41 protein-coding genes (1 of these 41 running past the window's edge) are annotated in these 57671 nt (G+C 46.5%); 28 read left to right on the top strand and 13 right to left on the bottom strand.

Translation table 11 applies throughout. The annotated features are described in order from the left end of the window. Both HGH47_RS03605 and HGH47_RS03600 read left to right on the top strand, forming a co-directional pair. A protein-coding gene (locus HGH47_RS03605) for a SufS family cysteine desulfurase (RefSeq protein ID WP_212565576.1) crosses the window boundary here: on the top strand, window positions 1-1143 show its 3' portion. The gene continues 54 nt to the left of window position 1, outside the view; 1143 of the gene's 1197 nt are visible here — the last part of the coding sequence; the start codon falls outside the window, past its left edge; the stop codon is at window positions 1141-1143. A gap of 8 nt (window positions 1144-1151) precedes the next feature. Continuing rightward, window positions 1152-1937: a TIGR00282 family metallophosphoesterase gene (locus HGH47_RS03600; protein ID WP_212565575.1), complete on the top strand. Its 786-nt coding sequence runs from the start codon at window positions 1152-1154 to the stop codon at window positions 1935-1937. Window positions 1938-2059: 122 nt separating this feature from the next. Here the strand turns inward: HGH47_RS03600 and trxA are convergent, their stop codons facing one another. Next, on the bottom strand, window positions 2060-2365 hold the full coding sequence (gene trxA / locus HGH47_RS03595) for a thioredoxin (protein ID WP_212565574.1): 306 nt from the start codon (window positions 2363-2365) through the stop codon (window positions 2060-2062). A 191-nt stretch (window positions 2366-2556) separates the two neighbouring features. Further along, a complete protein-coding gene (locus HGH47_RS03590; RefSeq protein ID WP_212565573.1) occupies window positions 2557-4449 on the bottom strand; it encodes a hypothetical protein in 1893 nt (630 codons plus the stop codon). 109 nt (window positions 4450-4558) lie between these two features. On the opposite strand from HGH47_RS03590, the gene HGH47_RS03585 reads away from it, so the two are divergent. The 3 genes from HGH47_RS03585 (at window position 4559) to HGH47_RS03575 (ending at window position 8830) form a co-directional block, all read left to right on the top strand. Further along, window positions 4559-6112, top strand: coding sequence for a hemolysin family protein (locus tag HGH47_RS03585; RefSeq protein WP_432910431.1), 1554 nt, complete (start codon window positions 4559-4561; stop codon window positions 6110-6112). Further along, window positions 6109-7371 (top strand): hemolysin family protein, encoded by a 1263-nt coding sequence (locus HGH47_RS03580; protein ID WP_212565571.1) that lies wholly within the window; start codon window positions 6109-6111, stop codon window positions 7369-7371. The genes HGH47_RS03585 and HGH47_RS03580 overlap by 4 nt, the downstream gene beginning before the upstream one ends. Before the next feature lie 244 nt (window positions 7372-7615). Then, window positions 7616-8830, top strand: a complete 1215-nt coding sequence (locus HGH47_RS03575; protein WP_212565570.1) for a galactokinase — start codon at window positions 7616-7618, stop codon at window positions 8828-8830. A 164-nt stretch (window positions 8831-8994) separates the two neighbouring features. On the opposite strand, the gene HGH47_RS03570 is transcribed toward HGH47_RS03575, so the two are convergent. Continuing rightward, the gene (locus tag HGH47_RS03570) at window positions 8995-9579 is read right to left on the bottom strand and encodes a DUF4194 domain-containing protein (protein WP_212565569.1); all 585 of its coding nucleotides are present in this window, start codon (window positions 9577-9579) and stop codon (window positions 8995-8997) included. Window positions 9580-9768: 189 nt separating this feature from the next. Here HGH47_RS03570 and HGH47_RS03565 point away from each other — a divergent pair, with 189 nt between their 5' ends. The 6 genes from HGH47_RS03565 (at window position 9769) to HGH47_RS03540 (ending at window position 18124) form a co-directional block, all read left to right on the top strand. Beyond that, window positions 9769-10095 carry a nucleotidyltransferase family protein gene (locus HGH47_RS03565; RefSeq protein ID WP_212565568.1) on the top strand — a complete coding sequence of 109 codons (327 nt, stop codon included), beginning with the start codon at window positions 9769-9771 and terminating at the stop codon, window positions 10093-10095. Continuing rightward, window positions 10079-10492, top strand: a complete 414-nt coding sequence (locus HGH47_RS03560; protein WP_432910426.1) for a HEPN domain-containing protein — start codon at window positions 10079-10081, stop codon at window positions 10490-10492. Before HGH47_RS03565 ends, HGH47_RS03560 begins: the two co-directional genes overlap by 17 nt. A 7-nt stretch (window positions 10493-10499) precedes the next feature. Beyond that, window positions 10500-11486, top strand: coding sequence for a Fic family protein (locus tag HGH47_RS03555; RefSeq protein ID WP_212565566.1), 987 nt, complete (start codon window positions 10500-10502; stop codon window positions 11484-11486). Window positions 11487-11702: 216 nt separating this feature from the next. Beyond that, on the top strand, window positions 11703-15107 hold the full coding sequence (locus HGH47_RS03550; protein ID WP_212565565.1) for an ATP-binding protein: 3405 nt from the start codon (window positions 11703-11705) through the stop codon (window positions 15105-15107). 217 nt (window positions 15108-15324) lie between these two features. Continuing rightward, window positions 15325-16599 carry a Wadjet anti-phage system protein JetD domain-containing protein gene (locus HGH47_RS03545; RefSeq protein WP_212565564.1) on the top strand — a complete coding sequence of 425 codons (1275 nt, stop codon included), beginning with the start codon at window positions 15325-15327 and terminating at the stop codon, window positions 16597-16599. Next, on the top strand, window positions 16586-18124 hold the full coding sequence (locus HGH47_RS03540) for a DUF3375 family protein (protein ID WP_212565563.1): 1539 nt from the start codon (window positions 16586-16588) through the stop codon (window positions 18122-18124). The genes HGH47_RS03545 and HGH47_RS03540 overlap by 14 nt, the downstream gene beginning before the upstream one ends. A gap of 30 nt (window positions 18125-18154) precedes the next feature. Here HGH47_RS03540 and HGH47_RS03535 read toward each other — a convergent pair whose 3' ends face one another. The 4 genes from HGH47_RS03535 to HGH47_RS03520 are packed head-to-tail and all read right to left on the bottom strand — an operon-like array spanning window position 18155 to window position 22702. Further along, on the bottom strand, window positions 18155-19009 hold the full coding sequence (locus tag HGH47_RS03535) for an ABC transporter permease subunit (RefSeq protein WP_212565562.1): 855 nt from the start codon (window positions 19007-19009) through the stop codon (window positions 18155-18157). Further along, complete coding sequence (locus HGH47_RS03530) at window positions 19006-20055, bottom strand: ABC transporter permease (protein WP_432910419.1); 1050 nt, start codon at window positions 20053-20055, stop codon at window positions 19006-19008. The genes HGH47_RS03535 and HGH47_RS03530 overlap by 4 nt, the downstream gene beginning before the upstream one ends. Then, window positions 20048-21670, bottom strand: a complete 1623-nt coding sequence (locus HGH47_RS03525) for an ATP-binding cassette domain-containing protein (RefSeq protein WP_432910417.1) — start codon at window positions 21668-21670, stop codon at window positions 20048-20050. Before HGH47_RS03525 ends, HGH47_RS03530 begins: the two co-directional genes overlap by 8 nt. A gap of 9 nt (window positions 21671-21679) precedes the next feature. Beyond that, window positions 21680-22702 (bottom strand): BMP family ABC transporter substrate-binding protein, encoded by a 1023-nt coding sequence (locus tag HGH47_RS03520; protein WP_432910414.1) that lies wholly within the window; start codon window positions 22700-22702, stop codon window positions 21680-21682. Between the two features lie 235 nt (window positions 22703-22937). Here HGH47_RS03520 and HGH47_RS03515 point away from each other — a divergent pair, with 235 nt between their 5' ends. From HGH47_RS03515 to HGH47_RS03485, 7 genes are all read left to right on the top strand, one after another. After that, the gene (locus HGH47_RS03515; protein WP_432910411.1) at window positions 22938-27101 is read left to right on the top strand and encodes an InlB B-repeat-containing protein; all 4164 of its coding nucleotides are present in this window, start codon (window positions 22938-22940) and stop codon (window positions 27099-27101) included. 307 nt (window positions 27102-27408) lie between these two features. Further along, entirely contained in the window at window positions 27409-28530 is a 1122-nt protein-coding gene (locus HGH47_RS03510; RefSeq protein WP_432910409.1) for an ABC transporter ATP-binding protein, read from the top strand. A gap of 14 nt (window positions 28531-28544) precedes the next feature. After that, a complete protein-coding gene (locus HGH47_RS03505; protein ID WP_432910406.1) occupies window positions 28545-29402 on the top strand; it encodes an ABC transporter permease in 858 nt (285 codons plus the stop codon). A 19-nt stretch (window positions 29403-29421) separates the two neighbouring features. Continuing rightward, entirely contained in the window at window positions 29422-30357 is a 936-nt protein-coding gene (locus tag HGH47_RS03500) for an ABC transporter permease (protein ID WP_016522970.1), read from the top strand. Window positions 30358-30374: 17 nt separating this feature from the next. Beyond that, on the top strand, window positions 30375-31283 hold the full coding sequence (locus HGH47_RS03495; protein ID WP_212565555.1) for a hypothetical protein: 909 nt from the start codon (window positions 30375-30377) through the stop codon (window positions 31281-31283). Then, complete coding sequence (locus HGH47_RS03490) at window positions 31280-32011, top strand: YfcE family phosphodiesterase (RefSeq protein WP_212565554.1); 732 nt, start codon at window positions 31280-31282, stop codon at window positions 32009-32011. The genes HGH47_RS03495 and HGH47_RS03490 overlap by 4 nt, the downstream gene beginning before the upstream one ends. A gap of 33 nt (window positions 32012-32044) precedes the next feature. Beyond that, entirely contained in the window at window positions 32045-33076 is a 1032-nt protein-coding gene (locus HGH47_RS03485) for a PTS transporter subunit IIC (RefSeq protein ID WP_212565553.1), read from the top strand. Between the two features lie 65 nt (window positions 33077-33141). Here the strand turns inward: HGH47_RS03485 and HGH47_RS03480 are convergent, their stop codons facing one another. Together HGH47_RS03480 and dnaA are read right to left on the bottom strand one after the other, a co-directional pair. Continuing rightward, window positions 33142-34176 (bottom strand): hypothetical protein, encoded by a 1035-nt coding sequence (locus HGH47_RS03480; protein WP_212565552.1) that lies wholly within the window; start codon window positions 34174-34176, stop codon window positions 33142-33144. A 51-nt stretch (window positions 34177-34227) separates the two neighbouring features. Further along, on the bottom strand, window positions 34228-35622 hold the full coding sequence (dnaA, locus tag HGH47_RS03475; RefSeq protein ID WP_212565551.1) for a chromosomal replication initiator protein DnaA: 1395 nt from the start codon (window positions 35620-35622) through the stop codon (window positions 34228-34230). A gap of 114 nt (window positions 35623-35736) precedes the next feature. Here dnaA and HGH47_RS03470 point away from each other — a divergent pair, with 114 nt between their 5' ends. Further along, entirely contained in the window at window positions 35737-36453 is a 717-nt protein-coding gene (locus tag HGH47_RS03470) for a putative ABC transporter permease (RefSeq protein WP_253675754.1), read from the top strand. Between the two features lie 113 nt (window positions 36454-36566). Here HGH47_RS03470 and clpB read toward each other — a convergent pair whose 3' ends face one another. Next, a complete protein-coding gene (gene clpB, locus HGH47_RS03465; protein ID WP_212565550.1) occupies window positions 36567-39143 on the bottom strand; it encodes an ATP-dependent chaperone ClpB in 2577 nt (858 codons plus the stop codon). 343 nt (window positions 39144-39486) lie between these two features. Between clpB and HGH47_RS03460 the strand changes: the two genes are divergently transcribed. After that, window positions 39487-39861, top strand: a complete 375-nt coding sequence (locus HGH47_RS03460; RefSeq protein ID WP_212565549.1) for a helix-turn-helix domain-containing protein — start codon at window positions 39487-39489, stop codon at window positions 39859-39861. Between the two features lie 128 nt (window positions 39862-39989). On the opposite strand, the gene HGH47_RS03455 is transcribed toward HGH47_RS03460, so the two are convergent. Beyond that, window positions 39990-41051 carry an extracellular solute-binding protein gene (locus tag HGH47_RS03455; protein ID WP_212565548.1) on the bottom strand — a complete coding sequence of 354 codons (1062 nt, stop codon included), beginning with the start codon at window positions 41049-41051 and terminating at the stop codon, window positions 39990-39992. A 707-nt stretch (window positions 41052-41758) separates the two neighbouring features. Between HGH47_RS03455 and HGH47_RS03450 the strand changes: the two genes are divergently transcribed. The 5 genes from HGH47_RS03450 to HGH47_RS03430 all read left to right on the top strand — a co-directional run bounded on the left by HGH47_RS03450 (window position 41759) and on the right by HGH47_RS03430 (window position 50584). Continuing rightward, window positions 41759-42502, top strand: a complete 744-nt coding sequence (locus HGH47_RS03450) for a YebC/PmpR family DNA-binding transcriptional regulator (RefSeq protein ID WP_432910397.1) — start codon at window positions 41759-41761, stop codon at window positions 42500-42502. Between the two features lie 389 nt (window positions 42503-42891). Beyond that, on the top strand, window positions 42892-45366 hold the full coding sequence (locus HGH47_RS03445) for a hypothetical protein (RefSeq protein ID WP_432910394.1): 2475 nt from the start codon (window positions 42892-42894) through the stop codon (window positions 45364-45366). 8 nt (window positions 45367-45374) lie between these two features. Next, the gene (locus HGH47_RS03440) at window positions 45375-46364 is read left to right on the top strand and encodes a glycosyltransferase family 2 protein (RefSeq protein WP_432910391.1); all 990 of its coding nucleotides are present in this window, start codon (window positions 45375-45377) and stop codon (window positions 46362-46364) included. Window positions 46365-46454: 90 nt separating this feature from the next. Beyond that, complete coding sequence (gene dnaE / locus HGH47_RS03435; RefSeq protein WP_432910388.1) at window positions 46455-49886, top strand: DNA polymerase III subunit alpha; 3432 nt, start codon at window positions 46455-46457, stop codon at window positions 49884-49886. 557 nt (window positions 49887-50443) lie between these two features. After that, on the top strand, window positions 50444-50584 hold the full coding sequence (locus tag HGH47_RS03430) for a hypothetical protein (RefSeq protein ID WP_432910386.1): 141 nt from the start codon (window positions 50444-50446) through the stop codon (window positions 50582-50584). Window positions 50585-50770: 186 nt separating this feature from the next. Here the strand turns inward: HGH47_RS03430 and rpiA are convergent, their stop codons facing one another. Together rpiA and HGH47_RS03420 are read right to left on the bottom strand one after the other, a co-directional pair. Continuing rightward, complete coding sequence (rpiA, locus tag HGH47_RS03425; RefSeq protein WP_432910383.1) at window positions 50771-51502, bottom strand: ribose-5-phosphate isomerase RpiA; 732 nt, start codon at window positions 51500-51502, stop codon at window positions 50771-50773. Then, window positions 51495-52970: a type I 3-dehydroquinate dehydratase gene (locus HGH47_RS03420; protein ID WP_212565543.1), complete on the bottom strand. Its 1476-nt coding sequence runs from the start codon at window positions 52968-52970 to the stop codon at window positions 51495-51497. Before HGH47_RS03420 ends, rpiA begins: the two co-directional genes overlap by 8 nt. A gap of 368 nt (window positions 52971-53338) precedes the next feature. On the opposite strand from HGH47_RS03420, the gene xseB reads away from it, so the two are divergent. From xseB to HGH47_RS03405, 3 genes are all read left to right on the top strand, one after another. Then, window positions 53339-53572: an exodeoxyribonuclease VII small subunit gene (gene xseB / locus HGH47_RS03415; RefSeq protein ID WP_432910380.1), complete on the top strand. Its 234-nt coding sequence runs from the start codon at window positions 53339-53341 to the stop codon at window positions 53570-53572. A gap of 2 nt (window positions 53573-53574) precedes the next feature. Continuing rightward, a complete protein-coding gene (mutL, locus tag HGH47_RS03410; RefSeq protein WP_432910377.1) occupies window positions 53575-55539 on the top strand; it encodes a DNA mismatch repair endonuclease MutL in 1965 nt (654 codons plus the stop codon). A 77-nt stretch (window positions 55540-55616) separates the two neighbouring features. Continuing rightward, a complete protein-coding gene (locus HGH47_RS03405; RefSeq protein ID WP_432910374.1) occupies window positions 55617-57164 on the top strand; it encodes a helicase HerA-like domain-containing protein in 1548 nt (515 codons plus the stop codon). The last annotated feature ends 507 nt before the right edge of the window (window positions 57165-57671 follow it).

The raw sequence follows: 57671 nt of genomic DNA, 5'->3' as shown, positions 1-57671 counted from the left end.
GCTGCCGCAACCGCGCAGCGTCCGCAGACAGTGCTCGACGGAGTACAGGCATACTATACCCGCAGCAACGGGAACGCAGGGCGCGGTTCACATACCCTTGCGATGGAATCTTCCGCATTGATTGAAGCCGCCCGCACTGCGGTAAGTAGTTTTATCGGCACCGACGATTCCGGCGAGGTCATTTTTACCAAGAATGCAACCGAATCGCTCAATATTATTGCGTACTGCTACGGATTGGAGCAGCTCCATGCCGGCGATGAAATAATCATTTCGATTGCCAACCATCACGCAAACCTTATCCCGTGGCAGTTTGTTGCACGGAAAACCGGCGCCGCGCTTCGGTATGTCTACCTTGACGAGCACGGCAACTTCGACATGGCGGGTTTTAAAGCCCTACTCGGTAGCCGCAGCAAGATCGTAGCGGTAACCGCCGCCGTCAATACCACCGGCGTTGTATTTCCGGTACGGGAGATCATCACGGAAGCGCATAAGCACGGCGCCGTCGCTGTTATCGATGCGGCGCAGTCCATTGCACACTTTCCGCACGACGTTGCCGCGTGGGATTGCGACTTCCTTGCGTTCTCGGGACACAAGCTCTACGCGGAGTTCGGCGCCGGGGTGCTGTATGCAAAGCGCGCGCTTATCGAAAAAATGCCACCCTTCCTCTACGGCGGCAGCATGATTGAATTTGTCGGCGAACAAACAAGCGAATTTAAAGCGGGCGGCGCGAAGTACGAAGGCGGCACGCTGGATACCGCAGCAATTCATTCTTTACAGTTGAGTATCGACTTTTTGAAAAAACTCGGGCTTGAAGAAACACACCGCTATGTAGAAAGCCTACACCAAAAGCTCATTGCCGCCTTAAAAAACCTCGACTTTGTAGAAGCATACTATACTGATGCGCAGCGGCGGGTGCCGACGGTCGCCTTTAACGTCAAAGACGTCCATTCGCACGACACCGCATATATTCTGGATGAGCAAGGCGTCATGGTCAGGAGCGGGCACCACTGCACTCAACCTTTAATGGAGTACATGGGTATCAACTCCTGCTGCCGCGCAAGCCTCGGCATCTACAACACGCAGGAAGACATCGACGCCCTCGCCGCTGCCCTCAAAAAAGTGTACGAAATCTTTAAGCGGTAGATGGCATAATGGGTGGTGAACTGACTCTTTTTTTCGGCGGCGATATTTGCGGAACATTTGGCGTCGATATTGCCCTACAGGTGATACCGGAGCTGCTCAAAGCTGAAAAACCGGACTTTATAATTGTAAACGGAGAAAATGCGGCGAAAGGCTCCGGCATAGAATTGGAACAAGCCGAGCGTTTATTTGCTGCCGGGGTCGATGTTATTACCGGCGGAAATCACACTATGGAGCGGTTTGATTTGCGAGCCGGTTTCGGACAGGAACCACGGATACTTCGCCCTGCAAACTACCCGCTTGCGCCGGGCAGCGGTATCATCACCGTGCGTAAACCTCAAGGGACGCTAACGGTGCTGAATATACAAGGGCGAGAAAATATGCGTCCAATTGACTGCCCCTTCCAAACGGTTGACCGTTTATTAGCGGAACAGGCTGACGGAATAGTTATGGTTGATTTCCATGCGGAATCGGTACAGGAAAAAGAAGCGCTCGCGTATTATCTTGACGGGCGTGTCTCCTGTATATTCGGCTCCCATACCCATACGCAAACAGCCGATGAGCGTATCCTCGCAGGAGGTACCGGCTATATTACCGATGCAGGCATGATAGGAGCATACCATTCGATCATCGGCAGCTCTATTGAGGCTGCCGTAGCCCGAAGCCTCACGCTTACCCCGCAAACCTTCGACATACCGGAAAGCGGAGAAGCACTATTCTGCGGTATCATCGCAAAGGTATCATCGGAAACAAAAAAAACGCTTTCGTTAAAACGAATATATAAGGCAGAGATTTAATGGCCGGTACTTTTGCATGACCGAAATTGACCGGTCAGCATTTCCTAAAATATTTTCTTAAATTTATGCAGAAGGTTTACAACCCCGGTACGAGCGTCGGGGTTGTTGATTGTTTGCTTAATTTAGAGCAATGCCAGTATCTTGGCTTTATCAATAAATCCGAGCGAGCGTTTAACTTCTTTTCCGTTTTTGAAAAGGATAAGCGTCGGAATACTGGTAACTCCGAATCTTACTGCAAGGTCTTGCTGTTCGTCTACATTGACCTTTGCAAGAACGGCTTTTCCGTTGACTTCCTTTTCCGCTTCTTCAAAAACGGGTCCAAGCATCTTACAAGGCCCGCACCACGGCGCCCAGAAATCTACCAATGCGGTTTCAGCTCCATTGATTGTCTTATCAAAATTTTCCTGATTTAAGTGTAGTATCGCCATACCAATGTCCTCCATAAACACGAAATACGTTATTTAGGGCATCTCTAAAAACTCAGTTAGATTTTTAGAGGCTCCTATTAAGATACCTTTAAGATACAAAAAAAGAACGCTATCGAATAGAGAACGTGCAGTTTTTTTCTGTTTAGGTAACTTCGACTTCTGAACCCGGCATCAGCGTTATACATTTCTTATTACACAGAATGCAGCACAAGCCATAATATATAATATTCCGTATAAAGTCTTAATGCACTTTTATTTTTTACTTTTGCCAAACCGGGCGTACTGACAATTGCATCCGCCAGATTACGAATACGGTCTGATGTCAGTTTAGCAAAGGACTGCGTTCTATGCGCTATCTTAACCTGATCTCTGATAAAAGAGTTTACATCCTCGGTATTTTGCTTTCTAATTACCGGATCGATAATCGTATTCCATAGATCGAGCTGCTCAATAATACAATCCTGTATGCTTTTATTTGCAGGAATAAACTCGGCCTGTAATTCGCTCGCAATTTCCCGTGGTGAAATTTTTTTATTAGTAGTTCCCGGTTGCTGCGGCATAGTTTCGGTCTTGGAATTTTCTGTTCGAGCGGTGCGGCGATCCTTCTTTGGACGCATAAAGAAAGCAATAATAGAAGATATGATAGGAATCGTATACCAGAAAGGCAACAGAATTTTTGCATCCGTTAAAAGTTCTTGCCTATTCATCATAAATAAGTCGATATAGGACAATAACCGGTCACGGGAAAATATTCTCCGAATTTCCGCAGCTTGATGTTCCGTAATACGTTTATCGGCTGAGAGCATTGGAATAAACGGTGCTCCCAGTAAGGCATACAAGACCGGCACGTATTCAGCACAGAGGGTCTTTAATAATTGGTTAAATGCCGAATCGGTGTGCATTGCCTCGGATTGTTCAAACCGTATCAGCTGTTGATACCATTTCTTTAAACAAACATCCCGCAATTTTTTTCGGTTATCGTTTACCAGCGAGATAATTAATGGTACCGTCTTATCCAACATGATGTAATACCGCTCCCCATCAGGAGTTTTGAAACTGAGAAGATCGGGTAAATTAGCATCTCCATCCGAACCGGTTTTTTCCTGTATATATTCCTCAAGATCACTTTGACTATATTGCCCGAGCAACGGTACTCCACGGGAATCTTTAAAATTAACAATGGCAGCCTTATTAAAATAATATGGAGGTTTCTGAAGTGCCAAATCGAGATTCTTTAGGGCAGTTTCTCGTTGAAGCGACTGCTGCGTCTTATTCCGATAATAGTTATTCAGATATTCGATAATAAAGATAGCCTGCAAAATGGTGATTTCATCGCTCATTTTTTCGGTTTTCTTCGAAAATTCTTGTTTTACAACGGAACAAAGATAGCTCCAGTACAAATATACATCACCCGATTTTTTTAATGTGTACATTGCTTCGGACGAGTGGGCCTGAATCGTAAGGATAAACTTTCTAATTGAATACTCTTTTCCGGGGTTTGCCGTTATCAATTTTTTTTGAATAAAATCTCGTAATTCATCCTTCTGAAAGAAGAACCGTAATTTTGCGATTGCAAGATCCAGCATTTGATCGGTAGAAAAATTTCCCGGGAAAATAAGCGGAGGGGTGTCGTCAGGAAACATAAGCTGATACAGAAAGGTATCGTTTTCCGGTTCCGGCTGCAACTCGGTAAAATCGGTATTGATTCTAATATAACGGAGAAAACGCTTGGAAAAATTCTGCGGTATTGCGCTGGCAAGCGGAAAAGGTAATTCAGGTTTTTCACGAATCATCTCGTATTGACGTGTCACCTTATCGAGAAAATAGAATGGGACAAAGACAACTTTACCTTTCCGTTTGTCGTCGATAAGCTCTACTTTCCCTTCCGATTCAAGAGCTTCCAGCTCCGTTAACAATCTTGTTTCCGATATATCAATGAAAGAAGCAACATCAGGCTTTTCGGCTATGTTTCTTTGAGCATACTTTCGTAAATAATCGGTTAATTCGCTAATCCCAACAAATGGACTATTAAAGCGCAGAGCATAAGTGCGCAAAATATCCGGGAGTCTTACACTAACAGCCATTTGTTTCTTATTATTGCATACTTTTCCTAATTGAACAAGAGGACGGGTAAAGTATGCACATATAAAAATTGACATTTTTAATAATTCCTTTTAATATACTCTATCGAATATGGATACTGGAGAACCCCCGCATATAATCTTACTGCTCGTCAGTTTGTTGGCGCTGTTTTTGCTGTCGATGTTTTTTTCGTCGGCGGAAACGGCGTTCCTGTCTTTGAATAAGCTCAAGCTGCGGTTTTTACGTGAACGGAACAACCGTGCGGCGGCGCGGGCGGAAAAAATTCTACAAAATAAACAAAAATTTTTATCGACGATTTTAATCGGAAATAGTATTGTCAACATCGCTATTTCCGTAGTGCTGACTGCTGCTGCGCTGCGGATATTCGGGGATTCCGGACTGGGGATTGCGGTCGCCGCCGGTACGGTGCTGCTGCTGATCTTCGGCGAAATTTTGCCTAAGTCGATTGCGTTGGTGTACCCCGATGCCTTGAGCCTTGCCTTTGCCCGATTTATTCTATTATTGATGGCGATCCTTTCACCGGCAGTTACGCTTTTTTCCGCAGTTACCGGTGTACTACTGCGGCTTTGCGGTATCCGTGAAGCGCAAAATACGGCAACCGTTACCGAGGCCGATTTACGCGAGTTTTTTCAGGCACGGGAAGAAAGCGGCTTTATTGGCAGTGATGAACGCACCGTGCTGACGAATATCCTGCGTTACGGCGACTTTTCCGTTCGCAGCGTGATGACGCCGCGGCGCGACATTGCGGCAATTCACATCGGAGCATCTGCGGAAGAAATTATAGAGCTATCAAAAAAATCCCGATTTTCGCGCTTTCCGGTATACAGTACGAATATCGATGAAATACAAGGTTTCTTCTATATTAAAGACTTTCTCTTTTCCCCTGAGTACTTAGACGGAAGCGCTGCCTTTCAGGTAAGGGCCTATCTGCGTAAGCCGCTTTTTGTGTTTGAAACAACGAAGCTCGCTCAAGTGGAAAAAAAGTTCCATACCGAGCAGCAGACAATGGCGATTGTACTTGACGAGTACGGCGGCACTGCAGGATTGATAACCGTCGAGGATGTCAGCGAAGAAATATTCGGCAGTATTCTTGACGAATATGATGTACGGACAGGCGTGAACTCTCATACCACTGCGGCAGATATAAACATACACGATGATACGGCCGAAACGGCAGCGGCAGCGCAGGCTGTATCCGATAACGCATCAACAGCTTTACCGGCGGTAAGCAAATCCGAGCAGGCAGCGGCTATAGCGGTAACTGAAGCCGGCGCACCATCGGCGGCAAATGAATTCGGAGATATATCAAATTCCGTACCGGTAAGCTCATCCTCAACCGCACCGGTACAGGCAGGAGCCGATGGTATAGGCGGCGATAATACAGTGACTGCCCGTAATGAAGCGGAAGCGCCATCGACCTTCACCATCGCAGGCGTTACACGGCTCGCCGATTTAAACGAGAAACTGAACCTCACCCTTGAATCACAGTATAGCGATACCATCGGCGGCTATATTATGGAGAAAGCAGGGGAAATTCCGGCGGCCGGTTATTCAATCAGTATTGAACCATATCTTTTTACCGTAACAAAGGTTGAAGCAAACCGTATTGAGCAAGTTGAAGTGCGGATGCAGGCGGAAGAATGAAGCTCGTTATAATCAGTGTTGAAATAATTATCCTACTTGCCTGCGCAGCCTTTTTTTCCGGTACGGAAACGGCGGTAACCGCTATTACGCGATCGGAATACCGCAGCCTCAAAAAAAGTTCCCGTAAGAGCGCACAGCGGTTGGCTCGGCTGGTGGAGATGAAAGAAAAAATCGTTACGACCGCGCTTATCGGCACCAATTTTGTCAACACGTTGAACTCGGGGCTTATTACCGCCTTTACCCTCAATGTGTTCGGTGCGCAAGCGGTTCCCGCAGCGACTGCGATTATTACCGTGCTCATCATCATCCTTGCCGAAATTTTCCCCAAAGCGCTGGCAACCGAACGGGCGGAATCGATCGGCAAGAAAGCCTCGCTGCCGTTGTATGTGTGCTACACACTGCTCCGCCCCATTGTGGCGGTATTTTCGCTGCTGACAAAAGCGGTGCTCAGGCTGTGTAATGCCCGCCCGAAAACAACGCCGGATACGCTTCAAGAAAAAGACCTCCAACTGCTCGTGCATATCGGGCAAGAAGACGGCGCCCTCGCCGCCGGAGAAGAAGCACTGTTGCGCAAAGCCGTTTTGCTGCAGGATGTAAAACTCCGCAATATTATGACGCCGCGTACGGCGATTACTTACGTTGATTCCGCCGCGACTTTTCCGCAAGTCATTGAACAGTTCCGCCGCAGCCGTTTTTCCCGATTGCCTGTCTACAATGCCGAAACAAAAACCGTTACCGGTATTATCCATTATAAGACGCTGCTGTTTGCTTTGCAGGAGCGGCGGGAGCCGAACATTGAGACTTTGCAGCGTCCTGCAATTTTTGTTCCCGAGGGAGCTTCCATCTTTTCTATTATCAAAGCGATGAATGCCAAGATGCAAAATATCGCAATCGTCATCAATGAACACGGCGGCGTAGCGGGGCTCATTACGATGGATGATATCATTGCCGCAGTGTTCAGTACGGTGCAGGATGAGTACGGTAAGGCGCGGAACGATCCGATGCGTTCGGTACGCTTTATCAATACATCGCAGCTTGTTCTCCCCGGTGCGTTAAAGCTGGAAGATTGCAACGAATTACTGCACACCGATTTTCACTCCGATTATTATGACACACTCGGCGGTTTTCTACTTGAAAAATGGGGATATTTACCGCATACTAAAGAGAGAATCACTTGCGGGCGGATAACGTTTACCGTTACTCATATTATCAATAGACGAATCGATACCGTCATCGCAGATCTTTCATCGGTACTGTAAGCGGCTGCTTATAAGACATCCGCCTCAAAATGCCGAAAATAAGAGTAACGATGCAAAAAGCATCAGCTGCCGGAAGTCTATTTTAAAAGACGGGTAATCGCAGCAGACAGATAAATCAGAATCGCCAAATAAATAAGGCGTGGCAACCATTTGAACCGCAGGTTCAACTCTGGTTGAACAGCCTTATTTAGTTGGCGGGAATACTTCAAAAATGTCTGCTGCGATTACCCAAGAGAGGATCACCATGACACAGCATGACTTTATACAGTTTTTAACCGATTTGCCGGAAGAACAGATGAAGGCGGAATTGACAAAGGCTTTTACCGAGCGGTACGGAGCAGGTACGGAAGAAATCATGATGATTGCCTCCCCTGCCCGTATCAATATTATCGGGGAGCATATCGACTATAACGGGGGGAAGGTGTTTCCTGCGGCGATCAATCGGTACCTCTATGTGCTGCTGCGCAAGAGAGCCGATACAACGATTATCTATGATGATATACGGTTTCCGGGTGCACTTGAATTTTCCTCTACGGAAACTTTCCGGTACCGGAGAGAAAATCAATATGCGAACTATCTGAACGGTATGCTCGCGATGCTGCAAAAAGGCGGATACAAACTGACAAGCGGTTTTGAGGTACTGTTTTTTAGCAAATTGCCGGCAGGCGGCGGTATTTCTTCGTCGGCTGCGCTGGAAGTCGGATTCGGACGGGCAGTCGCCGAATTGTTCGGCTTTAAGGTTGATGCGGTAGAACTTGCTAAAATGGGGCAGGAGTCTGAGCATGTTTTTATGAATATGCAGTGCGGAATTATGGATCAGTTCAGTATTGCAATGGGTAAAAAAGAATGTGCGATGCTGCTTGATACGGCAACGCTTGAGTATGAATATGTACCGCTTGTTCTGGGTGATTATCGTATTGTTGTGATGAACTCCAATAAGCAACGTGCGCTTGTGGACTCAAAGTATAATGAACGCTGCGCCGAATGTATGGAAGGTCTTGCTCTTTTACAAAAGATTAAGACCGTTTACAATCTCTGTGACTTGACCTCTGCTGATTTGACTGCGGTTGAGGCGGCAATAGCCGATGAGCGTATCTTTAAACGGGTGCGCCATTGTATTACGGAAAACGAACGGGTCCTTGCTGCGGTCGCGGCTCTAAAAGCCGGTAACTTGCCGAAACTCGGTGAACTGCTCAAGGCATCCCATGACTCGTTACGGCGCGACTATGAAGTAACCGGTCTTGAACTTGATACGCTTGCCGATGCCGCTAATGCTGAACCGTGTTGCTTAGGTGCGCGGATGACCGGTGCGGGATTCGGCGGTTGTGCCATTGCCTTAGTGCAAAAAGATGCCATTGCGGAATTTACCACCCGTGTCGGCAACGCCTATACCGAAAAGACAGGCTTGACGGCTTCCTTTTTTGCCTGTGAGGCAGGAGACGGCGCACGGCGGGTTTAAAGGTCTGCGTATCCTATTTCTGAAAGATTAACTGGGTAGCTCTAAAAATCTAACCGAGCTGTTAGAGCTGCCCAACTATTAAAACTCACGAAAAAAGCAAACCGGCTGTAGGAAGAATTTTTTGGTCTATGGGCAGGGGCGGAAAATATTGGGTTAGCCGGTTTCTAAAGCTTTTGCAGCCGCTCTTTAAATTCCGCTAAAAAATCGACACTGACTTTTGCCCGTATTATTCTGCGGACTTCATACGCAGGGTCAATATCTGCATCACCTGTTTTGCTGAGGTCTTTTTCGCTCAAGTTTTTAAGAAAGCCTATATCGACAGCTTGATTTAAATACCTATTTAATTCTTTATAGAGTTTTGTTTGATCGGTTTTTTCTTTAAAATAGATGGAAAGCATTCCACGGATTTCACTCGCTTTAAGTACTAAAATTGAAGATGTATTTTGAGAAACATCGAACTGCTCCAAGGCCTCCCTCAACAGTACACACAGCAATGATAACTCAAATGACAGCGGATAATGCCGGATAAGCTTAACAGATTTAGAATCCCCTTCTTCGCTCTCTTTTTGCTCTAAAAATGCGTAGCCGTCGGCCGGTTCAATAAAGAGGCTGATACCGATTTGGTCAAAATATGCGGCAATTTCACGCTGGTATTGCTGCAAGAGCTTCCATGCCTCAGGTTCCTCATTTTCGTAAATAGCCCCTTGTAACAATTTTATACAGACTGCCGCCCACTGTGCCGTCATCATTCAGCCTCCTATGACTGCTCCTTTTTTAACGGTCAGTATATCCTATTTCTGAAAGATTGACTATTAAAAACCCACAACAAAAGAACGGGACATAATAGTATACAGTAGCAGCTTTTGAACTGAAGCAGAACAAAACATTAAAAGCGCAAGGTAGCGGAATCGTCAAAAATTTGGTATAATAACATACTAATGATAACTGAAGAGATCCGGCAAATAGCCGAAAAAATTAGAGAAGCGCTTGACCCGGAACGGATTTATTTGTTCGGCTCCTACGCACGCAATCAAGAAACCGAAACGAGCGACTATGATTTTTATGTTGTGGTAGATGAACGGGAAGAAAGCGAAACACCGTTACTTTTATGCGATAAAGCTTATTTTGCAATTTTTGATATTCAGGCAAAGCCGTGCGATGTTATCGTAAATTATAAAGAGCATTTTGAAAAACGAAAGCTCTATCCGACGCTGGAAAAAACGGTTGCAAAAGAGGGGGTAGTGTTATATGAAAAAGGAGCTTGAAGGTACAATAAAAGAATGGCTGCGCTTTGTTGAAATGGATCAAAATACGGCGCACCATCTTTTTGAAACCATGCATCCAAAGCCTCTGGAAATTATTTGTTTCCATTGTCAGCAAGCTGCTGAAAAAGCAATTAAAGCTTTATTTGTATTAAAGGAAATTGAAATCGTTAAAATCCACGATTTGGGAATGTTGATTAAAATGATACAAACGGAGATAGTGTTTCCTGATACGATAAAAATTTCCGCCATCAGTTTAACAAAATATGCGGCAACTTTTCGGTACCCGCAATCTCCCGACTTTGACGAAGCACTTACAAGAAAAGCGCTCGCTGATATGGAAACCGTTATAACATGGTGCAAAGAACAAATTGTATTAGCCGGTTATGAGATAGAATAAGACACCGATGCAATACGAACCACCATTTAAGATTACGTCAAAAGCGATAAACCTGATTTCCGAAATATCCGAAAAAATCGGAGAGATACAGCATTTTGAAAATACCGAGCACAGTGTGCAGTTAAGGAAAAAGAACCGCATTCAAACGATTCATTCTTCGCTGGCGATTGAAAATAATTCATTAACTATCGAACAGATTACCGCAATTATTGAGGGAAAACGAGTACTCGGTTCTCCGAATGAGATACAAGAAGTAAAAAACGCCGTGCAAGCGTATGAACTGCTTTTAACGCTCAATCCATATAAAGAACAAGATTTACTGCATGCACACCGCTTGATGATGCATGAGCTGGTGAACCGCAGCGGTAAGTATAGAAGAGACGGGGTTAGCATTTTTGACGGCAAAAATGTCGTTCACGTAGCGCCCCCTGCCGACCGGGTTCCGTTTTTGATGGGCGATTTATTCCAATGGCTGAAAGATACCGACGCGCATCCGCTCATTAAGAGCAGTGTATTTCATTATGAGTTTGAATTTATCCATCCTTTTGAAGACGGTAACGGCCGAATGGGACGATTATGGCAAACTGTAATCTTGAAAGACTGGAAACCTTTTTTTGCATGGCTGCCTATTGAAACCTTGATCAAAGAGCACCAAAATGACTATTATCAAGCCTTAGGATTAAGCGATGCCAATTCCGATAGTACGGCGTTCATTGAGTTTATGCTGTCGGTGATTTTAGATACTATTGAAGCTATCCTTAAAACTGAATCAAAGATTACTGTAAAGATTACTCAAAAGATTACTGTAAATCAGCAAAAAATCATACAGGCAATAAAGGATAATCCCTACATCACACAAGAAGAGCTTGCAGCAGTTGTCGGCATTGCCCGGTTGAATATTATTAAGAACATGAAAAAACTGCAAGAACAACATATTATCACCCGTGTCGGCGCTGACAAAAACGGCTACTGGCATATTGAAGAGAATAACTAAGGATAATAATAGGGTAATAGTTAATGTTTACGGAACGGCCTATTTTTTTTCAAAACAAGCAAGGTAAACACATCAGCCACCCAGACCACATATCGCAAAATAAGAGGTTGGAACACCATTTGAGCCGCAAAGCGGCGAAACTCTGGTGGTACAGCCTCTCATTTTGCGGGAATATACTCCAAAATGGCTGATGCGTTTACCTTAGGAGAACGGCTAATGCAATTCGATTTATTAAAAACCGAAGATATTGATAAGAACGGTGTGTATCTTGATTTTTTTCAAGTGTACAACTGGGGCGTTTTTGATTCCAAGGTGTATACGATGCGGTGTGGAAAGAAGGCGACGCTGTTGACCGGCTTAAACGGTTCCGGGAAGACGACGCTGGTGGATGCTTTTTTGTCGCTTATCGTGCCGCCGCGGCAGCGTTTTTATAACCAATCCGCCGGAGCGGAGAGTAAACGGGAACGCGATGAAATCAGCTATGTACTAGGTACATACGGGAGCAAACGCGAGGAAGAATTTACCTCCGGCACCGCGAAGAATTTACGCACAAAAGAAAACTGTATTTCTATTTTGCTCGGCTGCTTTGTGTTGGGAGATGATCAGGGGCCGATAACGCTTATGCAGGTGCGCTTCTTTTCCGGCGGCGGAGCCTTGCAAAAAATCTATTCGATAACGCATACGCGGCTTTCAATTGAAGAGATACAAAAAGCAGGGATTGATTTTACACCGCAGAGCAATTGGAAAAAACGCATGACCGAAGTATTCGGAACCAAATTTTACGTCGATAATTTTGCCCCGTATGCAGAAGCATTCTCTCAGCTTGCAGGCTTGCGTTCGGATCGGGCGCTCTATCTTTTTTCCCAAACGGTTGGACTGAAAGGAGTCGGCAACTTAAATGACTTTATTAGAACCTATATGTTTGAAGGCCGCGATACCGAACGCGATTTTGATGATTTGGTAAAGCATTACGAAGAGCTTTCTCAGATATACAACGAGATAGAAAAAGCGCAAGAACAGCTGAGGCTGCTGCAGGAAATTTTAGATGCCGGAAAAATATTTGAAGACTGCGAGCAAAAGAACAGAACATTAAAACAGTTCAAAATGATTTTACAGCTGTGGTATATACAAACAGTCCTAAATACGATTACAAAACGAATAGTTGTTTTGCAGCAAGAAAAGTTGCTTGCTGATAATAAAAGAAATATGCTTGAAGCTGAAATAAAACAGCTTGATGCCGATATGGATTCGCTCAAAGCAGTTATTCAAAAAAACAGCACGGCAATTCTGATCAAAGAAATTGAGCATAAGATTCAATTCAATGAATTACGGTTGCAGACATGCCGGAATAATGTGCGGGACTATGAACAGTGCGCCCGTGTTTTATCTTTGGAAATTCCGCAAACGGAAAAGAAATTTAATGCGAATGCAGCATTGCTACCGAAATTGAAAGAAAAACTCAGTAAAGAAAAAGATGACCTTTACGAATCAAGCCTTGAACGGAATACGCAAAATCAAGCATATAAAAAAGAACAGCAAATGATAATCGAAGAATTGGCATCACTCAATAAACGGACGACAAATATCCCTGCGCATAATATCGATATACGGGATCAAATATGCGCACATATCGGCTGCTCGGAAAAAGAACTGGTGTTTGCCGGAGAGCTATTGCAGGTTGCAAAAGAAGAAAGCCGATGGGAAGCTGCGATAGAAAAACTGCTGCATAACTTTGCGTTATGTCTGCTGGTGCCTCCTCACCTCTATACAAAAGTGAATACGTATGCGGCAACACATAATTTACGGGGACGGCTCGTCTATCTTAAAACCGATACCAAACCGCAGCTGAAAAAGAACATACCCGAAAAAAATTCACTTATTGCGAAATTGGAAATACAGCGGAAGCATGAACTTTCCGATTGGCTTGAAGCATATTTGCATGATACGTTCGATTATATCTGTACGGATGATACGGAAGCATTTAGTAGGGCGGCCAAGGCGCTTACCTCAACAGGTTTAATTAAGGCAAAAATACGTCACGAAAAAGACGATCGTCCGCAGCATTCGGGACGGCAAACCTTTGTACTCGGATGGGATAATATTCAAAAGCGGCAGGAACTTTCGTTCAGCTTGAAAAAACTGCAAAACGAAATTGCGAAAAACGATACCGCGCTGGAAGACAGCAAGAAAAAACAAGATGATATAACCGGTCAGCTTGCTATCTTGAGCAGTTTGGAAAAGATGCAATTCTGGGATGATCTTGATGTGCAAAAATATTCGGCTGCATTGAATGCGTCTCTTGAAGAAAAGGAAGCTATTCTCCGCGGAGACAAAGAATTGCGGCAGCTTGAAAATAAATTGCAAAGTTTGCAAATTGAAAAGCAAACAAAAGAAGAAGCGCGTACCGGTGCTATTACAGCAGCCTCAAAAGCGGAACAGCAGCTGACGGATATCCGCATCAAACAGGAACGATTTACCGCTCAGCTGCATCAGTATGCCGATAGAGAAAGTGAAGAAATGCAAAGAGCGCTCGCTATTTTTACAGAGCATTTCAGTGTACAAAAAACTTTTGAACAGCCTGAAGCCGTTGATACCGAACGGGATCGGATTGAATCGGCATTGAATAAAGAGAGCGAACAGGCGGAAACAGCTGTCAGAAATGCGGAGCGGAAAGTCCGCGAAAAAATGTCCGCAGTGAAAAACCCTAAGCCGGATATAAAGCGGAAGTTTCCGTCATGGGAGGCCGATGTACGGGACTTCCAAGCGGAAGTATCGGGGCTTGCAGACTTTCAAGCCTTTTACGATCGAGTGAATCGCGATGATTTACCTTCGTGCCGGAAAAAATTTAAGCTTATTTTTAATGAGCACGTAAAAAACGATATTACCAATTTTAAGACCATACTTGATACCGGACGTCAGCAGATTATTGTCGGAATAGAGGAATTGAATAAAAGCTTAAAAACAATTCCCTACAGCAAAAATCCTCCGACGTATATCAAGCTGGAAAACCGCAAAACAACCGATCAGTCCATAAAAGATTTTCAGGCTCTGTTGTTAGCTGCATTGCCTGACTCCGCCTCCATTTTTAACCGCACATCCGGTTCGGAATTTGAAGAGTATAAAAAAATTGAAACGCTGATTGCCTACTTAAAAGAAAATGATCCGCGCCGTAAAAAAGTGCTGGACGTGCGCCAGTGGTTTAATTTTGCCGCTATTGAATATTATCTCAACGATAATACGCAAAAACAATATTACGAAGATTCTGCAAGTTTGTCGGGCGGAGAAAAATCAAAATTAACCTATACGATTTTAGCATCGGCAATTGCATTTCAATTCGGCATTACCGGTGGAGAGGGATATTCGTTACGGCTGGTGATCATCGATGAGGTATTCAGCAAAATCGATATGGATAATTCGTGCTATGCAATGGAGCTGTTTAAAGAGATCGGACTCCAGATGATTCTTGTAACACCGATGGATAAAATCAACATCGTAGAAGATTATATCGCATCGGTTCACATTACCGAAAAGCATAACGATAATACCTCGCGCCTACTGAATATCACGATTGACCGATATCAAAAAGAAAAGGAAAGAGTAACTACAAGCGGTATATTGTAAGGGGTATTATTTTCACGGTATGAGGTAAATGCATCAGATAGTATTGCTGATACGTTTGTGATGATACTTGCATTAAATAGAATCACCGCCTTTGAAAATAGACGGTGTAGATACAAGGAGATAGCTGAAAATAAAGCGGAGGCGTATCTTTGATACGTTGAGCATTTATTTTCAGCGTATGACGCAGTAGATGCGCCGTATATTTTCAAAGGACAGTATGATAAGTGTTGAAGCGATCAGAAAAAAAGCCGAGCATAAATTTCTCAGTTATTTGCATTCCGTACTTAACGGAGACAGCGCTTTTTTTCCGCTGCATATTCCGGCCGCACGAGGTTCCGCAACGGATGATTTTGCGATGCGGAAAACGGAAGCGGAAAAGCTGTACCGCCATTCAAAGCAGGCAAAGGGATTCGGCTACACAGTGGTGAGCGCCGCCGTTAAAACTCGCAGCAAGGGCATGCAGACCGTTATCGAAAAAATACTATTCGAAACCGAAGCTGATTTTTTGCGCTTTATTCAAAAGGAAACGGAAGCCTGCAATTTCAAAGCAAATCTTGAACGTATTAAAACGCAATGCCTCAAGCTCGATGCCGCTGATATTTGGTATGACTGGACGGCCAAGCATAGCTCCGTTTTAACCGAGTCCTTTGACGCACAGTATTGGGAGCAGCTTTTTTTGTGTGCGGATTGGTTTATACATCACAGCCCGTGCGGATTATACCTGCGCGAAATTCCGCTTCCGGTGCACACCAAATTTATCGAACAAAACCGCGCGCTGATTTTCTCACTCTATTGCGCGTTAAAGAAAAGCGGTACTGCGGAACCGGTTTTGACTGAAGCGATTCTTCCGGAACCGGTTTTTGACGAACCGAAAAATACCGCGGCAGCCGTATATGCCGAATGGGGAGTCCACACTGCGCCGCCGTTTGTCCGCTTCCGTTTACTGGATGATGCAATCGGTGTAACTATTGCGGGAGAAATGCTCCAAAGCGGCGAGGTGCAGATACCGCTTGAATCGTTTGCGGCGATTCGCTTTGATTCCGTCGATACTGTTTTTGTTGTTGAAAATCTGCTGGTGTATTTGACATTTCCCGCCGTTCCTAACAGCATTTGTATTTTCGGGTCGGGATTTGCCGCCGTGCAATTACAGCGCAATAAACATTTACGGCAAAAGAAGCTCTATTACTTCGGCGATATAGACGAACACGGATTTGAAATCCTGTCGGAATTCCGCGCAGTCTTTCCAGGCGTTATTTCGTTTTGCATGGACAGCACAACATACCAAACATTTTCACAGTTTGCCGTTCCCGGAAAATCCTCTAAGCGAGATAGCGCCGATCTACACCTCACCGCCGAAGAATTAGCGCTTTTCCGTTATTTACGGGAACACCCTGAGTGCAGCAGACTTGAGCAAGAACGGATCCCGCAGGATTTTATCAAAGAAGGACTCTCATCGCTTATAACGATAAGGAATGATTATGCAAAGCTCTGACAGTGCATATATAGCAACCTTAATTGCGGAAGATTCGGGATTGCGGCTTTTACGTTCAAAGAATCCCGCACCGGTTATTTCGTTTCTTTTTAAAATATTCAGAGAGCGGAATCTGCAAACCGTCAATGCCGATCGGTTTGAAACGCTGCTGGCGGATTTTTTGCGGTCGCAGGAATTTTCCGGTTTTGACAATAGCAGTATCGACGATTGGTATGGCGGAGAAACAGCAGAAATACAAAACAGCGAAGAGTTCAAACTTGCAATGCAAAGCATCGAGGCGCGCGCTCATTTTTTAGCAAATAAATGGTGTTCGGAAAAGGCCGGTTATATCAAAAAATACTATAATGAGCGGCAGGATGTGATTATCGAACTGAGCGCGGGAGTGGAACGGCTGTTTACCTGGCTTGATACGATGGATTCAAAAACGTTTATCGGTACCGAATCCCGCTTTCAAGATATTCTGCATAAGCTCAGAGAGCTTTCGGAAAACACTACGCACGATCCTCAAACACAAATTGCAGAACTTGAAAAACAGAAAGAAGCATTGCAGCAACGTATAGATGCAATTAAAACAACCGGAGAGGCGGAAGTGTATACGCCGGTGCAAATGGTCGAACGGTTACGTGAAGTTTCAAAAGCGGCACGCGAACTCTTATCGGATTTCCGGCAGGTAGAAGAAAATTTTAAAAGCATTCTTGCTGATGTATACAAAAAACAGTCGGTGAGCGAAACAAAAGGCGCGGTGCTTGGCTACGCCCTTGATGCCAATTTGGAAATGAAGGAAACTCCGCAGGGGCAAACCTTCGATTCTTTTTGGGACTTTCTTGCAGCCGATGCCGGTAAAAACGAGATCAATCACTTAACCCGGACGATTATCGCACAGGTAACCGAGCATGGCATTGCATGGGAGGATTCTTTCCTGCTGCACCTCAAGCAATATCTGCATGAAGCGGGGCGGAAGATTATCGACACCAACCATTCGCTGACGCACCGGCTCAACCGTGTGCTGCTTTCGCGTGACTGCGGTGATCACAAGCAGCTGACCGAACTTATTGCTTTTATCAAGACGAAAGCCTTTGAACTAGCCGAGCGTGATATTGTTTTTCCGAAAGAGTTTGGTATTCAAACAAAAGCGGTACTGCATTTCCCGCAGGCACGGACGCTTATCCTTCCGCCGCTTAACCAAAGCTTTGAACCGATCGTATCATTCACCGAGCAAGAGTCGGCAGCGCTGCTGCAGCGAAGCGGTATTTTTAATCAATTTTATATTGATGAAGCCTTGCTCAAAAAACATATTGAACAGTATCGCAGTCAATTTCTCCATGGCGCCCTTCAATTTTCGCTGCACGATTTGAGCGAAAAATTCCCGATAGAAAAAGGTCTTTCCGAAGTCGCCGCCTATTTTGCCCTTGCGCCGAAACTCAAACCCGCCGCCGTTATCCTTGATGATGCAACCGAGCGGATTACATACACATACAACGGCCAGTCCGTAGCGCTGACAGTGCCTAAGATTATATTCGGGTAGCAATAATGGGTAATGAGGCAGGTACGGATGTCATTTCCCTCTATACCGCTTCCATATTCGGATAATCAGCTTTTCGGCGATAATCAGGAAGAGGCCGAGCACGAAAGGCAGCCCAATCAAGAGTGCCGGATGTTCCATACCGATCTGTGCCGCCGCGATGGTATTTTCAAGATAGACGAACAGCAGCGCGGCACAGATTGTTCCGATAACGGAGCGTCCGCCTGCATACGCAAGCACGAGTGCAATCCACCCCTTGCCGGCGCTTTGGTTTGGAACAAAGGCTCCCAGCTGGAGGGATAACAGGCAGCCTGCCAACGCCGCCGCCGCCCCGGACATACCCATTGCCGCTATCTTTAACCGTGCGGTATGCACCCCAATCGAATCCAAAAATGCAGAATCTTTTCCGAGTATCTTTATCCGCAAGCCTGTTTTGGTGTAGCGGCAAAAGAGCGCAAGTCCGAGGCCGGTCAAAACGGCGAGCGCCGCGCTCGCCGTTTTGACGAGCTGCGGCTGAAGCAGCAGCTCCGGCGGCAGCGCAACGATACTCCGGTTACCGAAAAACCGTGTGCTCAGTATGGAAACAAAGCCTGCAGCGGTTAAGTTTACCGCAAGTCCGACTATGTAGATATTTGCCTTACGATAGATAGCAAGATAGGTAATAAACATACTCAACCCTGCACCCAACGCAAGCGAGACGGCAAGCCCCGGAATAAGACCGCCGAGGCTTTCGGTTAGCAGGATGCCGCCGATTCCCGTAAAGGCGCTTAAAAGCATCAGTCCTTCTATTCCGACGTTCAACAGCCCTGCATATTCCGAAACGAGAGCGGCACAGGCGGCAATCAGCAGCGGCGCGGCTTGTGCAATCAAAGTAATCGCGGTTATCATAAAGGTTTTCTCCCTCGTTTTTGCCGGAAAAAATCAACCGTTATCAATATAAACGCAATCCCCTGTACAATTGACGAAAGGTCAAAGGAGGTGCTTGTCTGGAGCATCGCAGCTTTGCCGCCTGCTTCCATCCACGCAAAAAACAGCGCTCCGAATACCGCCCCCAACGGATGATTGCGCCCGATAAGCGCGGCGGAGATGCCGCTCCAACCCAGTCCCGACGTAATGCCCGCATAAACATAGTGCCGCGAGCCGTATACGCTGAATGCGCCCGCAAGTCCGTGGGCTGCTGCGCCGAATGTCAGCGCCAAGACTGAAATCAAGCCGACCTTAATTCCTTGGGATTGTGCGAAAGCGCGGTTATTGCCGGTTAATCCGAGTTCGTAGCCGTAGCGGGTACGCTTGAACATCCAGAAAAGCAGCGCCGTTATGATCACCGTAAAAAAGATGCTGCTATTCAATGTCGAAGGATTCCAAAAAGAAGTGAAGAACCACGCTTCGGTTGTATATGGGGTTGCCATCAGATTGCTTGCAGGATCCCTGAATATGTCATTCACGCCGTAGTCGATGAGCGGGAGCAGTGCGCACGATAATAAATAGGTGCTGATCAGTTCGGTAATGCCGAGAAATTGCTTCAAAAAAGCGGAAATAAAACCTAAAACGCCGGAGCAAAGAGCCGCGAGTATACATCCGGCGATAAGTCCGAAGGGCTGCGGGAACTGAGGTGTCAACAATGCGAATTCTACCGCGATAAACGAAGCGAGATACGCTTGCCCCTCGCCACCGAGGTTGAAAAAGCCTGCTTTTGCCGGAAGGATAAACCCCATCGCGCAGAGCAAAATGAGGGAGGCTTGGTCGAGCATATTGCCGAAATAAAACGTGTTGGTAAAAGGGGAGATAAAAAACGCGATGAGCGTTTCGAGCGGTTCTTCACTCTGCGCCGCCAAACAGATTGCCGCTGCGGCTGCGCTTGCCGTTACCGAAATAATACTGTTTAAAAGCGGGGCAGCTTTTTTGAAACGGTGTTGTTGCGTATCTTTATTCATCTTTACTCGCCTGCATCATCGCCGCAATGATTTCCGCGCGGTTATATGCGGAACGTTCCATAAAGCGGGTCAGGACGCCGCGGTATAATACATGAATACGGTCGCAGGTTTCAAGCGCGGCGTCTACGTCAGAGGTGAGCACGATAACCGACGCCCCTTTTTCAGCGAGATTGCGGAGCCGCTGCAGCAGCGCAAGCTGTACCTTCCTGTCCAGCCCCCAATAGGGTTCGGCACAGATAACCAACTGCGGCGGTGGATTGTCGAGTTCGCGGCTGAAAATCAGTTTTTGAATCATACCGCCCGATAAGCTCAACACCGAATCTTTCCACGAACGGGGAATATCGAATGAACAGCTGCGCTTCCATGCTTCAACCGCCGCAGGGGAGTAAATACCGAAGCGGTACAGCGAGGCTCGCGCGCGGACATAGAGGTTTTCCGCAATGCTGTGTCTGCCGGCAATGCCGTTCCTCATCCGCTTGCTGGGGATGTAGGCGTAAGTTTCGCGCGGTATGCGGCTCAGGGGCTTCCCGTCAAACCGGATAGTACCGCTGTCCGGCTTGAGCGTGTTGACCAGTAAATACTCCAAAAGCTCCAGTCCCTGTTTTTTTATGCCGACGACTCCGGTTATCTTCCCGTGCGGAACATCGATCGAAAAATCCGAAAAGCGGACTCCTCTGCTGCTGACGGCGGCAACGTGCGAAACAGTCAGTCCCGCCGCCGGTTTTGACGAAGAAGCCTGAAACTGCGATGTCGGAGATACCGTGTCGGGTTGCGGTGTATTTGTATACGATGAAGTATTAGTGTTTGATGACCCGGCGGCTGTACCGGTATTGGCTTGAATCGGCGGAGTATTCGATTGTACTTCTGCGGCAGTCCATTCCGTCTGTTCGGAACCGAAAATTTCTTGCAGCAGGAGGTTTGCATTTACGGTAGAATCGATAGAACCGTTCCAGACCGTTTTACCGTTCCGCAGAATATGCACCGTGTCCATAAAGCTCAACACTTCTTGAATGCGGTGTGTTACTACGATAATACATGCGCCCCTGTCCGCGCAGCTGCGGAGTATGCCGTACAGCTGGGTAATTTCCTGCGGACTAAAGGAGGCGGACGGTTCGTCTAAGAAGAACACGGAAGGATTTTTAAGCAGCGCTTCCCCGATTGCCGCCCAGTGCAGCTGAGCCGTATCGAGCGTCTCCGCTTTTTGGGTGAGCGGCAGCACGATACCGTAGCGGGCGAGCGCCGCCGCAATTGCATTTTGAGTTTTTTGGGGCGAAAGAATGTTGGCGGCGATATCTTTTTCGGTGTGTAATCCGATTGCAAGATTTTCCCATACCGTAAGCTCCGCCGAAAGCTGCGGATGCTGCGGCGTCAGCACGAGCCTCCGTGCAATACCGTCCGCAGCGGAACGTAAGTTCAGCGCTTCACCATTGTAAAGGATGCGTCCGCTGTCCGGCTGTAAATGACCGGTACAGAGGCGGGCAAGCGTTGACTTTCCCGCGCCGTTTTCGCCTAACAGCGCATGTATCTTGCCTGCCTCAAACGCAATGCTTACCCCGTCTACAGCGGTGATACCGTTTTCCGGAAACGTAAAGCGTAAGTTTTCCGTCGAAAACACAAAGGCATCCTAATTACCGGATAAGGTCAATGCTCCGGTTTTAACGCCGTCTATCAGTTGTTTTACTTTTTGAGTAATGTCTGCCGGTACGGCGGAAGGCACACCTTCAAAGGCAAAGTTTACCGCGCCGTCTTTTATGCCGAGTTCTGCCGATGTGCCGAATTCCAAACGTCCTTCCACAAAGGCAATCACGGAGTCGGTACAGGCTGCCTTTTGGCTGATTTCCGTTGAACCGACAACAATGTCTTTGCCGTAGGAATAGCCCGGCCGGTCAAACCACATCACGTATGCGCCGTGTTCCCGGGCGGCTGCCACAACGCCTGCATTTCCACCGCCGCAGATTGTTAGGATCACATCAACATTGTTTTTAATCATCGAAGCGGCAAGCTCGGAGGCTTTAGCGGCGTCATACCAATTACCGAGGACACGGAAATCGAGCTCAAAGTTTTTATTGACGGCTTTTGCTCCGTCCAAGTAGCCTTTCCGTATTTTGTCGTTCATAACAGGGAATTCCTGTCCGGCGAGAAGGCCGATCTTATACGCAGCGTTTGCATTCTTCATCGAACTGCTGCTGATGAGCGCGGCGTAGTAACCGTTGAGGTAACCCTGTTCGTACTGATTAAATCCGACTGTTTTTATTTGAGCGTTTCCGGCAAGGTAGCCGTCCAACAGCAAGAATTTTTGTTTGGGCGCGGCTTGCAGCACTTTTTCCGCGATTGCCGGCAACGAAGGATTGGAACTGATAATGAGATCATACTTTTTGCTTAAGGCAAGCGCCGTCAACCCGTTTTGCCATTCTCCCTGATTAACACCGCCTTCTACAACCTTGACGGTAACCGGCTTCCCCTTTTTGCCCAGTTGAGCTTTTGCATCCTGTACACCCTCTACGAGCAATTCGTACGTCGGATTCCCTTTAACAATTCCGGGTACAAAGACCGCAACGGAAACCGCTTTCGGTTTTGCAAAAAGAGGCGCACCTGCGATTAGGGCAATACTACAACTGAGTATGATGATTTTCTGTTTTAACGTCATGTTACACTCCTCTTTACTATATTAATTATAAATAAAGCGATTAATAAAATAGTAAAATTGTTAATCGACAGGTACATACTGTATAATATTTCTCCGTTCTTGTCTAGGATTTTTGACAAGGTGGAATAGCAATCGTACTTGTCATCTCTATAAAAATGGTACATACTCAAGCCATAATACGGTTGCTTTTCATTATCAGTTTTAATAATTCCTTATCCTAAAAGCGGAGGAATGTATGCGGAAATTTTATACCATTATAACTGGAATATTTTTAACCTTTTTATTTACATCCTGTAATCAGTTTACTGCAAATATAGAAGAGTATTTGGAGTATTGGTCGACGGAGGCTGCGATTACCCGCTATAGCTTTGACCCTGCAATCACAGTGCACGCCGATAAAGATACCATAGAGAGTATTCCTTCATTACGTGATGTAACGGTAACCCTTACCGTCCGTAATCCCAAAAATGTCAAGTTTCAGCTGCCGCAAGATGCAGGCGCCCCTGCCGATATTGTCGTTTTTCCCGCAGACGTTGAAGGCACAACAACAAGCGCCCCAAAACAACCCGATGATTATGAACTGACACAAGATTCACCTAGTCAATTAACGCTGAAATACAAAGCAGTATTTTTACAGAAGCACGAATACGGCAAAAAAAATATCGGACCGACGATTACGCTGTATCCCGAAGACGGGAGAAAGTTTTCGAAAACATTTACACTCAATGTAAAAGCGAATACCCCGCCTCCGAAACCGACTTTCGCCGTTGCAAAGACAACCGGTACGCCTTCGTATTACGTACTATGTATCACGGTGCCGGAGACCGATATGAGTAAGACGGTAGCCGGCGGGCTTTTACATAAAGACCTTGCGCATGTTGAAATAAACGAAACACCCTATGCCTTTTCGGTAAACGAGGCAGAAAAGAAATTTATAAAACCGGAATCCGATTCTTTTATTACGCTTTCCGATGTAACAAAGCTCACCGCTCCCGATGCCGATGAGATTCCTACAGGCGGATGGGTGCTGTACTACAAAACTGATGTGGAAGTAAAAGATGGAGCTGCTAAAAAAGACTATACGATTCGCCTTGCAGACGCAGAGGGCTTGGTTTCAGGAGTATTGAAGGCAAGTACAAAACCGAATAGACCGGCTCCCGTTCAAATCAGCCTTGTAAAGGGCAGCAGTACGGCGGATGTAAACAGCGACAATACCAAAACGGCTCCGCATACGATACGTGTAGACGAAGAACACAAACAGGCAACGCTGCGCCTTACCTGTGCTACAGCGAATGCAACTGTTTATTATACGCTGACGGAAACCACTACAGGAAGTTCTGCAAGTCCGCTTACAGCAAGCGGAGCCGGAAGCGGAGTGGATATCTCCTTACCCATTCAAACGGGAAGAACCGAAGCGGAGTATACACTTACCGTACGGGCGGAAGCAGACGGTTTTGAAACGGGTGCCGAACGCACACTTTATTATAAGATTACCACGCAAAGTACCGTTACCGACCTGCCGGTACTCAATAGCTTAGCTTTTTCCTCCGGCAGTACACCGGTGCTGTTTAGCAATGCAGCGGACACTGAGGACGAAGTCTTTAGCTCCAGTACTACTGAATATTATATTTTTGCAGCACAGCTTAGTCCACCCTCTATGAGCTTTACTTATACGTCTGAACCCGATGCAACGGTTACGGTAAAAGTAAACGGTACCGCCCATACGGGAACAATGGTAACGCTTCCCACCGTAGGAGGAGAAACGCTTGTAACCTTTACCGTAGAAAAGGCAGGGCTGCAAAATGAATACAAAGTGCACATTAAACGGAAGTCTTATACGGTAACCTTTACGGCAAAAAGTTCCGACGACGAATCGGCGGTAGGCGGCGGAACAATCAAGGTAACAAACACAACGGGAGCAGGCATCGGTTCTGTAAGCAACAACAATTCGGCTGCAGTTACCGTAAAAGCTGAAATTGGAGCAACAATCACGGCAACGGCAACGGCTGCTTCGGGTTACACGTTTAAACGATGGAGCGGAGCGAGCGTTTCGAATCCAGCCAATGCATCGCTTTCTTATGTAGTTGGAAGTAATGCTGAAATAAAGGCGGAATTTAAGTCTCCCAATATCTATGTCCGCGGAACAACCGCTGATTGGTATAATGGTATACCGGGCGCGGCTGAGGGCAATGACAGCACGGGAACCGGTTCAAAGCAAAAGCCGTATAAAACCGTTTCCAACGCCTTGAGCCAGTGTACAGCCACCGGCACGGCATATACTATTTTTGTAGACGGAACGATTGAGGAAAATACTACACTCGATATTGCAAGCGGTAAAAAGGTAACAATAGAATCGTTACGGAAGGATACGCCTGCGGTAATAGAGGAAAAACGAGTATCCCCCAGCGCTTATCAGTATCTTATTAAAACAGCAGGAACGCTTACCCTCGACTCCGTTATCTTCAAAGCGAATAAAACGGGTACTCATACACCTGACGCTAACACATTTATTTGCGGCATACAACAAAACGGCGGAACCGTAACCATTAAGGGCAATACTACGGAAATTAGAAACTTTGCCCATGCCGTAGAGGTTAAGGGCGGAACTTTTACCATGGAGAACGGTTCAATCTGCAATAATTATGTAAACGGTGGCGGAAGTGCCGGCGTAGAGATAGAAGGCGGAACTTTTATCTTAAAAGGTGGCTCTATAAAAGATAATCAGGCGACCAGCATGGCAGGCGTGTATGTAAAAGGCTCCGGTGCAACCAACCAAGGAATATTTAAAATGGAAAGCGGTGAAATATCGGGTAATAAAGCAAAATGCTTGGGAGGCGGTATTTATGTTGACGAACACGGAGTAGCAGATATTTCAGGCGGAACAATAAAAGCCAACCATGCGGCGAAAAGCACCTATTTCGGCGGAAACAAAGATGTCGGCGGCGGCGGTATCTATGTAGAAAAAGGTACCGTTAATTTTACGGGCGGCACTATAGAGGAAAACATTATCTATGAAGTAGAAAAAAACTGCGGAGCAGGGGTTCTTATCGGTGAACAAGGAACATTCAATATGTCGGGCGGCACCATTAAGGATTGTACAACCCAAGCATCTGATTTTAGGCCGAGCCGAGGCGTCGGCGTGTATGTATCCGGCGGGACATCTGCTACAAAAGGCACATTCAATATGACAGGCGGTACAATCGAAAATTGCAAACCCCTTGCGGGTCATACAGGAACCGGCGGCGCTGTGTATGTGGGTGCCGGAGCCGTGTTTACAATGAAAGGATATGCAGACGTTACCTCCTCTACCGGTTCCGATGCAAATGGTAAGGGCAAAAACGACGTATACCTTACAAATGGGGCAAAAATCACCATTGCCGAAAAGCTCGAGTATCAACACGTTGCCCGTATAACGCCTGAAAGCTATCCTACAGTTTCCAATCCTGACATACAGGTATTAGAAAACCCGGCAGATAACACTACAAATGTAGCCGAAAATTATTTTAAATTTACTGTAACACGCGACTCAAATAAGGCTTACTGTGTAAATGAAGCAGGTCTTATACGGCAGCAGGTGGATACTACTCCATACGATACAAACAGGCAAAACTGGGCGAAATTAAAAGCCGCAATCAACAACGCAAACAATAATGATGTTATTTATGTTAGCGATGTTTGCTATGCCAATAGTGCTACTGATACAATTACAGTAGACAACAAAACAATAACCCTCATAGGAGTAGCATCGGAACATGTCTCACTTGCTGCCAACCAAGAATGCAGAATCTTTACCATTAAAAATGGGGGGAAGCTTACCATTAAAAATATGGAGTTAGAAAAAGGACAGGCTTCAGATGGGAAAGGCGGCGGCGGTATCCTGTTGGAAAACGATGGCTCTAATAAATCGCTTACGCTGGAAAATGTTAGTATTACAAGCTGTTACACCTCCGGAAACGGTACGAAACATGGAGCCGGAATTGCCATATACAAGGGAACCGTTACGATGAAAGGCAAAACTCAAATATCGGACTGCAAAAGTCTGGTCTATGGCTGTTGGGGAGGAGGGGTCTATATCGGTGCAGGCGGTACCCTCACGATCGATGGTTATAATACTACTGATAATAATAATAAAACTTATATCCGTCTTTGTGAAGCGACTAAGGGCGGCGGTGTTTATATTGCATCCGGCGGAAAACTTGAGTTAAAACAAGGACAACTTTCTCTTAATAGAGTAAAAGATACTCCTAAAAAAGGGATCGCTGTATATAACGCAAATCCAATGACTGACCCTAATTCATTTAACTGGACGGGAGGCACGATTGAATACCATTATGCCGGTTCGGGTGGCTCTGTAATTGAAGGACCGTGCAATAACCCTAACAATTTTGTTGCAGACTAACCCTATAGGGTACAGCAATCACTGTCGGCAGCCGCCTTCCCCCGGAAGGCGGCACGCAGTACATACATATTACCAACTAAAAAGTATCCCTTACAAAACGGCGGTAAGTGCGGTATACTGTATGAAACTTGAACACTCAGCAAGCAGGAAGTAGAAGCAATTAAGTAATGCTGTGTTTACCCCATCCCGCATATTGACATAAACCGCTAAATGCTTCAAATATAGTAGGTCATCTTTAAAAGTCCGGCTATCGGTTAAACGTTTTTAGAGGTGCCCTATAACGAGTTGAAGGGGGCGCGATGCGTCAGTGAAAGGGTGCGAAGTTTCAATCGAAAATGTTTCAAAAACATTTGGAGATTTTCATGCGGTGGATAATGCCGTTATTCACATTAAGCGCGGGGAGTTTTTCTCGCTATTGGGGCCTTCCGGTTGTGGGAAAACAACGTTGCTGCGCATTATTGCCGGATTTGAACAGCCTGATTCGGGAGTTATCACCTTTGACGGGCAAAATATTGTCGGCATAGAAGCCCATAAACGGCAATCGAATACCGTCTTTCAAACCTACGCGCTTTTTCCGCACCTGTCCGTGTATGAAAACATCGCCTTTCCGCTCAGAATTCGTAAGCGCCCGCAGGACGAAATTGACCGGCGGGTTAAAGAATACCTGCATTTAGTGCAGCTCGATGCACATATCTACAAAAAGCCGTCTCAGCTTTCCGGCGGGCAGAAGCAGCGGGTTGCGATTGCCCGTGCGCTGATTAACGAACCGCGGGTACTGCTGCTGGATGAACCGCTTTCCGCATTAGATGCTAAGCTGCGGGCTAATCTTTTAATTGAGCTTGATAAACTGCACGATCAAATCGGTATTACCTTTATTTTTGTAACCCATGATCAAAGTGAAGCGCTTTCCGTTTCCGATCGCATTGCGGTGATGAATCAGGGCAAGGTGCTGCAAATCGGCAGTCCGTATGAAATTTACGAACAGCCTGCCACAGCTTTTGTTGCAAAGTTTATCGGCGAAACAAACCTCTTTGATGCAACCGTAGTTGCGTGCGAGCCGCATACGGACGGCTTTATGGTTACGCTTGACACTCCGGCGTTGGGAACTTCGGTTAAGATCACCGACTACGATAAAACTAAGGCGGGGCAGCCCGTATGCTTTACCGTGCGGCCGGAAAAAATCCGTATTTCGTTGGAAAAGCCGTCCTCTTCGACAAAAGAATTGAATGTTTTCCGCGGCGAGGTTGAAGAACCGGTGTATTCCGGCTTTCAGTCTAAGTTTTTTGTAAAACTGGAATGCGGTACGGTTGTGCAGGTTTTTAAGCAGCATCAAAACTATCTTGAAGACGGGCCTGAAATTGAATGGAAGGATACGGTATATGTTTCGTGGGCAGCTAATGACGGCTACATCGTCGAAGATTTAACATAAAGGTATATCAGACTATGGTGCAGGATCATTCCCGGCGGCGGTACGCCTTTTTGTATACCTTTCCGATGGCGGCATGGTTTACCGTCTTTTTTGTGCTGCCGCTTCTCATCATCGGCGTGTATAGTTTTCTTCAAAAAGGACTGTACGGCGGAGTTGTGCGGCATTTCACGTTCAGCGCCTATATTCAGCTTTTTACTGCAAGCTACGGGCTATTATTTGTGCGGACGTTCTGTGTCAGTATTGCCGTAACGCTCATTTGTATCATGCTTGCGCTTCCTGCCGGATATGCAATTGCGCGCAGTAAGCATCAGCTGTTCTTTTTGTTTTTGATTATCATTCCTTTTTGGACAAACTCGCTCATCAGAATCAATGCGTGGATTTCGATACTCGGTACTCAAGGCTTTCTTAACGGGCTTTTGAAAAAGATGCATCTCATTACGGAAAGCATTCCGTTTTTGTACAATCAGCAAGCAGTCATTCTTGTGTTGGTATATATGTTTATCCCGTATGCGGTTTTTCCGATTTTTTCGGCTATCGACAAGTTTGACTTTTCACTGTTGGAAGCCGCACGAGATCTTGGCGCTACCAAAACAGAGGCTATCTTTAAGGTCATGCTGCCGAATATCCGTGCCGGAATCATGACCGCCGTTATCTTTACCTTTATTCCGGTATTCGGCTCGTACACCGTACCGCTCCTTGTCGGTGGAAAGGACTCTTATATGCTCGGTAATTTGATTGTCGATCAGGTAACGAAGATCCGCAACTGGCCGCTTGCCTCTGCCTTTTCGGTGCTTATTACCGCCGTCAGTGCCGCCGGTGTTCTCTGGATGATGTACGCCAGCTTTAAGCAAGAAAAGCAAGCCGCAAAATAGTGAAGAACGAGGAGTGAGCATGTCTGATATACCGCAAGATTTACAACAGCAAGCGTTGCCGGTTCCCTATCGGCATAGTTTAGCAAAAAGCCCGTACCGGCGGTTAATTCAGAAATTCGGGAAGCGCAAGCGGGAATCCGAACCGGCGCGTCATGCACGGCGCGCATATAAGAATCTTAACAGCTCTTGGTTCTCCTCTACAGTGCTGGTGTTTGTACTATTGTTTTTGTTTTTGCCACTTGTAATTATTGCAGTGTTTTCTTTTAACGAAGGTAAGGCGGTCGTATGGTCGGGCTTTTCACTTAAATGGTATGCCGCGCTTTTCTTAGAATCTGAAAAATTGTGGACTTCATTTTGGCACAGCATATTTATTGCCTTTGTTTCGGCATTGTGTTCCGTTATTATCGGTACGTTTGCGGGGCTTGGCGTACAGTGGTATCGGTTTCGGGGTAGAGGGTATGTACAAGCGGTGAGTATTCTTCCGATGGTGCTGCCGGAAGTTGTCATCGGTATGTCTACGCTGATTTTCTTTTCGGCAATCAACATACCGCTCGGCTTTCTTTCTATTATTATCGCACATATCACTTTCTGTTTGCCCTTTGTGTTTTTGTTGGTGCTTGCCCGTCTTGAAGAGTTCGATTTTTCAATTGTCGAAGCCGCACGCGACCTCGGCGCAACGGAGCGGCAGACCTTGTTCAAGGTTATAATTCCCGCAATTTTTCCGGCGATTTTATCCGGCTTTTTTATGTCGGTTACGCTGTCGCTTGAAGACTTTGTGATAACCTTTTTTGTGTCCGGCCCCGGTTCCACGACGCTGCCGCTCTATGTGTTTTCGATGGTTCGGTACGGTATTTCTCCGGTAATCAACGCACTTTCCCTCATTATGATTTTAGGAACCATGCTGATTGCTTTTATGCTACGTAATTTTTTAAAAGGAATTGCGGCCTCAAATTAAATGCCGCGTATTTAATTATGAAAAAAAATACTGATACATCCTCCTCGGTTGCAGCGCATCCATCGTATTTGGGGAACTGTTTTGTAATGCGCCGTTTTACACAAACCGTTATTTGTATCGGCTTGATAATTTTAATTACCGCACTAATCGTCGGAACTGCTTCTTGTGGTGGGAAAAGCGGTTCACGCAATCAATCTTATCAAAAGAAGGACATTGCTCATCCTCTGCTATTTGTGCTGGGAAAAGATTTTTATCAGTATTCCGATTTATTTACCTATCTTTCGAATATTTATACGGCGGAAAGTCTAAAGGTGAACCTGCATATTTTAAGCTACAGCGATATGACCGCAAAGACAAAACAGCCGCGGCTTTCCATGATTACTGAACGGCTTGCGGCACAGCCTGTTGAGGCGCTTATTTCTATCGGTATTCCCGAAGGCGGCGCCCGTATACTGCGTATCGCTAAAGAAAAATACCCTGACTTGCATATTTTTTCCCTGTTGCCGGTAGAAGAGATTTTGCCGCTCGAAGCCTACAGCGATGTTGTTGTGGACTTTGAACTGCCCGACTCGTTTGCAAAGGCCGACAGGGCGGTGAATATCCCTGCGCATGATGTACAGACGCTGGTGCTCTGTGCCGTAACCGCTGTAGAGCAAATCAATGAATTGCCGGAACAGGAGCCGTTTCCGCGGTTTGCGCGGGCGGTTGCAACAACGGCAGCCATGCTAAAAGAGCAGGGGATAGCGGCATGGGGCGGTACGCCGTATGCACTGCATCCGTATAAAGACCCGGAACTGAATATCAGCTCGTATAACTATCTTATTTTATCACCGCCTTCGTCCGGCGGGGCGGCAGATGGTACGGAACCGGAAACGGGCGCCGCAGTAACCGGAGAGCGGGGAAGCGCCGTAGGGGAAAAACAATGAACCGTTTTACCCGCTGCGAAAACGGCGTTATCGCCGATGCCGCTTTCTATAACCGGCTGCAATATGCGGATACTGCTTCTGTCTTGTTGCTTTCCGACACGCATGGAGCCGTAGATGCAGTGCGGTGGATTTTATCGGCTTTTAGCGAGGAATGCCAAGCCTGCCTCTTTGCCGGAGACGGCGCTCAAGACATCATAACCGTTGTACGCGAAGCTGCTGCCGGTCGGATAACCATTCCGCCGGTTATTATTATGGCACAGGGGAACTGCGACAGTCAGCTTTATCCGCCGATTTTCCCCGATAGCAAAAATCCGAAACCGTTCGGGCTGCCGGTATATCAGCAAAAGATGATTGCAGGACAGCATATTTTATTGGCGCACGGGCATCTGCATCATGTTGAACTTGACGGACGTAAACTGAGCATGACAGCCGAAAGCCTCGGCTGCACAATCGCCGTATACGGGCACACGCATATTCAAAGTATCGCAAGATTTGGCTGCGTTACAGCTATCAATCCGGGCAGCCCCTTGCGTCCCCGCGGTAAATCCTACGGCGGCTTTGCTATTCTCTCCATCGGTACCGGTAAACCGCCTATCGAGACCGGTAAACCGTCTGTCGGTACCGGCAAACTGCAATTCTATCAGCTGATACGGGGACGCACCGGCGCTTTTTCTGCCGCCGTACAAGCGGTCTATCCTATCCCGATAAACAATATCGCCGGGGATTAAACCCTTGGCACGAATAAGGAGATTTGTATCGATATGAACAAATTACAGCTTTTCTTAAAAAAGAAAGATATAGAGATTTCCGGTAAGCGGTATTTTATTGATGCGATGAGCGCTATGGCGATGGGACTCTTTTCATCCCTGCTTGTCGGAACAATCCTGAGGACTGTAGGACAGCAGCTGCATATTGCCTTCTTGACCGATACCATCTGGCCGATATGCCGCGATATGACTGGCGCTGCCATCGGTATCGCCGTTGCGCATTCGCTTAAAGCGCATACCTTTGTTTTGTTCTCTGCTGCTATTGTCGGGTATGCCGGTAATATGTTCGGCGGCGCAGTCGGCGCCTTTATTTCCGCCATTGTCGGTACCGAACTGGGAAAACTGGTTTCTAAAGAGACAAAGGTCGACCTCATCGTAACGCCGACGGTAACCATCCTTTCCGGCAGCGTAATAGCTGTTTTTTTCGGGCCGTATATGTCTGCCTGTATGAATTGGCTCGGCGGCGTCATTATGACAGCGACAACCCTGCGTCCGTTCTTGATGGGTATCTGCCTTGCGGTATTGGTCGGGATTATTCTCACGCTGCCGATTAGCAGCGCGGCGCTTTGTATGATGCTTTCTCTTTCGGGGCTTGCAGGGGGAGCGGCGGCGGCGGGATGCTGTGCTCAAATGATCGGTTTTGCGGTGATGAGCTATCGGGATAACGGCTTCGGAGGCAGCGTTGCAGTCGGCATCGGTACCAGTATGCTCCACATGCCGAATATTATTAAGAATCCCCGAATATGGATACCGCCGATCGCCGCTTCCGCCGTACTGGGGCCGATTTCGACGATACTGTTAAAACTGGAAAATACTCCCATCGGCTCCGGTATGGGAACCTGCGGATTGGTGGGGCAAATCGGCGCACTGACAGCGATGGAGCAGACCGGCCGCAGCGCTGCGAGCATCTATCTTTCCATCTTGCTGCTGCACTTTATCGCCCCCGCCGTACTAACGCTCCTTTTTACCGTACCGTTACGGAAAATCGGATGGATTAAAGACGGCGACTTAAAACTTGCGCTGTAGCAGCTGTAGTGTTGATTCGTGCGGCGGGGTTAATACCTGCCGGCAATATGCTGTGCAGGGGGGGATTATTTATCGCTCAGGCCTTCTTCAAAGATAAACTGAATGTAGAGGTCTTCGAGCGTCCGCTTGGGGCCGGGTACTTGGAGCCTCCGCCGCGATTCGGCATTGCTTTTTCGCTCAATAAACGAAGTATAGAAACCGCGCGGATCATCCCTTGGAAACTCTCGCTTGAAGCCGAGTAGCTTGTATGCCTCGTCTCTGCTGAGAGCGGAAGCTTTCCTTTCCTTCAAAACATTTCGGATAAAATTGATCTTTTCATACGAGATGCCGAATAAGAATTCTTCCAATGCTTGGCCGATCTCCGGATACTCCAACTTTGCAATCATAAACCGTTCCCACGATTCATCCAGCTCCATTGAAAGAAGAAAGAGTTCGCTTACGCCGAGCATACTGCCGAAGTTCGGCGCAAGTTTGTTCCGCGCTGTCCAGACCTTGTGTAAGACAAGTGCAAACGATGAGGAGTGCTCATCCAGCCGATGTTCCCATAGTTCGGTTAATAACTCCGCTATATCTTTTCGTGTTTCATGCTGAAGGTCGGCATTATCAAGAAGCATCGTATACACATCCTCCGCCATAAGAGCGAACATAGCGCGAAGTGTAATCCGCCGCAGCGCTTGTATATCTTTTTCTTCAAAAAAAGCATTCATCGCTATTTTAGTAAGTGCGGAAAAAGTTTGAAATTTGGCAATCAGAAAGCTTTTACCGAGGATAACCTTTGTCGGTAATGTCAGCAAACGGGAAGCGGGAGCGCTGCTGCACAGGGTATCAATCAATGTTTCTGCCGATCGATGTTCACCTGCAAGGACAGTGCTGCGTTGTATTGAGGGATAGCGGGAGACAGCCACCGCCACTTGTTCTAATGTTGTAATACAGTTTGCAATGTTGCTCAGTACCCCGGGGGCATAAGCTTGTAAGCTTTTTAGAATCTGTTCGATTACCGCGTGTTCGTCTTTATCGAACACCACAATATCGGAAGAAGCATTTCCATCTTCCGTTGTGTATGGCATTGAGAGCGTTGCAGACAAAGATGCATAAGTCATACATTATCAGTATACCATAGAATCCGGATTTTGCCAAACATTTTCTTGGCATTATTGATTGGCGTTGGTGATACGTTTTTTCAGTTCGGCGATGGTAACCTCGAGCGAAGGCTCAAGCGCTGTCTGCGTTTCTATTTTTTGGTGTCCGTGCATAATCGTCGAATGGTCCCGTCCGCCTAATTCGACACCGATTTCCGTGGTAGAAAACTCTGTCATTTCCCGGGCGAGGTACATTGCAACCTGTCGCGGGAAAGAGATATTCTTAGTCCGCTTTTTCCCTTTCAAATCGATATACGAAATGCTGAAGTAGTCCGCGACGATTTTTAGAATCGTGTCGAGTGTAATATTATGCTGGCGGGGAGATCCAAACGTATCCTGTAAAAGCTGCTGCGCATTTTCAAGCGTAATGGGGCCGGTAAGTTCCGAATACGCTTCCAATTTCGTAAGCGCACTTTCCAAATCTCGGACATTGGAAGAAATATTCTTTGCAATCAGGTGTACTACCTCGTCGGGAATGGAAAAATGCTCATCCTGAAGCTTTTTAAATAAAATGGCACAACGAGTCTCATACGAAGGTATCTTTAAGTCGATGCTCAAACCGCGGGTAAAGCGGGAACGAAGCCTGTCTGTTAAGTTTTTCAACTCTTCTACCGGACGGTCGCAGGTAAATACGATTTGTTTGTTGCTTTCGTAGAGAGCGTTAAAAGTGTGGAACAATTCTTCCTGTGTGCTTTCTTTTTTTTCCAAAAAGTGAATATCATCAAGCAGCAGAACATCCGCATTGCGGTACTTGTTTTTAAATTCATGCATTTTATTTTTATTCACATGAGCAATATATTCGTTCGTAAAGGTTTCGGCAGGTGCATATAAAATCTTCAGATTGGTACTTTGATAGAGCGCATTACCAATCGCCTGCATCAGGTGTGTTTTACCCAACCCTACGCCGCCGTAAATTAACAACGGGTTATAGGCTGTTCCGGGATTCTTCGAAACGGCAATCGCAGCATTCGCGGGAAGCGGGTTATCCGCATCGATAACGAATTTATCGAACGTATAGCGCTCATTCAAAAGGGGATGCTTCTTTTTTTCTTCGGGTACTGCCGTTTTTTGCGGGTTATGAGGAGTTGCTGCTGAAAATGCTGCCGGTGTATGCGCATTTTTTTTAGGTGATGAGTGGTTATCCGTATTCTCCGGAACTTTTATTTCAAATTCAATGTTGATACGAGAGCCAAGCAGCTCCAATAATTTTTTTTCGATAAAGAGTTCATATCGCTGCCGCACATTATCGCGGTAAAATTCGGAAGGAACCGATAGAACGATAGTTGTATCCGAAGCTCTCTCGTAGACAATACGTGAGAACCACATAGATATTTCCTGCTCACCTATTTCATTCTTTAATTGTTTAACGGTTTCTTCCCAAAAAATACGATAATCACAACTGTTCATAAGGGTTATTATACTACTACTTTCCTTTTTTTGACAATATGGACACTCTTTGGGCGCCAACAAACCGGCAACCGCTGATTTATCCGGTTTATTATTTATGATATAATGAGATTTATGGAATTAAATAGATATTTAATAGCATATTTTGTTTTTAGTGTCCTAGGCTGGATATGGGAAAGCATATATTGCACAGCCAAAGAAAGGAAATGGCAAAATCGAGGTTTTTTGTACGGTCCCTTATGTCCCATATACGGTTTTGGCGCAACCATAGGATTATTATTTTATGATCTTATTTCGCTTGGGATAGTTCATCAACTTTCATGGTGGATGATATTTATTATTGGATTTTTCGTTAGTATGATATTAGAGTATCCAACATCATATATTCTTGAAAAAAAGTTTCATGCAAGATGGTGGGATTATAGTAATGTGCCACTGAATCTAAACGGCAGGACAAGTGTAATTACTTCCATCGGATTTGGGCTAGGGTCAATTATCATTATGAAATATTTGATTCCGCTTTATGAACGAGCTTTTGCTCCAATACCCGATGGCATCATCATTGCCCTTTCAGTTGTTTTGGTGGCGATTCATTCTTCGGATATTACGCTTACGGTCTCTCGTTTGACAAATTTCCAAAGCAACATTGACGAAATGGAAGGCATGTTCCAAGATAAAATGACTTTAACAGTTGACAAGCTTTTTGAAAGACGAAGTAAATTATACGGTAAAACACTAAGCCGAATTGCTTCTTTTAAGATGAGTGAATCGCATAACATGATTGCAGAGAGAATAATAAAGGCAATGCATGATTCAAAAAGGGTGAAATAATATGGTATTATGAGATTATATGAGTTTGTAATGGAGAATGGGTAATTACCGCATATTGTACTTAAGCCGTTTTGATTACCCATTACCCATTATCAATTAAAGCATTATCTGCCTTACGCTTTAAACGTCAAGCCGCCCTTTCCGGCATCCACCGTAATGTCGGTTTTACCGACAAAAGCGCCCGAAAGCAGCTCTTTGGCAAGCTTGTTTTCAAGCTCGGTTTGGATAGCCCGCTTTAAGGGGCGTGCGCCGTACAAGGGATCGTAGCCGATGTCTGCGAGGAAGTCCTTTGCAGCATCCGTTACAATCAAATGCAGGCGGCGCGCTTCAAGCCGTGCGGAAACAGCCTGCAGCTGAATGTCGACAATCTTGCGGATCTGCTCTTTGCCGAGCCGTCTAAAGGTTAAAAGCTCATCGATACGGTTCAAAAACTCAGGGCGGAAGTGCTGCTTGAGCAGGTCTTTAATCTGTGCAGTCATCTCCTCCGGGGTATCCGCCGCTAAAATCAGCTCCGAACCGAGGTTGCTCGTCATAATGATAATCGTGTTGCGGAAGTCTATTACCCTGCCTTGTCCGTCCGTCAGCCGCCCGTCATCCAGTATCTGCAAAAAGACATTGAACACATCGGGATGCGCTTTTTCGATTTCGTCAAAGAGCACCACGCTGTACGGACGGCGGCGCACTGCTTCAGTCAGCTGCCCGCCTTCGTCATAGCCCACGTAGCCGGGCGGCGCTCCGATTAAGCGGCTCACCGAATGCTTTTCCATATATTCGCTCATGTCGATACGGGTAAGCGCCCGGTCATCGTTAAAGAGGAAGTCCGCAAGGGTGCGCGCCAGTTCGGTTTTCCCCACACCGGTAGGTCCGATGCAGAGGAAGCTGCCGAGCGGGCGGTTCGGGTCGGAAAGTCCTGCACGATTCCGTCTGATGGCATCGGCAACTGCCTGCACCGCCTGATCCTGTCCGACAACCCGCTTTTGCAGCACCGATTCAAGGTCGAGGTACTTCTGCTGTTCGCTTGCAAGCATCTTTGCAACCGGAATACCCGTCCACATCGAAACAATCTTCGCAATATCCTCTTCTGACACCTCTTCGCGGAGAAGCTGCCCGCTGCTGCCGGCCTTTTTTGCAAGCTCTGCGGTAACCGCGGAAATCTTTTTTTCCAGCTCCGGTATGCGTCCGTATTTGAGCTCGGCAGCTTTGTTCAAATTGCCGTCGCGTGTAAACTGCGTTTCTTCGCGGCGCAACTGCTCAAGCTCTTCCTTATATTTCCGCGACTCGTTGATGCGGGTCTTTTCGTTTTGCCACTGCGCCTGCATCACGTTCCGCTTTTCGGTTAAGTCGGACAGCTCCTGCTCCAGCTTTTCCAACCGCTCTTTTGAAGCGGCATCAGTTTCTTTGGAAAGCGACACCTTTTCGATATTCATCTGGAGGATTTTGCGCTCCACCTGATCAAGCTCAACCGGCTGGCTTTCAATTTCCATTTTGAGCCTGCTCGCCGCCTCGTCTACGAGGTCGATTGCCTTATCGGGCAAAAAGCGGTTGGTGATATAGCGGTTGGAAAGCACCGCCGCCGCGATGAGCGCCTCATCCTTAATGCGCACGCCGTGGTGTATCTCGTACTTTTCTTGCAAGCCGCGCAGAATGGCAATTGTGTCCTCTACGTTCGGTTCGGGGCAGTACACTTGCTGGAAGCGGCGCTCAAGGGCGCTGTCTTTTTCAATATACTTGCGGTACTCATCCAAGGTGGTAGCGCCGATCGCCCGCAGCTCACCGCGCGCCAATGCAGGCTTTAACAAGTTGGAAGCATCCATCGCCCCTTCGCTTGCACCGGCGCCGACAAGAGTATGCAGCTCATCGATAAAGAGGATGATACTGCCCTCGGCTTTTTGCACCTCGGAGATAACCGCTTTAAGGCGCTCCTCAAATTCGCCGCGGAACTTAGCACCGGCAACCAAAGCGCCGAGGTCAAGCGATAAGAGCTTTTTTCCGCGCAGGCTATCCGGCACGTCCCCGGACACAATCCGGCGGGCAAGTCCTTCTACGATAGCGGTTTTACCGACACCCGGCTCACCGATCAATACGGGGTTGTTTTTGGTGCGGCGCGACAGTACCTGCATCACCCGCCGGATTTCTTCATCGCGTCCGATAACGGGATCGATTTTTTCTTCCCGGGCAAGTTCGGTTAAATCGCGGCAGTATTTTTCGAGGCTGTTGAACGTCGCTTCGGGGTCTTCGCTCGTAACCCGCTGATTTCCCCGCACATCCTTTAAGGCTCTCAACGCCGCATCGTAGGTAATGCCATGCGAGCGGAGCAGTTCGCCTACCTCGTCATCGCTTTTTGTAAGCGCAAGGAGGAGATGCTCCGTGGAAACATACTCGTCCTTGAGCGAAGCGGCGAGCTTTTCCGCCTGAGCGCAGAGTTTTGTTAAAACCGGCGACATATAGACTTGTGCAGAGTCTCCGGTTACCCGCGGTTTTTTATCCAAAATAACATCGAGCGCATCAAGGATCTGATCCGTTGATGCACCGATCTTCTCAATGAGCGGCGGTACAATCCCCTCCTCTTGATCCAAGAGTTTATATAAGAGATGAACCGGCTCAACCTGACTGTGATTGTCCTGTTCTGCAAGCGAGGCTGCATCCTGCAATGCCTCACGTGCTTTAACGGTGTATTTGTCTATGTTCATACAATAAATGTACGCACAAAATGAAAAAACGGCAATAAAATTTTTTTAGAGAAAAATCCTGACACAAAGCGTCGAAATATTAAATTAAACCTGTTCGGAAAGTTCCGTTTCTGAATAGGTTACCTTGAAATGCGATGTTCTAAATCGTGCGAAGAAATAGCGCCTAAATCTGTACAGGTATTATTTGCTGATTTACTTCAAGATTTAAAACAAACAGGAGTAATGCAGCCGTCTTGGCCGAATTTTAGTAAACTTTCAGATAATACTTATCATTGTCATTTAACGTATTCATACATTGCATGCTGGACATGTGAAAATAACTCTATAAATATTGAGGTATATTATGCAGGTAGTAGAGAAAGTACACCCTATTAATGTGAGTATAAAAGGAATCGGCTCCCGTCTCGTTAAGGATTTGGTTATGCAGCACTATCCGCAAGCGCAGGTGGTTGATATCGAAGAAAGTGATAATGGGCTTGAAAAATGGGAAGATACGGAATTATATAAAAAACTAAAATCAGAAATAACCCCGGGCGATAAACTTACAGCTTATAGAACCCGTGCGGGGCTTTCTATCACCGAACTAGCACGGCTTACGGGTGTGAGTTATACGGATATTTCGGCGATGGAAGCCAATCGGCGTGTTATCGGTTTAAAGATAGCTAAAAAATTAGCCGAGGTTCTGAATTGTCGCTATACAGCCTTATTAGACATGTAAGCTTACAATATGCTGTTAGCGGTCAACATTACTTCCGTAATGATAACATGCAACAGTTAAATCAACATATCCTGACACAGAATATCGGGATATATTTGTCCTTATAAGATGGTTGAAGTCGGCTTATCCTACGGTGTAAAACGGATCCGCTGCCAAAAGCTGTTATACAGCTCTAAGTTTGCACCGAGGTCTTTTTTGAGAATGCAGTCTTTAAGGTCGTCGAGTGCGTAGTGCGGCCGCTTTTTTTGGTAGTATCCTGCCTCTGTGTGGATGGAAGGCGGAAAGCCGAAGGTATCTAAAAATTCTGCATAAACGGTAGGCTCAAGCATAAAATTGATAAAGGCATGTGCAAGTTCAGGATGAGGCGCCCCTTTTGGAATACAAAAGCTGTCGATGTACAAGCCTGAATGAACGCCTTGCGGAATAAAGAAATCGACATACTGCGTTTGATCTTCTTGTAACTCCGCAAAAATCGATTCCGCATATCCTTGTACCGCTAAAAAGTCCCCCGACGCAAAAGATTTTGCAAAACCGTCCGCATCAAACTTTACGAGATTCGGCTTCCAGTTATTTTGGACTAACTGATATGCCTGTTCCAACTCATCGGGATTGGTGCTGTTCGGCTCGTAACCTAAAGAACCTAATGCAGCGCCGAGCACTTCCCTCATATCATCCATCATCGTCATTCTGTTTTTTAAATCTGCCTGTTCAAAGATATTCCAGCCGCGCTCATAGTCGGGCACCTCTTTGGTGTTTACCGCAATACCGGCAGCGCCCATGTAATACGGTACTGAAAATTCCATTTTAGGGTCATAGTCAATTCGATGGAGTACATCCGAACGTAAATAGCGGATGTTCGGGATTTTTGAAACATCGATAGGATCAAGCATATTAAGTTTTATCATGATAGAAACATAGTCTGCTGATGGGATAACAAGGTCGTAGCCTTTTGAACCTGCCATGAGTTTGGCAAACATATCTTCGTTTGACGCAAAATCATCGTAGACAACTTTGGCATTGTATTTTTTTTCGAAGGTTTTGATAACGGAATCGGGCGTGTAGTATGTCCAATTATAGAGATAGAGAACCGCTTCTCGTGTATCGCGGCAAGCAGTAAAAACAATAAGCCAAGAGAGTGTTACTACGATGGATAAAAAAATAGAGCCTATTCTTTTAAAACGATGATCCATAGTTTACCTCGCAATGATATTGCATATATAAAACCACATCTATCCAAGATAAAATAAAAAATATTAAAAGTCTGCAATTCGCGGTATAGTTAGGGAAGCGCTGATTAAAGCGAGGAGCGCATTTAAGCAGTGCTTTCCTAAGTTAGTGTAACACAAAGTTGGGATAATTACTATCCTTGATTGACAACATCCTTGATTGACATATCTCAATTTTATGCTCCGGTTAAATCAACCCAATCGGACAAATACTGCAGGGCAAACTCGCTTCTGCGTGGAACCACCGCCGTCCGTGGCAAGTTCAAAAATTGACTTCCTTGTCAATTTTTGAACGCGAGTTTTTGCTGCACAAAAACGTCGCTACTGCTGGGAACCACGGACATCCTCGCTCAAAAATGTACGTCCTTGTACATTTTTGAGCTGCCGGTTTGCTTGCAAACTGGTTACTGTTTGGAACCACGGACATCCCTGTCCGTGATGATACGTTGAGGATTTATTGCAGTAGCGGCACGGATGCCGCTGGTTATATCAGAAGCGATGTTTCGCGGTTACGCGAAACTCGTAGCCAAAACTATACACGGATGTATAGTTTTGGCGTAGATGCGTTGTATATTTCCAAAAGATGCGTAATTGACAGAGCTACATATAGTATGCTATACCTTTTGCGCACATCTTGTTTTTTAACCTTTTTAAGACGGAAGGAGTATATAATGTCTGGACACAGTAAATGGGCTACAATTAAACACGCAAAAGGAGCAGCTGACGCAAAACGCGGTCAGATGTTTACAAAGTTTATTAAAGAAATTTCTATAGCTGCACGTATGGGCGGCGGGGATCCGAACGGTAACCCCCGGTTAAGAACTGCAATATTAAAAGCACGCGCGGCTAACATGCCGAAAGATAATATTGAAAGAGCTATTAAGAAAGGCACCGGCGAATTGGGCGGTGCAAGTTACGAAGAACTGTTGTATGAAGGCTATGCGCCGGGCGGAGTTGCGGTATTGGTAGAAGTGCTGACCGATAATAAAAATCGGGCGGCAGCCAATGTGCGAAACCTCTTTTCTAAAAACGGCGGTAACCTCGGTGCAACCGGTTCGGTAGCCTATATGTTTAACCGCAAAGGCGTTATAGAATATGATGCCGAAGTCGTCAGCGAAGAAAAGCTGATGGAAGAGGCATTAGAAGCCGGCGCGGAAGATATTCAAGCCGAAGGCGGTATTATTACGGTAACAACCGACCCCAACGACTTTGCTTCCGTGCTTGAAGCATTACAGGAAAAAGGCTTTGAATCCGTTTCTGCAGAAATTTCCATGGTTCCTGCAACGTATATGAGTTTGGAGACAGAAACAATCCGTAAAGTGTTAAAAATGGTTGAACGTCTCGAAGAAGATGACGACGTCCAGAACGTATACACAAACCTCGATATTCCTGATGATTTTGAACCAGAGGAATAACGGTATATTTTGTCATTTTTAATATCATAAGCGCCATACTATCGTTATTTCCAGCGGTTGTTATGGCGTTTTTATTTTATAGCGACCACAGAGTAAACTCGGTGCTCTTCGTATCATATCAGAGACGTAATTCAAAATTATGGGTTACATACCGCCGAATCTTTAACCGTCCTTGTTTCCATATCAAAGCAGTTGCCGTAGGGGATGTGATATATCCTGTCAATTCCACACAAATAATGTGTTATAAATAATGCGGTTAGGTCTATATTTTTTCTGCGAAACGGTGTATACTACGTTCAGGAAAATAGGTAAAGTGAGATTATCTAAAAAGATAACGAATGAATCGGGATTTTTATTTTTATAGAGGACTTTTTTATAGGAGGCTGAATATGAAAAGATTATGTGTAAGCTTTGTAAGCATTCTTTTTGCCGCGCTGTGCCTTGTGTTTACGGCATGTAACGGTATGACCGCCGGAAATGAGACCGGTACTGTGAGAATTGTTATCGGGAGTGGGGATGCCCGTGCCGTTGATCCTGCCAATGGGCTACCCCGTTTTGACAATACTAATACGGAAATAACCGTTACCGATGCGCATAGTGGTACACGACTGGCACAAGGGACAACATCTGTTACGCTTCATGTTGCCATCGGAAAGATAATTAAAGTAGAGGCTGCCGTTAAAACGGCAGCAGGGGAATGGAGCGGTTCGGTAGTACATACCGTTACAGCCGGAAACAATGATGTTGCCGTAAGGCTTTCAAAAACGCCAAAGAGCGTGGGGAAGATCCTTTTCAGTGTTGTAGCCGATAATCCTGCAAATCCCGAAATTACTTTGAAGCTTGGAGCTAAAGAACTTCTTACAAATGTTAACATCGGTGGCAATTATATATTACCGGTAACGGCACGGGACGGTATTGGACGGATATATGTGCTGTATGATAAGGGCGGTTCAAGGTATCTTAGCCGCTTTGATGCCGAAGGTAAGAAAGATAACGGCTTTGAGACTGCTATCACAGCTCTGTTGCCGCCTGCCGGTACTCTTACTTCTCCGGCTATGATAACTATGACGGTTGATCCTAAAACAAATACTATTTTTTTAATCAATAGAGCTAAACAAGCCTATGCGCTAAAAGAAACCGGGCATAATACTTTTACCCGTTCTAATGCGTATAATCTCACCGGTTCGTCTATCAGCGCCGTTGACGACATAACCGTAGCTGCTGCATATAACAATATTCTGTTTTTAACGGCGGCAAGTCCATCTTACGGAAATAAGCTCATCGCCTATGAGGCGGCGTTGTCCGGTTCTGCCTTAACGCTTACAGAAAAGGTTGTAAAGACGCTTCCTAGCCTTCGCCCACCCAGCGCCGTCGTCAATAATAACACTGCGTGTACCGGCCTCTTTGCCGACCAAAACCGCGTGTACTGCCTGCTTAAAGAACAAAGATTGGGTCATGAAAAGTATGCACTTGGGCAGCTCGTCCGTTATACCTATTCCGGCGGTGCGCTTAACGATGAAACCAAGATAGGGCTTAATCCCAAAGCCGACAATCCGGATTTAGGCCTTGCTTTCGACGGCAATTATTTTTCCAATCCGATTGGTTTTATCGGCTATGACGAAGAAAAGATCTACATTGCAGACGATGGACTGGATATTCAGTATGTAAACGAAAACTGGCATATCAAGAGCAACAAAAACCGCATCGCTGCATTTAAACGGAACACAAATGCGATAACCTTCGAAGACACGGCGGCAACGTGGTATGAGCAAAAACCTGAGTACAAATACCCCGATACGAAGATACTGCTGTGGAAGAATGATGGGGGTAATATAACCTATTGGACAAGTGCTGACGGAACAGATCCTTTTTCCCCGGATAACACGCTGTTTGCAGCTTCTGCGTTCGCAAACCCTACTGATATCTTCTGCTATGACCAAGAGGGGAATCTCTACATATTGTGGAAAGATACTTCGAATGATTACAAGGTTAGACGCTTTGAGCTGAAAAACGGCGTTTCTTATGACGGCACTGCAGGAGTAGATTCTCCCGTGATAGGCATTGGACCGCGGATACCTAAATATATTGCGGTAGATATTTCCGATGGGCAAAATTGCTTGTATTACGGAAATGATGACGGCGGTTGGCGGGTATCTAAGTTAATATGGGGTGACAATTTTTCTGGGTTGGGAACTGAGACAAACGTGAACACAAATATAACCGGAGCGATGACTGCCCTTGCCGCAAACAAGGATGGGGTGTTTGTTGCTACGAAAGAGCAAACAGTACCGTCCGCTACCTATACGCTCAAGGTAACAAAGTACAAGAAGGATAGCCCTGACACTTCGGATGTAACGATTGTTTCTTCCGCCATTGCCGAAGATTCGCATACTTATCCTGACTCTTACAACGAGTATAATGAAGCTATTTATGACTTACGGATAGTCGACGGTGTGCTGTATGCTGTTACGTCAAAGATAGAAAAAGGGATGAAAGATAATAGCGGGTATCAACTTGATAGCTTTAAAAACGGCAGTATACTGTATAAAATTGCAGAAACGGCATCATTCTCCGGTAATGCAGAAAAGCGCGCTGAAAAGAATCCCGTACCTCCGGAAGGTATGAATCCGGGAACCGGCTATGGATTCTACCGCTTTATCGCCGTTAAGCCGAAAAAGCTCGTTATTGCTTCGGACAGTGCTTGGGGTAAAGACGGAATTACTGCATCGCATGTTAAAGCTAACAATAACAAAGTTTTTGAATATGACTTAGACAAAAACTTGCTGGAAGAAAAGGATGCTGGCGGGATATTCTCTAAACAATTGCAAAGAGAGCCTTCATCCTCCGGTTTTAACTGGGAATAACCCGTACGATGAGTTTTATTCAACGCTGCGCAGTGCGCTTCGGGCGTGCAGCGCAGCACAAGCCGCTCGTCAGCCTCTGCGTTCCGGTGTACGGGACGGAGGGGCTGGTCGGGCGGTTTTTAGACACAGTGTTACAGCAGGCGGATGCGCCGTTTTTTGAAACTATTATTGTCAATGACGGCAGCCCCGGCACAAAAGAGCTTGAGCGTATCATTAAAGCGTATGCGAAGGAGTTTCGAAAGCAGGGGCTGCCGCTCGTGTTTTTGGAACACGGAAAAAACCTTGGGCTGGTGGAAGCGCGCCGGACGGCAGTGAATGCTGCATCGGGGGAATACATAGCCTTTGCCGATTCTGACGATGAGCTGCCTTCCGATGCGCTTCACATCCTGTACGATGCCGCCTGTGCGTCCGGCGCGGATATTGTGCACGGAAAGGCAGCGGTATTCGGTACGGAAGGGGAACCGGAAGCACGTGTTGCCGTCTTTGCACAAAAAGCGGCGCATGTGTACTTCGGTACTCTTACCGGCGATGCAATTATGCACGGATTTCTGATAGAACACCTCTATTCGGACTTTTTGTGGGGCAAACTTTTTAAAACGAATCTTGTTCAAAAAGCTTTTGCAGAAATCCCCTTTACCTATTGCACCATGGCGGAGGACGTCCTTACCTACTTTTTTATTGCCTTATATGCCGGTATGTATCTCGGCATACCCGATACTGTCTACAATTACTGCATCAACACCGGTGTTACGTCCCGCAAAGAAATCACCGATCTTGCCGAATGGGAAAAAGTGTGTTCCGCCGCCTCGGTCTTTACTATTATTCTTTCGTATTTGGATGAACACCCTGCGCTCGGTACTAAGATACGCGAATCGCTCAAAGCCCTTGGGCGCACCTACCGCACCGATAACCTCAAGCAGCTGGAAGTTTGCGTGGTTCCTTCATTACAAGAAGAGGCACGGGCAATGCTGAATGAGTGGTGGGGAATTATTGATTAAGAATTGTGAATTATAAATGTCAAACTTTTTAGATGCGTTAGCATTTCCCGCCTCTTATCATATACCGACTTTTTTGCTATAGTTTTACCTATGCCTCAAGATTTTGTTCATTTACACGTGCACTCCGACTATTCGCTGTTGGACGGCGCTTCTTCCATAAAACAACTGGTAACAACCGCTAAAAACCTCGGACAAACAGCCCTCGCGCTGACCGACCATGGTAATATGTTTGCTGCCTTGCGCTTTTTCCGTGAATGTAAGGCGCAGGGGATAAAGCCGGTTATCGGCTGCGAAGTGTATGTTGCGAACGGCAGCCGGTTCGGAAAGCCGGAGAATACCAATACCGGTGTCCGTAAATACTTTCACCTTATCCTGCTTGCCGAAACCGAAACCGGCTACCGGAATTTGATGGTGCTGTGTTCCAAAGGCTACACCGAGGGCATGTACTATAAACCGCGTATTGACGAGGAGCTCCTCACACAGTATTCCGAGGGGCTTATCTGCCTTTCAGCCTGTCTTGCGGGAGAATTACCGTCGCTGCTGTTGCAGGGCAAAAAGGCCGAGGCCGAAGCGCATGTCAGACGTTACCGCAGCATATTCGGCATCGACAATTACTTTATCGAGCTGCAAAAGCATGGTATTGCCGACGAGGAGAAGGTTGCGCCGATGCTGATTGAGATTGCACGCAAGATAGGCGTGCCGATGGTGGTAACGAACGACGCTCACTATGCGGAGCAAAAGGATGCGGTTGCGCAGGATATCCTCCTCTGTATCGGCACAAAAAAGAACCGCTCCGACACCAACCGCATGAAGTTTGAAACCGATCAATTCTATCTCAAATCGGCGGAGGAGATGGAACAGCTGTTCCCCGGTTATCCCGAAATGCTGTCCAATACCTGCCGCATCGCGGATCGCTGTAACTTTGAAATTCCGCAGCCGGGGCCGCTTCTTCCCGTGTATCAAATACCGGAAGATTTTGCAACAAAAGAAGAGTACATCACTCACCTCGTGCACGAGGGCTTAAAAAAACGCTACAATCCCGTTACCGAAGAGATGACCCAACGCGCCGACTATGAGCTCGGTATTATCATGAAGATGGACTTTGTCGGGTACTTTCTTATCGTATGGGATTTTATCAACTGGGCGAAGGAGCACGGCATTCCGGTTGGGCCGGGGCGCGGTTCCGGGGCGGGCTCCATTGTCGCCTACGCGATGCGGATCACCGATATCGACCCGCTCAAATACAAACTGCTGTTTGAGCGCTTCCTTAATCCCGAACGTATTTCCATGCCGGACTTTGACGTTGACTTCTGCTTCGAACGGCGGCAGGAGGTTATCGACTATGTACGCAGAAAATACGGTGATGAAAGCGTCGGTCAGATTATCACGTTCGGAACATTGAAGCCGAAAGCCGCAATCAAGGATGTCGGGCGGGTGTTGGAAATTCCGCTCGGCGAGGTAAATGCCATCACCAAAATGATGCCTTCCGATCCTAAGCTCACGTTTGAAAAAGCCTTTGCGGATGTCCCCGAACTCGCCGAAATGCGCTCAGACGCGCGGTACACGGAGCTTTTTTCCATTGCGGAAAAACTTGAAGACCTCAACCGGAACACGAGCCTCCATGCGGCAGGTATCGTTATCGGTAAAACGAAGCTGACCGATTATGTACCGCTGTACAAGGATTCCAAGACAGGCAAGACCGCTTCTCAGTTTACGATGGATTTAATAGAAGACTGCGGTTTGGTAAAGATGGACTTCCTCGGGCTCAAGACGCTGACGCTGATTAAACACACGGAAGACCTGATCAAAAAGCGGGGCCGGGAGTACGCGAACTTCTCCATTGAGCAGATCGATGAGCAGGATGCGGCGACGTTTAAAATGCTCGGTGAAGGAAAGTCCGCCGCGGTCTTTCAGTTTGAAAGTCAGGGTATGCAGAACATTCTGAAACGCGCAAAGCCGGATAAAATAGAAGACCTCATTGCGTTAAACGCTCTCTATCGTCCCGGGCCGATGGCTTACATCGATCAGTTTATCGAATCGAAATTCGATGCATCGAAAATTCAATATCCCGACCCCTGCCTCGAAGACATATTGTCGGAAACCTACGGCGTTATCGTCTATCAGGAACAGGTTATGCAGGTAGCGCAGCGTATCGGCGGCTACAGCCTCGGTCAAGCGGACTTGCTGCGGCGCGCAATGGGAAAAAAGAAAAAAGAGGTTATGGAAAAGGAGAAAACGCGGTTTATCGAAGGCGCCGTAAAGAACAATTTTAAGGAAAAAGACGCCGACCGTATCTTTGAAATCCTGATTCCTTTTGCCGGTTACGGGTTTAACAAGAGCCACGCCGCCGCTTATTCGGTACTGGCGTACCAAACCGCCTATCTCAAGGCGAATTTCCCGGCGGAATTTATGGCGGCAAACCTCACCAACGAGATTACCTCGACGGATAAGCTGCCGGAGTATATCAGTGAAGCGAACAAGATGGGACTTGCGCTTCACGCTCCCGACATCAATACCTCGGAAGAATATTTTTCGGTCTATGAAGGAGATATCGTATTCGGGCTGCTCGGTATTAAGGGGGTAGGGGAGCAGGCTGCCCGCGATATTGTCGCCGAACGCACCGCGCACGGCCCCTATAAGTCGTTTATCGATTTTCTTGACCGGCTGGATTTACACACCGTGAATAAGAAGAACTTGGAAGTGCTCATCAAGACGGGATGCTTCGATAAGCTCGGGCAGAACCGTTCCGAGCTATTGGATAATCTTGAAGCGGCAATGGCGTTCAGCGCACAGAAAAAGGCGGGCTCGGCAGTCGGTCAAACCAGCCTGTTTGAGGATACCGGCATTAAAGAGTTTTCCGATTTTACCTTTAAGCAGGTCAACGATTTGCCGCAAAAAGAAAAGCTTCGTATCGAAAAAGAGCTGATGGGCTTTTATATTTCCGGCCATCCCCTCGATGAGTACAAGAAGGCGATTGACCGCAGCGCTACCCTGGAGCTGATTAATTTCCGGCGTGCGCAGAAAGAAAAGCTGTATACCATCGTCGGGATGATTACCGGTATCCGCCCCTATCAGACTAAAAACGGCAAATGGATGGGCTTCGGCACCTTTGAAGACCGTACCGGAACCATCGATTTAACCTTCTTTTCCAAGGTGTGGGAAGAAAACCGCGCCAATGCGCTGCCTGAAACTGTCTGCGGCCTTATCGGGAAAGTGGACTGCTCGCGCGATACGCCGTCGTTCCTCGTTGAATCGATGGTCAGCATCGATGAGCTGAAAGAGCGTTCGATTAAAGAGGTGCATCTTGAACTTGATCCGCTCATCGAAACCGATTTACAGTTCCAGCCGCTCAAGGATTTCCTCTTCGGCGCGCAAGGCACCTGCGATATTTTTATCCATATTACCGATAACGATACCGTCTATCAGGTGAAGGGCTCTTCGCAGCTGAAAGTATCCTCTTCCGATGAATTTATCGAACAGCTGGGGAAGCAGCCGGGGGTTCTCCAAGTCTGGAAAGAATGAGTCCTTTTGAAAATATACGACGCATCTACTGCGTCATACGGTAAAAAAGTGTCCTCAACGTATCAAAGATACGCCTGCGGTACTTTTTTACCGTATTCCTTGTATCTGCATCGTCTATTTCAAAAGGCTAACGGCAAATGGTATTTCAGAACGGACAAGGATGTCCGTGGTTCCATGCAAAAGCAAGTTTTTTGCCAAAAAAACTTGTCGTTGAAAAGCGTACACGGAAGTACGCTTTTCAACAGCCTGCGGTTAATTTGTGCTCGCGCCTTGTATCTGTACTGTCTATTTCAAAAGGCTTACGGAAGGGCTATATACCCGTATGCCGTTACTGAAAACAATCCTCGACGTATCAGAACCGCCATGGATGGCGGTGTTGCTGCACAGCAGCGTGTTTGCGCAGCAAACACGTAGGTAAAAATGTACAAGGAGGTACATTTTTACCGTGCCTGCGGGTGTTATTCGCTCTGCGCCTTGTATCCGGTACCACTATTTTCAAAAGTGCTGGAAAGACAACGCAGATGCCCGCATATTTGCAAAAGAGGAGGTAATCAATATTGTTAATAGCCGAATATAATTATGAAGAGGATATTGCAGTACAACGTGCAGAAGAACGTGAAATAGCCTTTGCTGAAGGTATAGAACAAGGCATAGAACAGGGGGGCATAAAAAAGTTGTTGGAAGTGCAAAAATTTTAAAGCAGATCCATTCTGATATCGCAATGATTATGCAAGTAACCGGTTTAAGCGCTGAAGAGATAGCAACGCTATAGAGGTATCTTGCTCTATTTTTCGGATAAAGTTGTTTTATCAATTTGTGATGTTTTATCAATTGGTAATGTTTAAGGCAACCGTTTGACTTCCGGTGCGGTTGCCTTTTATCTGTTAGAATTCTTCGATGGTTCCGTTGGCGTTGCTTAAAAAGACGCGCGGAGGTTTTTGGGTAAAAAATCCGTTTTCAATAATGCCCGGTATGGCATTCAGCTCGCTTTCCAATTTTGCCGGATTGATTTTTGTATTGGGCGGCCATTTGATATCCATGATGAAGTTTCCGTTATCGGTGATAACCGGCCCCTTTTTCCGGATGCCATCACGGATAATCATCGAAACATCGTAGCCTTCAAGTTTTTTCATAATGCTGAGCCGTGCTTCCGGTACAATTTCGATGGGGAGCGGAAAATGGACTCCTAAAGTTTTGACGCTTTTTGTTTCATCCCCGATAACGACAAACAGTTCGCTGTTATAGGCGATAATTTTCTCACGCAACAAAGCCGCCCCTCCGCCTTTAATCAGATTTTTTTTGGAATCAATCTCATCCGCTCCATCAATCGTAAGATCCAACGAGCCGTTGATGCGTCCCGAACTGAGGGAAAAAATAGGAATGTTGAATTCCTCGCACGCTATTGATGTCTGAAAACTGGTAGGAACGGCAGCGATGTTTTTTAGCTTCCCTTTTGCAATATACTCAGCCAAGCGTTTTACGGCAGGCATCGCGGTAGAGCCGGTTCCAAGGCCGATTTTCATCCCCGAATGGATGAGCCCTTCGGAAATCAGTTTGTCAATAGCAGCGTGTGCAACCAATACTTTTTGATCTTCAATACTTATCGTATTACTCATAGGAACCTCCTGTAAATAATTCAAATTGTTTATATGCTTGGTACCGAAGCATATTGTATCCGTTACAAATATCGCAGCCGGCAGCTTCGGCACGTTTTAAGAGCGCTGTTTTTTCGGGAGTATAGATAACGTCGAATACCTTTTCGGCGCCCGAAAAACTGTAAAATTCAAGCGGATCTTCATCCTCATGCATACCGACAGAGGTCGCCTGTATAATCACATCGGAATATTTTTTGAGTATACGGATAGAGGCCAAGTCCAAGACCGCCCATCGGAAGTTATACTGTTCTGCCAGCTGTTTTGCCTTTTCCGCAGAACGACCGAAAACGCAGGCTTTCCCATGCAGCAGATGTACGGCATTGGCAATTGCATGCGCCGCTCCGCCGGTACCGATAATAGCGACATGTTTAAACCTTAGGCTCTGAACGTTCAAAAATTCTTGCAAAGCTCGCGAAAAACCGTCGATATCGGTATTGAAGCCTCGCCGTTTGCCTCCGTCAAATAGTACCGTATTCACAGCCCCGCACGCAGTTGACGCGGGGCCGATCGAATCCAAAAAAGGAATAATATCGAATTTAAACGGATGAGTAACCGAAAGACCTGCTATTCCGGTACAATCGGCAAATGCAATAACTTCTTTGCTGTCCGCAGCCGAAATCGGGATATAGACGGCGTTGATATTCTTTCGTTCAAAACCTTTATTGTGAATAGCAGGACTGAGGCTTCTTGTCGTATCCATACCGGCAACCCCGTATATGCTCGTTTTATCATTTATTGTGCGAAAGCGATATAGCTCGTTGAGCGTAATAGGATCGATGAATTCTTGTTCTAAATGGTGTGGTATAATATATTCCCGCGGCATGGTATATACAATTGAAGAATGCAGTTTCGCCGCTAAAATACGAGAAGGAATACCGTACTTGCCCATCGCAATTAATATATTTTGTCCGTTAAGTTGCTGTGCTTGTTTGAAAAGCGCCGTTACATCCGCAAGGCTATCGGCCTTATATGCAATTTTTACAATTTCTTCGTCCGTCCGCCGGATTTCCTGTATTTTAGCAGCGATGTCTTTAATCGGCGCTTTGATACTGTGAACACTGCGGATAATGCCGATGTTAAAGGCTTGCGCCGCCTCTTCCAAACTCGGCGCCTGCACATCGGATTCGAGGTCGAGATATGCAAAATTATTAAGCGGCTCGGTATCCGCAAAGGCAAGCCCGCGGGCAAACAGTGTGATACGGGAGCCTTCCCCGCCTTTGAATGCTCCGCCGTCCAGAAATCTGCGTATGGTTAAGATAGCCGGTATATGCGCAATTTTCGGAAACATACGGATGTGCAGCAACTCTTGCGGGTCAAGAAAGTCTGCCCGCAGCTCAACAATATCGATCCACGGACGGTACCGTTCAATGAGTTGAATATTTTTATCAATTGTATTTTCCGTCAATACAAGGCATATTTTAGGCGCCATATCGATAGTATAGCATAGAATATTGAAAAAGTATAAGGCGTCGCATGCTCTCTTTATCTTACGACGACACGAATGCGTATGGAGCGGAAAAAATCCATTCGAGATAGCAACTTGACAGATATATTTTAATAACAGATAATCAACGGAGCTTACGAATCCCTTTTTATGCAACTTTCGCGCCAATTTTGCCTTATGCTTTGCGTCGGCAAAGCCTCAAACGCGGGTTAAGCAAATGTCAGGGAAACACCGATTAATTCGAATGCGAATTAATCAGCACTTCTTGAGATTGACCTGTCTGAAGGCAGACCGGAACGGAACCGCTCTCCGTGGAGGTTCTGATGCGATTGTCCCTGTTGAAGGAGAATACGTTGAAAAAGTTTGAAGAACGCTTAGCCCGTCTTGAAGAAATCAGCGAAAAAATCAAGAGCGCCGATCTTCCGTTGGAAGAGGCTCTTGCCGCTTTTGAAGAAGGAATAAAACTCGCTAAAACTTTGGAAAAAGATATTGATAAAATAGAAAGCAAGGTACAGATATTGATGAATCAGCCGGTGCAGCCGCAAGATAAGCCTGAACTGGAACTCTTTTCAGTTGATGATGTATAGCAATGGATACCGTATCTCAATCAGCTGATTCCGCCGCCGTCTACAAGCCGGTAAAAGCGCTTGATGCGGAAACAGCGCGGAAGATTGCCGCCGGAGAGGTTATCGACCGCCCCGCAGCCGTTATCCGCGAGCTTTTAGACAATGCAATCGATGCAGGCGCTTCAAAGGTGCAGGTGGAAATCTCGGGCGGTGGTATCGACCGCATTCGGGTTACGGATAACGGCTGCGGAATGAGCCGTGAAGACCTCGCAATCTGTACGGACACTCACACCACGAGCAAAATTTCCACGGCGGAAGATTTGCTTTCCCTGCACAGTCTCGGCTTCCGCGGCGAAGCGCTTTCTTCTATTAAAGCGGTCAGCAATCTGGAGATTACCTCGACGCGAAACGGTCCCGCCGCATGGAAATTGCAGCTGGGAAAGATCCTTCCGGCGCGTCTAAATGCCGGTACGGTGGTGCAGGTAGAAAACCTCTTTGAAAACTTCCCCGCCCGCAAGCAGTTTTTAAAGCGGGCGGCTGCCGAGACTGCGCTGTGCCGGACAATCTTTCTTGACAAAGCCCTGCCGCATTACCACACCGAAATGCGCTTTATCACAGACGGAATGCTCCGTTTTCTCCTTGCTCCTGCGAAGTCGTTGCGGGAACGCTGCCTCGCAGCTTTTTCGTTTAAAGAACCCGAAGCGCTCTTTTTTGAAATCGAAGGAGGCGGTGAGCATTTTTCGTTCCGTATTGTGCTCGGCAGTCCGGATGTCGTTCGCAGCGACAAACGCGCCATCATGGTGTTTGTCAACGGTAGAAGGATTACCGAGTTCGGGCTTACGCAGGCAATCGAGTATGGCAGCGAAGGCTATTTTCCCAACGGTGGACATCCCGTTGCGTTTTTATTCTTAACGGTAGAACCTTCCCGTGTGGACTTTAACATCCACCCCGCAAAAAAAGAAGCACGCTTTCAAGATTACGGCGCCATCCACCATGCCGTTAGCAGCGCCGTCGGCTCCTTCTATCGACAGCATACCGTTGCAAGTCTCTTAAAAGAGAAGTATGATCCAAGCCTTACCCGCCCGCTAAATTTTCAGCACGGTTCTCCGACAGAAGCATATCCACAGCCGCCGCACTCCGACACGACAACTGGCCTGTATGGATACGGTAAAAGCGGTAACCCAGCCGCCGACACCGCAGCCGATGACTATGCTCGATATGAAAAGGCGTACGGAAACGATACCGGTGCACTGTCTGCCGGATACGGCCGCACGTTATCCGGCACCCAAGTGGGCTACGATGACGCACAGGGCGGATACGGTAGCGCATTCCGCCAAATAGCGGCGACAGCGGCGGTTAGCTATTCGGCAAGCGGGCATATTATTCCGCCGCCTGCGGCTACGGGGACGGCAGCGTATTTACAGCCGCCGCCGGATCTTCCTCCGGCAGATTTTAAGCTGCTCGGACAGGTTGCCGGTACCTTTATCGCGGTAGAAAAAAACGATGCGCTGTATTTAATCGACCAACATGCCGCCCACGAGCGGATTATCTTTGAGCAGCTGCGGCACAATACCGGCGGTGTACAGGAGCTGTTAATCCCCTACCGGATTATTACTTCATCGGAAGAAGACGATGCGTTTATCAAAAAACATCAGGGGCTGCTGTGTAAGGCAGGGTTTGCCCTCTCCGATGAAGGTGCAGGCGTATGGCAGGTAACCGCCGTACCGGCACGGTGGACAGGTACGGAGCGTGATCTTATCCGCGACATCACCGGTGTCCGTAAAAATGCCGGTGATATCCTCTATCAGGTTTTAGCCTCAGCAGCTTGCCGCGCTGCCTGTAAGGATCACGCCATCCTCGATCCCGTAACACAGCAGCGCATTGCGGCGCAAGCCTTTGAACTTCCCGAACCAATTTGTCCGCACGGCCGCCCAATCTGGATTGTGCTTACCCGCGAGGAACTCTTTAAACGGGTTAAGCGGACCTAGAGACGAAATTCCATGGCAACTGCATCAAAAATATTTTTAGTGGTTGCCTTCTTTATTACCATTATAAGGAAAGCATTATGAGCGAAGCAATTTTTTTAGGCCGCGGCGAAGCTGCCGTTGAACTTTTACCGATGAGGGCGAATAGACACGGACTTATTACAGGGGCTACCGGTACGGGAAAGACCGTTACGCTCAAAGTAATTGCGGAAGCATTCAGCGATTTAGGTGTGCCGGTGTTTTTACCGGATGTGAAAGGCGACCTGTGCGGTTTTGCCGAAAAAGGTGAATCGAGTGTCAAACTGCAAGAACGGCTCAGTCTCTTGCATATTTCAAACTTTGAATTTAAAAGTTATCCCGTGCGGATGTGGAGTATCTTACAAGAAACGGGACACCCCATACGCACCACGATTTCCGAAATGGGACCGTTGTTACTCTCTCGCCTTTTAGACCTTAACGAAGTGCAAACCGGCGTATTGAATATTGCGTTCCGTGTCGCCGATGAGGACGGACTATTGCTTTTGGATTTAAAGGATCTTAAAGCGATGCTCCATTATATCAGTGAAAATAAGCAGGATTTAAAATTAAAATATGGTAATATCTCCGACACCTCGATAGGAGCAATTCAGCGGAATCTTTTAACGCTCGAAAATGAAGGAGCGGATAATTTTTTCGGCGAACCGGCTTTAGACCTCACTGATTTTTTTAAGCAAACATTCGAGGGACGCGGATATATCAATATATTAAATGCCGTCAAACTGTACCAAAAGCCCATGCTGTATTCAACCTTTTTGCTATGGTTCTTATCCGAGCTTTACGAAAACCTCCCGGAAATCGGTGATGCGGAAAAACCGAAAATCGTTTTTTTCTTTGATGAAGCTCACTTGTTGTTTGATAACGGCTCAAAGATATTGCTTCAAAAGATTGAACAAATTATGCGTTTAATCCGGTCGAAGGGCGTTGCGGTCTTTTTCGTTACTCAAAATCCCGCCGATATTCCCGAAGCTATCCTTGGTCAGCTGGGAAATAAGATTCAACATGCGTTGAGGGCGTTTACCCCTAAGGACGCAAAAGCCATACGCCTTGCGGCCGAGACTTTCCGCGTCAATCCTGCGTTCGACACCGCTCAAGTCATCACACAGCTTAAAACCGGAGAAGCCCTTGTTTCCGTTTTGCAGCAGGACGGCAGCCCTTCCATAACCCAGCGGACACTGATTGCGCCTCCTCACAGTAAAATAGGTGTAATTGATAGCGCTAAAATCACAGCGTTGGTAGAAGAATCTCCCTTGTTATACAAATACAAGGATCCTGTAGACCGTGAATCCGCCTACGAGATTCTTACCAAGCAATTTACCGAACAAGCCGAAGCCGCAACGCGCCAAGCCGAAGAAAAGCAACTCGCAAAAGAAACCGCAGCAAAGGCAAAAGAAGAAGCGGCGCTTATACGAGCCGAAAACGCCAAAGCAAGGGCGGAAGCGGCAAAGTTAAGACTGGAAGAAGCCGCAAAACGGAAAAATCAAAGCACCACAGACCGGTTGGGAAGAATTTTAGTTGACAGCATCACCCGCTCAGTCGGACGGGAAATTACTCGTGGCGTTTTCGGCTCCGTTAAAAAAATGTTCCGTTAACACCACCGCCGTCCATGGTTGTTTTGAACAAAAACTCGAAGCTAACAAATGTACACGGAAGTACATTTGTTAGCGATGGCATCCGGGGCGGGCAACGTGAACATTGTACGTCCTTGTACACGAGGTTTAGACAGTATGCATATTTTCAGAAGGTATCTGATGCTTTTCATACCTTGAATAAGTCGGTGGTAAAGTGATAATATCTTAACATAAAGTTATTAGAGAAAGTTGATATACATAAAAATATTAGCATTTCTCTATAAGCAGGCGGTTGCCGGCTACGCATCCTACAAGTGAAGGATTCCATAATAACAGCGGATTTTTTACTAACTATTCACTGCTATAAGGGCAGTCTCCACAGCATTGAATGTAAGAAATTTCTAAAAACTTATTGCGTCTTTGGCAATTTCTTATAATGCAGTAGTTTGATGTAATCTTGATATTAAAAGGAGATACTTGACAAAATGAATGAAAAAAGTATAATACCCCCCCCCCCCCCCCCCCCCC

Origin of the sequence: Treponema sp. OMZ 805 (assembly GCF_050937395.1) — a bacterium.
Lineage (GTDB): Bacteria > Spirochaetota > Spirochaetia > Treponematales > Treponemataceae > Treponema.
Note: the sequence above shows the minus strand (reverse complement) of the source record. Positions and strands in the feature narration are given on the sequence as shown.

Excerpts from the sequence above, each read along its gene's own strand:
- HGH47_RS03600 (WP_212565575.1), top strand. The coding sequence starts at position 1,152 with ATGGGTGGTGAACTGACTCTTTTTTTCGGCGGCGATATTTGCGGAACA.
- trxA (WP_212565574.1), bottom strand. The coding sequence starts at position 2,365 with ATGGCGATACTACACTTAAATCAGGAAAATTTTGATAAGACAATCAAT.
- HGH47_RS03590 (WP_212565573.1), bottom strand. The coding sequence starts at position 4,449 with ATGGCTGTTAGTGTAAGACTCCCGGATATTTTGCGCACTTATGCTCTG.
- HGH47_RS03585 (WP_432910431.1), top strand. The coding sequence starts at position 4,559 with ATGGATACTGGAGAACCCCCGCATATAATCTTACTGCTCGTCAGTTTG.
- HGH47_RS03580 (WP_212565571.1), top strand. The coding sequence starts at position 6,109 with ATGAAGCTCGTTATAATCAGTGTTGAAATAATTATCCTACTTGCCTGC.
- HGH47_RS03575 (WP_212565570.1), top strand. The coding sequence starts at position 7,616 with ATGACACAGCATGACTTTATACAGTTTTTAACCGATTTGCCGGAAGAA.
- HGH47_RS03570 (WP_212565569.1), bottom strand. The coding sequence starts at position 9,579 with ATGATGACGGCACAGTGGGCGGCAGTCTGTATAAAATTGTTACAAGGG.
- HGH47_RS03565 (WP_212565568.1), top strand. The coding sequence starts at position 9,769 with ATGATAACTGAAGAGATCCGGCAAATAGCCGAAAAAATTAGAGAAGCG.
- HGH47_RS03560 (WP_432910426.1), top strand. The coding sequence starts at position 10,079 with ATGAAAAAGGAGCTTGAAGGTACAATAAAAGAATGGCTGCGCTTTGTT.
- HGH47_RS03555 (WP_212565566.1), top strand. The coding sequence starts at position 10,500 with ATGCAATACGAACCACCATTTAAGATTACGTCAAAAGCGATAAACCTG.
- HGH47_RS03550 (WP_212565565.1), top strand. The coding sequence starts at position 11,703 with ATGCAATTCGATTTATTAAAAACCGAAGATATTGATAAGAACGGTGTG.
- HGH47_RS03545 (WP_212565564.1), top strand. The coding sequence starts at position 15,325 with ATGATAAGTGTTGAAGCGATCAGAAAAAAAGCCGAGCATAAATTTCTC.
- HGH47_RS03540 (WP_212565563.1), top strand. The coding sequence starts at position 16,586 with ATGCAAAGCTCTGACAGTGCATATATAGCAACCTTAATTGCGGAAGAT.
- HGH47_RS03535 (WP_212565562.1), bottom strand. The coding sequence starts at position 19,009 with ATGATAACCGCGATTACTTTGATTGCACAAGCCGCGCCGCTGCTGATT.
- HGH47_RS03530 (WP_432910419.1), bottom strand. The coding sequence starts at position 20,055 with ATGAATAAAGATACGCAACAACACCGTTTCAAAAAAGCTGCCCCGCTT.
- HGH47_RS03520 (WP_432910414.1), bottom strand. The coding sequence starts at position 22,702 with ATGACGTTAAAACAGAAAATCATCATACTCAGTTGTAGTATTGCCCTA.
- HGH47_RS03515 (WP_432910411.1), top strand. The coding sequence starts at position 22,938 with ATGCGGAAATTTTATACCATTATAACTGGAATATTTTTAACCTTTTTA.
- HGH47_RS03505 (WP_432910406.1), top strand. The coding sequence starts at position 28,545 with ATGGTGCAGGATCATTCCCGGCGGCGGTACGCCTTTTTGTATACCTTT.
- HGH47_RS03500 (WP_016522970.1), top strand. The coding sequence starts at position 29,422 with ATGTCTGATATACCGCAAGATTTACAACAGCAAGCGTTGCCGGTTCCC.
- HGH47_RS03495 (WP_212565555.1), top strand. The coding sequence starts at position 30,375 with ATGAAAAAAAATACTGATACATCCTCCTCGGTTGCAGCGCATCCATCG.
- HGH47_RS03490 (WP_212565554.1), top strand. The coding sequence starts at position 31,280 with ATGAACCGTTTTACCCGCTGCGAAAACGGCGTTATCGCCGATGCCGCT.
- HGH47_RS03485 (WP_212565553.1), top strand. The coding sequence starts at position 32,045 with ATGAACAAATTACAGCTTTTCTTAAAAAAGAAAGATATAGAGATTTCC.
- HGH47_RS03480 (WP_212565552.1), bottom strand. The coding sequence starts at position 34,176 with ATGACTTATGCATCTTTGTCTGCAACGCTCTCAATGCCATACACAACG.
- dnaA (WP_212565551.1), bottom strand. The coding sequence starts at position 35,622 with ATGAACAGTTGTGATTATCGTATTTTTTGGGAAGAAACCGTTAAACAA.
- HGH47_RS03470 (WP_253675754.1), top strand. The coding sequence starts at position 35,737 with ATGGAATTAAATAGATATTTAATAGCATATTTTGTTTTTAGTGTCCTA.
- clpB (WP_212565550.1), bottom strand. The coding sequence starts at position 39,143 with ATGAACATAGACAAATACACCGTTAAAGCACGTGAGGCATTGCAGGAT.
- HGH47_RS03460 (WP_212565549.1), top strand. The coding sequence starts at position 39,487 with ATGCAGGTAGTAGAGAAAGTACACCCTATTAATGTGAGTATAAAAGGA.
- HGH47_RS03455 (WP_212565548.1), bottom strand. The coding sequence starts at position 41,051 with ATGGATCATCGTTTTAAAAGAATAGGCTCTATTTTTTTATCCATCGTA.
- HGH47_RS03450 (WP_432910397.1), top strand. The coding sequence starts at position 41,759 with ATGTCTGGACACAGTAAATGGGCTACAATTAAACACGCAAAAGGAGCA.
- HGH47_RS03445 (WP_432910394.1), top strand. The coding sequence starts at position 42,892 with ATGAAAAGATTATGTGTAAGCTTTGTAAGCATTCTTTTTGCCGCGCTG.
- HGH47_RS03440 (WP_432910391.1), top strand. The coding sequence starts at position 45,375 with ATGAGTTTTATTCAACGCTGCGCAGTGCGCTTCGGGCGTGCAGCGCAG.
- dnaE (WP_432910388.1), top strand. The coding sequence starts at position 46,455 with ATGCCTCAAGATTTTGTTCATTTACACGTGCACTCCGACTATTCGCTG.
- rpiA (WP_432910383.1), bottom strand. The coding sequence starts at position 51,502 with ATGAGTAATACGATAAGTATTGAAGATCAAAAAGTATTGGTTGCACAC.
- HGH47_RS03420 (WP_212565543.1), bottom strand. The coding sequence starts at position 52,970 with ATGGCGCCTAAAATATGCCTTGTATTGACGGAAAATACAATTGATAAA.
- mutL (WP_432910377.1), top strand. The coding sequence starts at position 53,575 with ATGGATACCGTATCTCAATCAGCTGATTCCGCCGCCGTCTACAAGCCG.
- HGH47_RS03405 (WP_432910374.1), top strand. The coding sequence starts at position 55,617 with ATGAGCGAAGCAATTTTTTTAGGCCGCGGCGAAGCTGCCGTTGAACTT.